Origin of the sequence: Gordonia malaquae NBRC 108250 (assembly GCF_000344135.1) — a bacterium.
Taxonomy (GTDB): domain Bacteria; phylum Actinomycetota; class Actinomycetes; order Mycobacteriales; family Mycobacteriaceae; genus Gordonia; species Gordonia malaquae.
Genome location: NZ_BAOP01000010.1, coordinates 115,344 through 173,014, shown reverse-complemented (window position 1 = coordinate 173,014; position 57,671 = coordinate 115,344). Strand labels below are relative to the sequence as shown.

52 protein-coding genes, 8 tRNA genes and 1 pseudogene (2 of these 61 cut by a window edge) are annotated in these 57,671 nt (G+C 66.6%); 43 read left to right on the top strand and 18 right to left on the bottom strand.

The window, feature by feature from the left end; all coding sequences use genetic code 11:
- The 10 genes from GM1_RS08535 to GM1_RS08490 all read right to left on the bottom strand — a co-directional run.
- Positions 1–1,550, bottom strand: the beginning of a protein-coding gene (locus GM1_RS08535; RefSeq protein ID WP_008378087.1) for a helicase-related protein. 1,942 nt of this gene lie to the left of the window's left edge; only the first 1,550 of its 3,492 coding nucleotides appear in the window; the start codon lies at positions 1,548–1,550; its stop codon lies beyond the left edge, outside the window.
- 57 nt (positions 1,551–1,607) lie between these two features.
- A complete protein-coding gene (locus tag GM1_RS08530) occupies positions 1,608–2,453 on the bottom strand; it encodes a DUF4261 domain-containing protein (RefSeq protein ID WP_008378085.1) in 846 nt (281 codons plus the stop codon).
- A gap of 110 nt (positions 2,454–2,563) precedes the next feature.
- Positions 2,564–2,635: transfer RNA gene (locus GM1_RS08525), tRNA-Val, on the bottom strand.
- 22 nt (positions 2,636–2,657) lie between these two features.
- Positions 2,658–2,731, bottom strand: a tRNA-Cys gene (locus tag GM1_RS08520).
- 26 nt (positions 2,732–2,757) lie between these two features.
- A tRNA-Gly gene (locus tag GM1_RS08515) sits at positions 2,758–2,830 on the bottom strand.
- Positions 2,831–2,935: 105 nt separating this feature from the next.
- Positions 2,936–3,166: a DUF4259 domain-containing protein gene (locus tag GM1_RS22275; protein WP_008378084.1), complete on the bottom strand. Its 231-nt coding sequence runs from the start codon at positions 3,164–3,166 to the stop codon at positions 2,936–2,938.
- A gap of 58 nt (positions 3,167–3,224) precedes the next feature.
- Positions 3,225–3,297, bottom strand: a tRNA-Gly gene (locus GM1_RS08505).
- 55 nt (positions 3,298–3,352) lie between these two features.
- Positions 3,353–3,427, bottom strand: a tRNA-Val gene (locus GM1_RS08500).
- Between the two features lie 23 nt (positions 3,428–3,450).
- A tRNA-Cys gene (locus tag GM1_RS08495) sits at positions 3,451–3,524 on the bottom strand.
- A 26-nt stretch (positions 3,525–3,550) separates the two neighbouring features.
- Positions 3,551–3,623 (bottom strand) — tRNA-Gly (locus tag GM1_RS08490).
- A gap of 274 nt (positions 3,624–3,897) precedes the next feature.
- Here GM1_RS08490 and GM1_RS08485 point away from each other — a divergent pair.
- From GM1_RS08485 to GM1_RS08460, 6 genes are all read left to right on the top strand, one after another.
- Positions 3,898–3,969 (top strand) — tRNA-Val (locus GM1_RS08485).
- A 332-nt stretch (positions 3,970–4,301) separates the two neighbouring features.
- Positions 4,302–4,517, top strand: coding sequence for a helix-turn-helix domain-containing protein (locus GM1_RS08480; protein WP_008378082.1), 216 nt, complete (start codon positions 4,302–4,304; stop codon positions 4,515–4,517).
- The gene (locus GM1_RS08475) at positions 4,514–5,980 is read left to right on the top strand and encodes an AAA family ATPase (RefSeq protein ID WP_008378080.1); all 1,467 of its coding nucleotides are present in this window, start codon (positions 4,514–4,516) and stop codon (positions 5,978–5,980) included. The genes GM1_RS08480 and GM1_RS08475 overlap by 4 nt, the downstream gene beginning before the upstream one ends.
- 2 nt (positions 5,981–5,982) lie before the next feature.
- Positions 5,983–6,339, top strand: coding sequence for a hypothetical protein (locus tag GM1_RS08470; protein WP_008378079.1), 357 nt, complete (start codon positions 5,983–5,985; stop codon positions 6,337–6,339).
- Between the two features lie 139 nt (positions 6,340–6,478).
- Complete coding sequence (locus GM1_RS08465) at positions 6,479–6,847, top strand: hypothetical protein (RefSeq protein ID WP_008378078.1); 369 nt, start codon at positions 6,479–6,481, stop codon at positions 6,845–6,847.
- Entirely contained in the window at positions 6,840–8,339 is a 1,500-nt protein-coding gene (locus GM1_RS08460) for a relaxase/mobilization nuclease domain-containing protein (protein WP_008378076.1), read from the top strand. The genes GM1_RS08465 and GM1_RS08460 overlap by 8 nt, the downstream gene beginning before the upstream one ends.
- A 689-nt stretch (positions 8,340–9,028) precedes the next feature.
- Here the strand turns inward: GM1_RS08460 and GM1_RS08455 are convergent.
- The 3 genes from GM1_RS08455 to GM1_RS08445 form a co-directional block, all read right to left on the bottom strand.
- The gene (locus GM1_RS08455; RefSeq protein WP_008378074.1) at positions 9,029–10,207 is read right to left on the bottom strand and encodes a tyrosine-type recombinase/integrase; all 1,179 of its coding nucleotides are present in this window, start codon (positions 10,205–10,207) and stop codon (positions 9,029–9,031) included.
- A gap of 420 nt (positions 10,208–10,627) precedes the next feature.
- A complete protein-coding gene (locus GM1_RS08450; protein ID WP_008378073.1) occupies positions 10,628–11,644 on the bottom strand; it encodes an ABC transporter transmembrane domain-containing protein in 1,017 nt (338 codons plus the stop codon).
- Complete coding sequence (locus tag GM1_RS08445; RefSeq protein WP_008378071.1) at positions 11,641–13,404, bottom strand: ABC transporter ATP-binding protein; 1,764 nt, start codon at positions 13,402–13,404, stop codon at positions 11,641–11,643. Before GM1_RS08445 ends, GM1_RS08450 begins: the two co-directional genes overlap by 4 nt.
- A 109-nt stretch (positions 13,405–13,513) precedes the next feature.
- Between GM1_RS08445 and GM1_RS08440 the strand changes: the two genes are divergently transcribed.
- From GM1_RS08440 to pdxS, 8 genes are all read left to right on the top strand, one after another.
- The gene (locus GM1_RS08440; protein ID WP_223291345.1) at positions 13,514–14,845 is read left to right on the top strand and encodes a glycosyltransferase 87 family protein; all 1,332 of its coding nucleotides are present in this window, start codon (positions 13,514–13,516) and stop codon (positions 14,843–14,845) included.
- A 126-nt stretch (positions 14,846–14,971) separates the two neighbouring features.
- Entirely contained in the window at positions 14,972–16,990 is a 2,019-nt protein-coding gene (gene thrS / locus GM1_RS08435) for a threonine--tRNA ligase (RefSeq protein WP_223291368.1), read from the top strand.
- The gene (locus GM1_RS08430; protein ID WP_008378067.1) at positions 16,987–17,559 is read left to right on the top strand and encodes an ATP adenylyltransferase; all 573 of its coding nucleotides are present in this window, start codon (positions 16,987–16,989) and stop codon (positions 17,557–17,559) included. Before thrS ends, GM1_RS08430 begins: the two co-directional genes overlap by 4 nt.
- Positions 17,552–18,214: a phosphatidylinositol phosphate synthase gene (gene pgsA / locus GM1_RS08425; RefSeq protein WP_008378066.1), complete on the top strand. Its 663-nt coding sequence runs from the start codon at positions 17,552–17,554 to the stop codon at positions 18,212–18,214. The genes GM1_RS08430 and pgsA overlap by 8 nt, the downstream gene beginning before the upstream one ends.
- 7 nt (positions 18,215–18,221) lie before the next feature.
- A complete protein-coding gene (locus tag GM1_RS08420; protein WP_040519740.1) occupies positions 18,222–19,142 on the top strand; it encodes a phosphatidylinositol mannoside acyltransferase in 921 nt (306 codons plus the stop codon).
- Positions 19,139–20,263, top strand: coding sequence for a glycosyltransferase family 4 protein (locus tag GM1_RS08415; RefSeq protein ID WP_008378061.1), 1,125 nt, complete (start codon positions 19,139–19,141; stop codon positions 20,261–20,263). Before GM1_RS08420 ends, GM1_RS08415 begins: the two co-directional genes overlap by 4 nt.
- Before the next feature lie 11 nt (positions 20,264–20,274).
- Complete coding sequence (locus GM1_RS08410) at positions 20,275–20,799, top strand: LemA family protein (RefSeq protein WP_008378060.1); 525 nt, start codon at positions 20,275–20,277, stop codon at positions 20,797–20,799.
- Positions 20,800–20,865: 66 nt separating this feature from the next.
- On the top strand, positions 20,866–21,771 hold the full coding sequence (gene pdxS / locus GM1_RS08405; RefSeq protein WP_008378058.1) for a pyridoxal 5'-phosphate synthase lyase subunit PdxS: 906 nt from the start codon (positions 20,866–20,868) through the stop codon (positions 21,769–21,771).
- Positions 21,772–21,912: 141 nt separating this feature from the next.
- On the opposite strand, the gene GM1_RS08400 is transcribed toward pdxS, so the two are convergent.
- On the bottom strand, positions 21,913–22,257 hold the full coding sequence (locus tag GM1_RS08400) for a hypothetical protein (RefSeq protein WP_008378055.1): 345 nt from the start codon (positions 22,255–22,257) through the stop codon (positions 21,913–21,915).
- A 261-nt stretch (positions 22,258–22,518) separates the two neighbouring features.
- On the opposite strand from GM1_RS08400, the gene GM1_RS08395 reads away from it, so the two are divergent.
- From GM1_RS08395 to GM1_RS08375, 5 genes are all read left to right on the top strand, one after another.
- Positions 22,519–22,779, top strand: a complete 261-nt coding sequence (locus tag GM1_RS08395; protein WP_008378053.1) for a hypothetical protein — start codon at positions 22,519–22,521, stop codon at positions 22,777–22,779.
- The gene (locus GM1_RS08390) at positions 22,779–23,402 is read left to right on the top strand and encodes a hypothetical protein (RefSeq protein WP_008378051.1); all 624 of its coding nucleotides are present in this window, start codon (positions 22,779–22,781) and stop codon (positions 23,400–23,402) included. The genes GM1_RS08395 and GM1_RS08390 overlap by 1 nt, the downstream gene beginning before the upstream one ends.
- 176 nt (positions 23,403–23,578) lie before the next feature.
- Positions 23,579–24,364, top strand: coding sequence for a PP2C family protein-serine/threonine phosphatase (locus tag GM1_RS08385; protein ID WP_008378049.1), 786 nt, complete (start codon positions 23,579–23,581; stop codon positions 24,362–24,364).
- A gap of 13 nt (positions 24,365–24,377) precedes the next feature.
- Complete coding sequence (locus GM1_RS08380; protein ID WP_008378047.1) at positions 24,378–25,109, top strand: hypothetical protein; 732 nt, start codon at positions 24,378–24,380, stop codon at positions 25,107–25,109.
- 173 nt (positions 25,110–25,282) lie between these two features.
- Positions 25,283–25,750, top strand: coding sequence for a helix-turn-helix transcriptional regulator (locus GM1_RS08375; RefSeq protein ID WP_008378045.1), 468 nt, complete (start codon positions 25,283–25,285; stop codon positions 25,748–25,750).
- A gap of 58 nt (positions 25,751–25,808) precedes the next feature.
- On the opposite strand, the gene GM1_RS08370 is transcribed toward GM1_RS08375, so the two are convergent.
- The gene (locus tag GM1_RS08370; protein WP_008378043.1) at positions 25,809–27,767 is read right to left on the bottom strand and encodes an acyl-CoA dehydrogenase family protein; all 1,959 of its coding nucleotides are present in this window, start codon (positions 27,765–27,767) and stop codon (positions 25,809–25,811) included.
- 61 nt (positions 27,768–27,828) lie between these two features.
- Between GM1_RS08370 and GM1_RS08365 the strand changes: the two genes are divergently transcribed.
- The 7 genes from GM1_RS08365 (at position 27,829) to GM1_RS08335 (ending at position 33,163) form a co-directional block, all read left to right on the top strand.
- Positions 27,829–28,692: an acyl-CoA thioesterase gene (locus GM1_RS08365; RefSeq protein ID WP_008378041.1), complete on the top strand. Its 864-nt coding sequence runs from the start codon at positions 27,829–27,831 to the stop codon at positions 28,690–28,692.
- The gene (gene pdxT, locus GM1_RS08360; protein ID WP_008378038.1) at positions 28,689–29,300 is read left to right on the top strand and encodes a pyridoxal 5'-phosphate synthase glutaminase subunit PdxT; all 612 of its coding nucleotides are present in this window, start codon (positions 28,689–28,691) and stop codon (positions 29,298–29,300) included. The genes GM1_RS08365 and pdxT overlap by 4 nt, the downstream gene beginning before the upstream one ends.
- Before the next feature lie 34 nt (positions 29,301–29,334).
- Complete coding sequence (locus tag GM1_RS08355) at positions 29,335–30,090, top strand: YebC/PmpR family DNA-binding transcriptional regulator (protein WP_008378036.1); 756 nt, start codon at positions 29,335–29,337, stop codon at positions 30,088–30,090.
- 63 nt (positions 30,091–30,153) lie between these two features.
- Complete coding sequence (ruvC, locus tag GM1_RS08350; RefSeq protein ID WP_008378035.1) at positions 30,154–30,723, top strand: crossover junction endodeoxyribonuclease RuvC; 570 nt, start codon at positions 30,154–30,156, stop codon at positions 30,721–30,723.
- Positions 30,720–31,313: a Holliday junction branch migration protein RuvA gene (gene ruvA / locus GM1_RS08345; protein WP_008378033.1), complete on the top strand. Its 594-nt coding sequence runs from the start codon at positions 30,720–30,722 to the stop codon at positions 31,311–31,313. The genes ruvC and ruvA overlap by 4 nt, the downstream gene beginning before the upstream one ends.
- The gene (ruvB, locus tag GM1_RS08340) at positions 31,310–32,377 is read left to right on the top strand and encodes a Holliday junction branch migration DNA helicase RuvB (RefSeq protein ID WP_008378030.1); all 1,068 of its coding nucleotides are present in this window, start codon (positions 31,310–31,312) and stop codon (positions 32,375–32,377) included. The genes ruvA and ruvB overlap by 4 nt, the downstream gene beginning before the upstream one ends.
- 51 nt (positions 32,378–32,428) lie before the next feature.
- Positions 32,429–33,163 (top strand): SecDF P1 head subdomain-containing protein, encoded by a 735-nt coding sequence (locus tag GM1_RS08335; protein WP_008378029.1) that lies wholly within the window; start codon positions 32,429–32,431, stop codon positions 33,161–33,163.
- Positions 33,164–33,165: 2 nt separating this feature from the next.
- On the opposite strand, the gene GM1_RS08330 is transcribed toward GM1_RS08335, so the two are convergent.
- A complete protein-coding gene (locus GM1_RS08330) occupies positions 33,166–36,972 on the bottom strand; it encodes a WD40 repeat domain-containing protein (protein ID WP_008378027.1) in 3,807 nt (1,268 codons plus the stop codon).
- 112 nt (positions 36,973–37,084) lie between these two features.
- On the opposite strand from GM1_RS08330, the gene GM1_RS08325 reads away from it, so the two are divergent.
- From GM1_RS08325 to GM1_RS08295, 7 genes are all read left to right on the top strand, one after another.
- Positions 37,085–37,405, top strand: a complete 321-nt coding sequence (locus GM1_RS08325) for a response regulator transcription factor (protein WP_081604241.1) — start codon at positions 37,085–37,087, stop codon at positions 37,403–37,405.
- 74 nt (positions 37,406–37,479) lie between these two features.
- A complete protein-coding gene (gene yajC, locus GM1_RS08320; protein ID WP_008378023.1) occupies positions 37,480–37,872 on the top strand; it encodes a preprotein translocase subunit YajC in 393 nt (130 codons plus the stop codon).
- A gap of 11 nt (positions 37,873–37,883) precedes the next feature.
- A complete protein-coding gene (gene secD / locus GM1_RS08315; RefSeq protein WP_008378021.1) occupies positions 37,884–39,491 on the top strand; it encodes a protein translocase subunit SecD in 1,608 nt (535 codons plus the stop codon).
- On the top strand, positions 39,491–40,549 hold the full coding sequence (gene secF / locus GM1_RS08310) for a protein translocase subunit SecF (RefSeq protein WP_008378018.1): 1,059 nt from the start codon (positions 39,491–39,493) through the stop codon (positions 40,547–40,549). Before secD ends, secF begins: the two co-directional genes overlap by 1 nt.
- Positions 40,546–42,237, top strand: a complete 1,692-nt coding sequence (locus GM1_RS08305) for an ABC transporter substrate-binding protein (protein ID WP_008378016.1) — start codon at positions 40,546–40,548, stop codon at positions 42,235–42,237. The genes secF and GM1_RS08305 overlap by 4 nt, the downstream gene beginning before the upstream one ends.
- Complete coding sequence (locus GM1_RS08300; RefSeq protein ID WP_008378014.1) at positions 42,237–42,788, top strand: adenine phosphoribosyltransferase; 552 nt, start codon at positions 42,237–42,239, stop codon at positions 42,786–42,788. Before GM1_RS08305 ends, GM1_RS08300 begins: the two co-directional genes overlap by 1 nt.
- 80 nt (positions 42,789–42,868) lie before the next feature.
- On the top strand, positions 42,869–45,172 hold the full coding sequence (locus GM1_RS08295) for a RelA/SpoT family protein (RefSeq protein ID WP_040519718.1): 2,304 nt from the start codon (positions 42,869–42,871) through the stop codon (positions 45,170–45,172).
- Positions 45,173–45,245: 73 nt separating this feature from the next.
- On the opposite strand, the gene GM1_RS08290 is transcribed toward GM1_RS08295, so the two are convergent.
- Positions 45,246–46,175: a peptidylprolyl isomerase gene (locus GM1_RS08290; protein WP_008378009.1), complete on the bottom strand. Its 930-nt coding sequence runs from the start codon at positions 46,173–46,175 to the stop codon at positions 45,246–45,248.
- 144 nt (positions 46,176–46,319) lie between these two features.
- Here GM1_RS08290 and GM1_RS08285 point away from each other — a divergent pair, with 144 nt between their 5' ends.
- From GM1_RS08285 to GM1_RS22895, 5 genes and pseudogenes are all read left to right on the top strand, one after another.
- Entirely contained in the window at positions 46,320–47,030 is a 711-nt protein-coding gene (locus tag GM1_RS08285; protein ID WP_008378008.1) for an MBL fold metallo-hydrolase, read from the top strand.
- Positions 47,027–48,292: a histidine--tRNA ligase gene (hisS, locus tag GM1_RS08280; RefSeq protein ID WP_008378006.1), complete on the top strand. Its 1,266-nt coding sequence runs from the start codon at positions 47,027–47,029 to the stop codon at positions 48,290–48,292. Before GM1_RS08285 ends, hisS begins: the two co-directional genes overlap by 4 nt.
- 14 nt (positions 48,293–48,306) lie before the next feature.
- Positions 48,307–48,519: pseudogene (locus tag GM1_RS23260) on the top strand (type IV toxin-antitoxin system AbiEi family antitoxin domain-containing protein); the annotation flags it as partial.
- A gap of 228 nt (positions 48,520–48,747) precedes the next feature.
- On the top strand, positions 48,748–48,906 hold the full coding sequence (locus tag GM1_RS22900) for a hypothetical protein (RefSeq protein ID WP_223291346.1): 159 nt from the start codon (positions 48,748–48,750) through the stop codon (positions 48,904–48,906).
- 102 nt (positions 48,907–49,008) lie between these two features.
- Positions 49,009–49,317 carry a hypothetical protein gene (locus GM1_RS22895; protein WP_008378001.1) on the top strand — a complete coding sequence of 103 codons (309 nt, stop codon included), beginning with the start codon at positions 49,009–49,011 and terminating at the stop codon, positions 49,315–49,317.
- Between the two features lie 62 nt (positions 49,318–49,379).
- On the opposite strand, the gene ypfJ is transcribed toward GM1_RS22895, so the two are convergent.
- Positions 49,380–50,261, bottom strand: a complete 882-nt coding sequence (ypfJ, locus tag GM1_RS08270) for a KPN_02809 family neutral zinc metallopeptidase (RefSeq protein ID WP_008378000.1) — start codon at positions 50,259–50,261, stop codon at positions 49,380–49,382.
- Positions 50,262–50,380: 119 nt separating this feature from the next.
- On the opposite strand from ypfJ, the gene aspS reads away from it, so the two are divergent.
- The 5 genes from aspS to ruvX form a co-directional block, all read left to right on the top strand.
- Positions 50,381–52,186 carry an aspartate--tRNA ligase gene (gene aspS, locus GM1_RS08265; RefSeq protein ID WP_008377997.1) on the top strand — a complete coding sequence of 602 codons (1,806 nt, stop codon included), beginning with the start codon at positions 50,381–50,383 and terminating at the stop codon, positions 52,184–52,186.
- Positions 52,187–52,194: 8 nt separating this feature from the next.
- Positions 52,195–53,328, top strand: coding sequence for a hypothetical protein (locus GM1_RS08260; RefSeq protein WP_008377995.1), 1,134 nt, complete (start codon positions 52,195–52,197; stop codon positions 53,326–53,328).
- Between the two features lie 68 nt (positions 53,329–53,396).
- A complete protein-coding gene (locus tag GM1_RS08255) occupies positions 53,397–54,695 on the top strand; it encodes a replication-associated recombination protein A (protein ID WP_223291429.1) in 1,299 nt (432 codons plus the stop codon).
- An 81-nt stretch (positions 54,696–54,776) separates the two neighbouring features.
- Positions 54,777–57,443: an alanine--tRNA ligase gene (alaS, locus tag GM1_RS08250; RefSeq protein WP_008377991.1), complete on the top strand. Its 2,667-nt coding sequence runs from the start codon at positions 54,777–54,779 to the stop codon at positions 57,441–57,443.
- Positions 57,440–57,671, top strand: partial view of a Holliday junction resolvase RuvX gene (ruvX, locus tag GM1_RS08245; protein WP_008377989.1) — the 5' portion only. Its footprint extends 215 nt past the window's final position; only the first 232 of its 447 coding nucleotides appear in the window; it begins with the start codon at positions 57,440–57,442; the stop codon falls past the right edge of the window. Before alaS ends, ruvX begins: the two co-directional genes overlap by 4 nt.

Sequence of the window (57,671 nt, the reverse complement as noted above, 5' to 3'; positions counted from 1 at the left end):
GTGTCCTTGTGCTCAGTGAAGACGATCAGCTTGCGAGGTGTGCCCGTCGAGTCGCGGAGCAACTGGCGGTCGGTCAACAGGCTCCGCAGCTCCGCCCACTTTCGATCGTCGCCCCGGTCGCGGACTCGTGTCGCGAGTCGAACGAGGTCCTCGAGGATTGCGATCTCGGCATCGAGTTCGGCGACGGTGCGAGCCGCGGTCGCCGCGTCGACGACCTCCTCCTCGAGGTGCTCGAACTCCTCCGCGCTGAACTCGTCCGGATCGTCGAATAGATCGGGAGCGGGCAGGACGATCCGATCGTCTGCAGGTACCCGGCCTGCGATGAGATCGGCGCGTCGGCTCGCCAGCCGGTCGCGGCGCCGCTGGAGACTGCGCAAGACGGCGTGGGTGCTCGACGCGAGGCGGCGCTGCAGGACGGTCAGCGCAAACCCGACGGTCCGACGTTTCGGGGAGTCGGGCGACTTCTCGGCGCGATTCATCTCGACCCGGACATATTGGGTGACGGCCTCGTACAGTTCGGCCTCGCCGTCCGAGAGCTCGTAGGGGACGGTCTCGGCGATGCGCTCGGGAAACAGCGGACGTCCCTCGAACGTCAGCAACTCCTCCTTCACCATCCGACGCATCACCCCGGTGGTGTCCGTGGTGCCTGTGCGTCGCTTACGACCCGCGAATCGGTCCTCGTCGAGCAGCGACATGAACAGTTCGAAGTTGTCGTCGTTTCCCGAATGTGGGGTCGCCGACATCAGCAGGAAGTTGCGGGTGACGCCGCCGAGCACTCGTCCGAGCTTGAACCGTTCGGTCTCGCGGATCTCGACGTCGGAACCCTGCCACGATGCGGACATCCGGTGCGCCTCGTCGACGACGATGAGGTCCCATTCGCTTTGATCGAGATGTGCGACCAGTTCAGGATCACGCGCCAGTTGATCCATCCGCGCGATCATCAGCGGGTGCTCGTCGGTGAACGGGTCGCCGCCCGGACTCGCGTTGATCAGTTCGCGAGTGAGCAATGTGGTGACGATCCCGAACTTGGTGAGGAGTTCTTCCTTCCACTGTTCAACGAGTCCACCGGGCGCGACGATCAGCATCCGCTTGAGGTCGCCCCGCAACTGTAGTTCTTTTGCGTAGAGGCCGGCCATCACTGTCTTGCCTGCGCCGGGATCGTCGGCCAAGAGGAAACGGAGCGGGGTGCGGGGGAGAAGCTCGCCGTAGACGGCGCGGATCTGGTGGGGAAGCGGCGAGATGTCGCTGGTTCCGACGGCGGACATCGGATCGTGCGCCGCGGTCATCCGGATGCGGAGCGCTTCCACCGCGATGCGGTAGGCGGCGGGGTCCGCGTCGAAGGTCCATAACCGTTGCGACGTCGGCTCGACGACGAACGACGAGAGGTCGTCGGCGAACACCATCTCCTCGCGGACCCCGAGACGTTCATCGCGGACGACGAGGACTGCGGCTTCGCCGGACAGCGTGACGGCGATCAGCTCGACGGGCTGCCTCCACCGCCCGGATAGTCGTTGTCCGGGGCGGAGCTCAGAGAAGGAATCGACGGCCATTCTGCACACCATAGTGTGCAGAACCGACAGTCTCGGCGTCGGACGCCGTGGGGGACGCTACTTCCGACGGAACCAACCGCGTTTCTTAGGCTCCGGTTCGGCGACGACGGGCGCTGCCGGTTCTGCGTCGCCGAAGGTGAGTTGCATGACCTCTTTCCCTTCGATGACGACCGACGGCACGTGGTGGGCGACGACTTCGGCGTCGGTGGTACTGCCGAGCGTGTCGCCGTCGCCGATGACGGGTCCGTTCTGCAGGAGGTAGATGGCGATGTTCGCCAGTCGCGCGAACGTCTCCTCGGCGGTCTCCGGCGACTCCGGGATCTCGATGTCCTTGAGCCCGAGCATGTCCAGACCCATCGTGTGGCCGGTCATCACGCCGTCGGTGCGCGGCGCGACGTTCAGGGCGACCCATGCGGGCAGGATCGGCTCTGGCAGGGTCTCGATGGCCAGCTCGCGGAACAGGGACGGCAGGATCACGTGGTCGGCGCTGCCGAAGTACACGGCGATCACGGTGTCGGTGAGGGCGATCGTCGAGGCGATCACCTTCGACAGCAGCACGGCGTCGGCGATCGCGTGCCGATGGTTCGTGTCCTGGCCCGGTCGGAGCACGGTGACGATGGTGTGCGCGTCGTGGGTGCCCGGAACGGGTGAGGTATCGGGCCACAGGCGGCTGTACTGAGCGATCTCCGGCAGGTTGTCGCTTGCGGCTGCGGGAATGCCCATCAGCGCGATCATCGTGTCGCCGTACGACAGGGTGAGTGGTGCATCGTCGCCCTCGGACGGGTCGACGGTCAGGATCGACGCGTCCAGATCCGGGAAGTCGGCGAGCAACTGAGTCCGGAGCCGGGGGCCGTCGACGGCGGGATCGAGACGGTCCTGGAACAACATGGCGAGGCTGGGCACGGCTGCTCGGGTCCTTACGTTCGGTTACACGAGGGGAGTGGCTGTCACGGTACCTGCCGGCTCAGAACACACTGAAGGCCCGTCGAGATTCGACGGGCCTTCAGTGACTGTGCGCGATACAAGGATTGAACTTGTGACCTCTTCCGTGTCAGGGAAGCGCTCTCCCACTGAGCTAATCGCGCGGGATTGTGAAGTTGTCAGGCGTGGAGGTGGCGACGGGAATCGAACCCGTGTGCACGGCTTTGCAGGCCGTTGCCTCACCACTCGGCCACGCCACCAACGCGAGGGCAAAGCCCTCGTTCCGAGCGGATGACGAGATTCGAACTCGCGACCCTCACCTTGGCAAGGTGATGCGCTACCAGCTGCGCCACATCCGCGTGCCGCTGAACTGTTGTTCACCAGCGAGATGAAACTCTAGCGGGTCAACCCTCCGGATTCCAAACCGGGTCGACGAATCGGTCGCTCGTTGTGCCGACTGCCTGTCATGCGGGCGGGATGCTTGCGCGTGACGCTGTGAGCCATTCGCCGAGGTCCGCGGACTCTTCCCAGAGTTCGTACAGTTCAGATGTGTCACCGTCCGCGAGTACTCGTCCTGTCCAGTCGCGCAGACGTCCGAGCTGCTCGTCGGTGAGGCTCGTCGCGAATGCGACGGCGTCCACATCGGCCGGGCCGCCAGACCCCTCGCCACGACCGATCGTGACCAGGGCGCCCAACGCAATGGCGAGGAAACGACAAAGTCCCGGTCGCGCGGGCGACCGGGACTTGTCTCTGAGCGGATGACGAGATTCGAACTCGCGACCCTCACCTTGGCAAGGTGATGCGCTACCAGCTGCGCCACATCCGCGTGTGCCAGGAATCCTGGCCAATGAAATAACCCCTGTCAACAGGGGCTATTCATCTGGTGCGCGATACAAGGATTGAACTTGTGACCTCTTCCGTGTCAGGGAAGCGCTCTCCCACTGAGCTAATCGCGCGGGACTTGTGAAGTTGTCAGGCATGGAGGTGGCGACGGGAATCGAACCCGTGTGCACGGCTTTGCAGGCCGTTGCCTCACCACTCGGCCACGCCACCATCGCAAGAGGCAAGCTCTTGTTCCGAGCGGATGACGAGATTCGAACTCGCGACCCTCACCTTGGCAAGGTGATGCGCTACCAGCTGCGCCACATCCGCATGTACCGGCGAGCTTGCCTTTTGGGCGCCGCTCACCAGCGACATGAACACTATAGGTCTCGTGCTGTGATGACAAATCGCGAGGTCAGGGTCTTACATTGATGTGTTTTCGCAGGTGGCGCGTCATTGTTGCGTGCATGACGCGTGAACGAGGGGCCACCGACAGGGGGATTGGGCCTGGCTCGGGGGTGAGTTGGCGTCGCTCGACGTGAGTGTGTAATCTCATTCCTCGTGCGAACCGCTGCAACGCGGAGCGCACGACAACGCAATATCTGGTCCCGTGGCTCAGTGGAAGAGCGTCCCGTTCACACCGGGAAGGTCGCTGGTTCGATCCCAGCCGGGACCACAAGAAGAAACCCCCTGGTCACAGGGGGTTTTCTTGTGTCTGCAGGGTGGGTACCCAGCGGGTTTGGGTACGTGGTGGGTACGCGTACCCAACCGGCGGCGGTGGGTACATCGGCGGTTGACGGTCTCTGTCGGTTTCCGTACTGTTGTCGCCAAGCGGCCCTAGGGTCGCGGCCTAAACAGTTAACGGCAAGTGCGGGTGGTTAAGAGCTACCGTGCGACGAGCGACAGCGCCGACGGCGCTCCGCTGCCACCTCCACCTCACGGTGTCAGATTCCCGGTCATAGGGCGGTGCAGCGGGTCACTCGAAGGAACGATCCTTCGAGGTGACCCATGTCCACACCCATTCCGACGATCACTGTCGACGACGACCTGCGGGCGTACTCCAAGCGCGAAATCCAAGAGCGCCTGGGCATTTCTGAGCGGTCGGTCGACCGGCTGATCGACCGGGGCGAGCTCAAGACGGTTTTCCCCCGGCGCTCCGGCGTCCCTACCCGTATCACCGCCCGCTCGCTGCGCGCGCTCATGTATGGCGGTGCGCAGGGATGACGACAACAGAAAACCCCGCCGGTGTGACCGACGGGGCTCAGGTGGATGGGGCGTCCAGCAGCAACAATACCACCGCCGAGGTGGCATTGACAGCACTCACTGAGGCGCTGAGAACTGTCGGCGAGATCGACGCGTCGGGGAAGATCGTTGACGTCACCGACGACGCCCGCCTCGGCGCTCGTCTGATCGCCCTCGGCCCCGATGTGATCGGTCGCTTCACTGACGCGGTGCGGCGGCGCGAAATCGGGTACGACGGGATTCGTACTCTCGTGGCCGATCACGCGAAGAGGCAAGCGGCGTCCCTGTTGGCCGGTGCCGAGGCCGTCGTCGAGCCGATTCCGATCGGCCTCGACGCGCTCGGGGAGGTCGATCTGACGACGCTCACCGTGACCGCCGAACCGGCATGCGGCCCGTATCTCGATGGTTTGATCGCAGAGAAGGGCCTGACCCTGCTCGTCGGTCGCGGAGGCGTCGGCAAAACGTGGGCGGCCGAGGCGGCGTGTCTGGATGCGGAAGACGCCGTGTATCTCGACCTCGACGGCAACGGTGTTCCGGCCCTCTACGGCCGCCTTCAGCTGCTCGGCGCGAGCGACGCGATGATTCGCACCCGTGCGGTCAACATCGTGTCCCCGGTCGACGTTGCGGCGATGCACCGGATGTCCACGTACGACGCTCTCGTCGGAATCCTTCGGGGCCTCGAACAACACCCGCCGAAACTGATCGTCATCGACTCGTTCGCCAAGGCGATGGACGCGATGGGGGGCGAAGAAAATTCGGCCACCGACGTCAATCGGTTGTTCGCTCTCGTGGAGCGACTTCGCACCATCACGTCGGTCATCATCATCGACCACGTCGGGCACGAAGCGGCGACCCGTCCGCGGGGCGCGTCGGCGAAGATTGACACCCCCGATTTCGTGTTGCTGTTGACCCGTCCGACGACGCAGCCGGGCAAGGGCGAGGAACCCCAACCGGCGGCCGTCCCCGGACGGGTCGCCTGGGGCGACGTGGTGGCCGTCAAGGACAGGACGGGCGCACTCACCCACCACGTCGGCGGGGGTGCCGTCGAGGGCTTCCTCGGCCGCCTGACGGTGACCGAGGGCGATCCCTGGCAGGTGTCCCTGGCGACGGCCAAGAAGGCCAAGGCGGACGCCGACAGTGCCGCGTCGGTGGCGCGCATGAACGGGACCGATCCCGAGTCGCAGCGTCGCCGTCTGATCGCCGCACTGATTGACGCCTCGGACCCCGACGGGATCGCGCCGACGGCGCTCGCCGAGGCGGTCACCGACGCCGACGACGAAGCGGTCCGCATGCCGCGTGCGAAGGCGCGGGCATGGGTGAACGACGTGATCGATGAATGGACGGCCGCCGGTCGCGTCGGGACACGCCGCGAACGCGGCGGAATGCGGGTCGTCGGGATCGATCCCGACGACGACAACAACGACAACGACAACGAAGGGAACTGACAATGGCGTCACTGGCACAGGAAATCGCGAAGGCAGAGAAGGCGGAGAAGGCCGCTAAAGCACGCCTGCGGAAGGCGAAGGCGGCGCAGCGGGCGGCGGCGAAGAAGAAGGCCGACCGCGATGCAGTGAAGTTCGGTCGGGCGCTCCTGGCCGCCGTCGGCGGCGACACCGAGGCCGCTCGGAAAGTGATCGCCGACGCCGCCGAGTTGCGCGAGTTGATCGCCGAAGCGGAGGGGGCCGAGGAACCGGACCCAGCCGGTGAAGCTGAGGCCGATTCGTTGATCGATCTCGGCGACGGTCGGAACGTTCCGGCGTGGTCGCCGGATGACCCGCGTACCGCCCCCGGCGGTGCGTTGTGAATCCCGACGGAGGCGAGCGGAGCGAGACCGGAGTCGGGGCGCCGCATTTGGACGGGAAGGGCGAAGCCCTGTACGTACAAATGCTTTGGTGCCCTTGCAACCACCCACTGTTTCGACACCGCGTAGCGGGGTGGTTGCAGTGAGCACGAAAGCGCGGCGTTTCGAGCTCAGGCTCGGGGACGCCGAGGCCGACCAGCTCGCCGCCCTCGGGCGGCGGCTGGGTCTCGGCCGGTCAGCGACCGTCCGGGCGTCGATAGACGCCCTGGACGCGGTTACCGACGGCCGTCGGCCGTCGGTGCCGCTGCCGCCGTCGGCGGCCGAGCAGGCGGCCCTGGCCGAGCGGGTGGCGTTGCGTAAGGAACTGAACCAGCTCCGGGGCATCGTGAACCCGATTGCGCGTCGGATTCACTCGGGCGATCCCGACGCTGCCGCGCTCGTTGACGAGTTCATGGAGCAGATCGCCGGGGTGGTCGATCGGGTGAGCGAGGGGGCGAGGGCCGATGAGTGAGTCGAGCATCGACGGCGCGGTCGTCGTCACGCAGAAGATCGAGCCGGGTCGGATGGTTCCGTACGTGCGGTACATGGTCACGCCGAAGGGCGGCGACGGTACCGCTCGCGTGCTGTCGATCATCAACGACATGGGACCGGAAACGCCGGATGGATTGATCGCTGCCGCCGTGGAGATGGACGCGATCATGCGCCAGACAACGCGCAAGAACCACGGCGATGACGTAGTGATCTCGTTCAGCCCGAAGCGGTTCAATCCGAGCAACCCGGCGCACGTGGCCGAGGCCCGCGAGATCGTCGCCGAGACGTTGCGCCGGGTGGTGCCCGACACGCCCCACTTGGCCGTGCTCCAGGGCGACAACGGGGTGTTGCACGCTCACCTCGCGGTACCGAATCACATCGTCCAAACCGGCAAGGCTCGTCGTACCGGTTGGCACCACCAGGAATGGCGCGATGTGAACGACCAAGTGCTCCGTGAACACGGCATCGAACCGATTGTGCCGGGTCGATCCGCTCGGTCGGAAGTCGAGCGGGTCGCGGCAGCGCGAGGCCTGCTCGTACCGGATCACGACGCGTTGATCGCGATGGAGCCGAGCACGATTACGCCGAGGGAACTCGACTCGTTCCTCGCCGCACACATCGGCGAGGCGATCATCGACGGCCGCCTGTCGGCGGTGCCGGGACCCGGTGAGGCGGTCTCGGTGCCGATCAACGACGACACCGCGTTGTCGGTGCGGTGCGGCACCCGAGGCGGTCTGTCGTACGCCGTCACCGACAGCGACGGCGTACCGGTGCGGACCGCACCAGGTAAGCGCGGCGGCAAGCCGACGCCTATCGCGCGCAGCGCCGGGAAGCTCGACCGGGCGCACCACACCGAGGCCGACGGCCGCGACGCGCTGTACGGCTCGCTGTGGCTGGCCGATCAGATCGCCGCGATGTCGGCAGAACAGGAACAGGAGAAGGAAGATGACCGAGAAGCCGTTGAGCGCCGCCGAGAAGCTGAGGCGCTTGAAGCAGCAGCGCGCGCAGAAGCCGACCGAGCAGCAGCCGCCGCCGAGCGTGACGGCGTGCCCCTCGGCGACGACGCCGAGCGAATCGGCGAGCGAACCAGCGGCCGAAGTGGACTCGGAGTGGATCATCGACCTGTTGGGGCCTCGGCCGAACAAGGTGACCGATCCCAGCCGCTGGAGGTCGTGGGGGAATCTGCGGGAACAGCGGTTCTGGGATCAGGAGGAGCCGACGGAGACGGACCGGGCGGTGGTCGAGAAGCTGGGTCCGTGTCCTGGCATCGAGGCGGACCCGGCGGCGTGGAGCCGGTGGCAGTCCGCCGAGTGGCGAATGCGAAAAGAGCTGTCGCGCTGATGCACGCGGCAGCGATCGAAGGTGCCGCCGACGGGGCGGAACCGACGACCAACGTCGTCGCGGCCACGGGGCCGACGGTGGTGGGCAACCACGGGCGCACCCGTGAGGAACGGCAACACGGCGACAAGTAGTTGAATCCATCGGCCTGCCGCTTGCGGCCGGCCGATGGGCCGCCCCGCGAGGGCAACAGACAGAACACCCCTGGAACCATCGCTGGTTCCAGGGGTGTTCGCCGTTCGATGGGTCCGTAGGGGCACCCCGTTGACCTGCGGTTTCTATTCGACCGTAAGGGTGCCCTAAAAAACGCTCTGACCTGCGGTTTCTATTGCGCCGTTGTATCGCGCCGCGGACCAAAAACGGCGCGATTGAAAACTGGCTCTGACCTGCGCATACGATGTTGCGCGGAGGTATTGGACCATCGCGCCAGGGTGTGTACGAAGTACCACCCTGGCGGGAGGTCCAACACCGGAGCGCCACCAAGCCCGCGACGGCGGAAGAATGGAAGAGAAGTACTCAACGGGATCAGGGTAGATGAAGTGGGCTGCTGGGCGCTATCGCGCCGCGCTCCCGGGCCTTCGGCCCTCCCGCGCTTCGCGATGCGCCACGCGGGTGCAGAGGTTGGGGCTTTCGACGTGCTGGGATGGGTGGCTATGGTGCCCGCTGTCAACGGACCATCCCAACCCATCGTCTCCACGACGTCGACAGCTGCACACTCGCAACCGTGGTCACCCTCCCGACCTCCCTGGGCGCTGGTGAAGCGCGGGAGGGCCGAAGGCCCGGGAGCGCGGCACCACCGCCCAGGGAGCGCAACCAGCATCGTCTACGGACGCGCAGCGCGACGCGCAAGCTCGTCGTCGCGGGAGCCGCTGTGCTGATACCTCATAGCGGCCTTCGCCGAGCTGTGACCGAGGCGCGCCATCGTCTCGGCCACGGTCGCGCCCGACTGTGCGTACCGGGTGCCCGCATAGTGGCGTAGCGAGTGGAACGTGACATCGGGGCATCCGGCGGCCTTCCTGGCCTTCCGCCACGCGTTGTTCACCGACGATTGCGACACGTAGTTGCCCTGCGTATCGGTCCACAACAACGCCCCTGGCTTCATCCCCTCGACGTGCGCGGCGACGATCGCCGCATCGCCGCCGAAGAGGGCGATAACGCGTTGCCCAGCAGCGGTTTTCGTGGGTCCGGCTTCGCGGGCCAAGCCGGAACCCTCCACGACGGACCGCTCGACGACGACGCGGACAGCATCCACGTTGCCGTCGTCGTCCCGCTCCACGGCTACGTCGTCGCTGGTCAAGCCGAGCGCTTCGCCGTATCGCAATCCACCGGCAGCGGCGATGACAACGAGCGCCTTGTAGCGACTTTCGATGTGCGTGATGAGCGAATCGAGCTCGTCGTCGGTGGGCGGACGGACTTTCCGGCCGGTGGAAGTAATCGACCCGCCTTTCACACGGCACGGGTTCGCGCTCAATAGCTCGTCCTCGACGGCCGTCTTCATGATCGATTTCATGAGGTCGTAGGCGCGCGCTGTTTGGGTGAGCTTCCCGCCTTTCAGCAGGTCGGAGCGCCAATCGCGCACCATCTCGGGCGTGATCGCGTTCAACGGCTGTTCGGACCAGAAGGCAAGAGGGCCGGTATCGAGCATTCGTTCATACTCTTTGCGTGTCCGGGGGCGCAGCGCCTCGCCCTTGCTGTTCGTGCGCGTCTCGATCCAGCGGGCGGCATAGGTGCCGAACGGTGTGGCCGCTGCTGCTGCCGCTGCGGCGTGCTCGGCGGCCTGCCGCGCCGCAACGTCAGGGTGTACCCACGTACCGCTCGCGAGGGCCGCCTGCTGGATCGAAAGCCATTGCCGCGCTTCGCTTTTCGTCGCAAAAGTCCCTGGTGCGGTGATCCTGCGTTCGGCTGCGGCCTTCCCGCTGGTGCCGTGCGGGTCCGGTTCGGTGAAGCGGGCGCGATAGCGGCCATTCGGGCGCTTGTCGATCATTCCGAACGATTCGGCCATGGTGTTCCCCTCTCGTGTGGGTACGTGGTGGGTACCCAGGATGGCAGATTGTGACGATTCGTGGCGAGTCTAGACGGCTCTATAGGGCTATTACCTGCACAAACATGATTCTACCTTGATGGTGGCTGCTGGTTCGATCCCAGCCGGGACCACAACGAAAAGACCCGCAGGAAACTGCGGGTCTTTTCTGCATCCAGGGGAGGAGATGGGGTTGCGTACGGCACTTCTTGTGGCGAGGTGGGCCGCTCTGCTGGTCGTCACTGCAGGCTTCGTGTCTGCGGCGGCAGCGTTTCAGCCGAAGGCGGCTGATCACGATCAGTTCGCTCGCGACGTGGATCGTGGAGCCGTCGACATCGTGCTCATCGACAGTGCGGAGTCGGACGCGCTGATCTCGGCCGTCACGTGGTCGACAGGTCCCTTTCACTGGCGGACGGGCCCTGCGGCCGCAGTTTCTGTCGAGGTCGGTGAGTTCAAGCAGCGAATGCACGACAAGGGTCTTGAGGTCGACATCGCGCGCGATACCCCGAAGTTGATCAGCTGGCCTTCTCGTGCGCCCGGGTGGGTGGTCAGTGTGCTTGCTCTGGTCTGGCTCGTGACGTTCCTGGCGATGGTCTCGTCGACTCCCAGTTCGGAGTTCACCGCGGTGAACTGGCGCTCCGTCGCACGGTGGGCGTCGTACGCGGAGAGCATGTCGCGGGCGGCGTACACGTCCTCCGCGTGCGCCGTCAGAGACGACTGCGCGGCCCACTGCCTCTTCACGTGGGGACGCGCGAATCGCAGAATCAATGCGACGGCGACCGCGGAGATCGGGACGGTCAGGAACGCGATCATCGCGAAGAACCCGGACACCCAGATCAGCGCCGCCGACACCCCGACGATCGTCAACAACACGACCGGGAGTTGGACGAACACCGGACCGATCAGGGTCGCCACATTGTCGACGTCGACGGTGACGGCGTTGAGCACCTCGCCCCGACGTCCGCCTTCCAGGGCAGTCACCGGCATCCGGTGGAGTTTGCTCTCCACCCGTCGCCGAAGTCTCCGGATCGCCCGTTGAACGGCGGCGTTGAGAATCAGGCCGCCGCCGATGCGAGCGCCTGCGGCCAGGACGAATGCGGCAAGTGTCACGGCCGTGTATGTCCACAGCGGCGACCAGTCGATCCCGACTCCGGGCGTGGCGCCGATCGCCGAGACGATATTGGCCTGACGGTCGTCACCGGCTTCCCGAAGGGCTTCGACCATCTGGTCGTGGGTCGCACCTTCGTCCAGGTTCGCGCCGAGAGCTCCCGCGAAGATGATGTTGGTGACCTGAGCGAGGAGCCAGGGGACCGCCACCGTCAGCAGAGCGGACACGATCGCGAGGGCCAACGCCCAGGTGAGGCTACGACCCGCGCCGAGGAAACGTCGGACTTCGCCCAGAGCCCGGAATATCTTCATCGGGCCCGCACCGGGGCTTGTGCGTCTGCGATCTCGCGGTACACGCTGCATCGTTCCAGCAGGTCACGGTGCGAACCCTGGTCGACGACGCGTCCGAGCTCGAGCACGGCGATCAGGTCGGCAGTGCGCACCGAATGAATCTGCTGGGCCGCGATGAGGAATGTGGTGCGAGGCAGATGGGCCCGAACCGACGTGAACACCTGCGATGCGGTGGACCGGTCCATCGCGGAGAACGCGTCGTCGAGAACCATCACCCGGGGCCTGTGCAGGAGTGCACGGGCGATCGCGAGACGTTGCCGTTGGCCTCCAGAGAAGTTCGATCCGCCCTGGGACACGGCCGCGTCGAGGCCGCCGCGATCGGCGACGGTGTCGGCCATCTTGGTCACCCGCAGTGCTTTCCACACCAGGTCGTCAGTCGCGTCGTCGTAGGCGAGGCGCAGATTGGACGCGACGGTTCCGGCGATCAGCGCATGACGCTGGCCGACGTAGGCGACTTCTGATCGCACCGCGGTCAACGGCCAGTCGGCGATCGGACGGTCGCCGAGGGCCACTTCGCCTGCGGACGAGTCCAGGAGGCGCGGTACGAGGGACAAGAGCGTCGACTTGCCGCTCGACGTTCCCCCGATCACCGCTGTCACGCCGCCGGGGACGCATCGCAGGGTCACATCGGACAGTGTGAGTTGCTCGGCGCCGGCATACCGCACGTCGACCGAACGGAAGTCGACATCCAGCACACCGCGCGGTCGATCCGGAATGTCCGTCGGTCCAGGATCCGGGACGTCTTCGTCGAGGACCTCGCGGAGGCGGATGGCACTCGCCTCGGCGCGGGGGAGGACCGCGGCCAGGGCCACGAACAGCGACACTCCGCTCACGATCTGCATCAGGTAACCGGAGAACGCGGTGAGCCCGCCGATGGTGAGGTCGTCTGACTCGATGAGGTCCGCACCGATGACGTTCGTGGCGACCACCGCGACGTTGGCGATCAGCAACACCGAGGGCAACAGCAGGACCTGCAACGCCCCGACGCGCCGCGCGAGGACGGTCAGTTCCGTGTTCGCGATTCCGAACCTGTCAGACGCCGTGTGCTCCCGGCGGAACGTTCTCAGGATGCGAGTGCCGGTCAACTGCTCACGCAGCACTCGGTTCACCGCGTCCACCGCGCGCTGCAGCCGGCCGGCCAAGGGCGTCACCCGTGCCACGTACAGCCCGACGACCACTCCGAGGAGAATCGCCGTCACGACGATCACCGGCGCGAGCTGCACCGATTGGCGCAAGGACAGGATCACCGCGCCGACGGTCACGATCGGCGCGGACATCGCGACGCTGGTGAACGCGAAGACCGTGCGTCCCACGACTCCGGTGTCGGCGGAGGTCCGTGTGAGCATCGACGCGGTACCGAGTTCGTGGTAGTCGGCGGTCGACAGTTCCCCCGCGCGCCGATAGACGGCCAGCCGCAGATCCGCGGAGATCCCGGCGGCGATCGCCGAGCCGCACGCGACCGCCGCCATCGAGGCGACGAGGCCTATCAGAACGACGCCGATCATCAACGCGCCCATGCGCTGCACGTAGTCGACGTCGCCCGCGATCACACCCGCGTCGACGATCCGCGCGTTGAACGCAGGTTGCGCGAGCCCCGCTGCCATCGCCACCAGTTGTGCGACGAGAACTCCCGCGGTCAGGGCTTTACGACTCGAGATGGCGGGAACGGCGAGCGAGACGATAGCCCATGTCCGCCGCCGCTCGGCCCGTCTGCCTGTCACACGCCCATATTGCACGGCGGCCGCTGCGGGCGTGGGCGGACCGGTGGGTTTGGCGCAGCAGCACGCGTCGTGCACCGACATCGAAGGAGGTCGGACGTATCATCTCCGAGTGACCAGACCCGCGCCGATACGTTCGGTGACAACCATCATGCTCGCGATCGCCGCCGTCGGAGCTGTTTTGGTCGTGTGTTGGCACATTTGGGTGGTGCCGTTCACCGATCCGGTCTACGGGTTGTTCAACATGGGCATCGACACCCGCGTGTACCGCGGTGGCGCGATCGCCGTGTGGGACGGGCTGCCCCTGTACGCGAAGCCGGTCTACGAGGTCTGGGAGTTCACGTACCCGCCGTTCGCGGCGCTTGTCATGGTGCCGCTGGCCGGACTGCCGATCCACACCGCGAAGTTCCTGTGGAACGTCGGCAGCGTCATCAGTCTGCTGCTCCTCATCGGGTTGTCGCTGCGCGCGCTCCGATTCCGGTTCGACGCGAGGTTCGTCGCCTTCACCGTGCTCGTCGCCGTCTTCGCGACAAGCCTGGAACCGGTCCACACCACACTCTGGAACGGTCAGATCAACCTGGTCCTCGCGCTTTTTGTGGTCGCCGACCTCGCGTTGCGGAATCACCGGCTGCAGGGCCTCGGAGTAGGACTCGCGGCGGGCATCAAACTGACGCCGCTGTTCTTCGTCGCCCACCTGGTGACCGTCCGCAAGTTTCGCGCCGCGATCGTCGCGGTGGCGGTGTTCGTCGGGACCGTGCTGATCGGCATCGCAGTCCTCGGACGTGAGGCGATCGACTTCTGGACCGGGGACATCTCCGACACCAAGCGCATCGGATCCATGGCGGCCCCCGCGAACCAGTCGTTCAACGGCTTCTTCGCCCGACTCGGCACGATGGACCTCGCGCATCCACCTACGTGGTTGTGGGTTCCGGTCGGGCTTGTCGTCGGACTGCTGTCGCTGTGGGCCGCGTACTGCGCCTACCAGGCGGGAGGCAGGCTTCTCGCGGTGGCGATCACCGGTATGGCGTCGTGTGCCGTGTCGCCGTTCTCGTGGGGTCACCACTGGGTGTGGATCCTTCCGCTGCTGCTCGTCGCATTCGTCCACGCCTACGAACAGACCCGGAGGGAAGATCCCCGCACCTGGCTGTGGTGGCTCGCGCCCGCCTCGATCGTCACGCTGACCTTCACCTATTGGCAGGCGATGCCGCTTCCGGTCCCGGGCCACCCTGGCAAGGTGTTCCACGGGATGGCGTTCGGATCGTTCCGCGGATTCGGCTCGGTGGACGGTCCTGCGTGGCAGGTGCCGTTCCAGCTGATCGGAAGCGGGGCGTACTTGATCGTGTTGTTGGGCACGATCGCGGTCACGCTGTGGTGGACGCGTCGCGTGGAACCGATACGATCAGCGCAGCGCCTCGTCGAATCGGACGACGCGCTGCCCAGCTGAGAATCGAGGAGTCACCCCGTGTCCGACAATGTCGCGTCCGCCGAAAGACCTGTTTCGAGCGCAGTCGAGAAGGTTCGTCTGCCCGAGATCGTACGGGTTCCGGCGGGCACTACCGCGGGCGCGGCGATGCGAGACGCGGAGCTCCCCGACGGCGTCGAACTGCCGAACAAGGGGCCGCAGGCGGTCGTGGTGGTCCGGGAGGCGGACGGCACACTCCGCGACCTGTCGTGGGCGCCGACTGCCGACACGCTCGTCGAGCCGGTCACGGCCGACTCCGAAGACGGACGCGCGGTGATCCGTCACTCGTGCGCCCATGTTCTTGCACAGGCGGTGCAGGAGCTCAACCCGAAGGCGAACCTCGGAATCGGACCGCCGGTCACCGACGGCTTCTACTACGACTTCCAGGTGGACGACCCGTTCACTCCCGAGGACCTCAAGGCCCTCGAGAAGCAGATGAAGAAGATCATCAAGTCGGGTCAGAAGTTCTCCCGTCGCGTGTACGAGTCGAAGGACGCCGCGCGCGCCGAACTGGCGAACGAGCCGTTCAAGCTCGAACTGATCGACGACAAAGGCGCCGCGGACGACGCCGAGGTCATGGAGGTCGGCGGCGGCGAACTGACCGCATACGACAACCTCAACCCGCGCACTGGCGAGAAGGTGTGGGGCGACCTGTGCCGTGGCCCGCACGTGCCGACCACGAAGTACATCGCGGCGTTCACCCTTACCCGCAGCTCCGCCGCGTACTGGCGAGGCGACCAGAGCCTGGCCGACCTGCAGCGCGTGTACGGCACCGCGTGGGAGTCGACCGAGGCGATGGACCTGTACCTCGATCGTCTCGCCGAAGCGGAGAAGCGTGATCACCGTCGACTCGGCAGCGAACTCGACCTGTTCAGCTTCCCCGACGAGCTCGGATCGGGCCTGCCAGTGTTCCACCCCAAGGGCGGCATCATCCGCCGGGAGATGGAGGACTACTCCCGCGAGCAGCACGCGGCCGCCGGGTACGAGTTCGTCAACACCCCGCACGTCACCAAGAGCAACCTCTTCGAGGTGTCCGGTCACCTCGATTGGTATGCGGAGGGCATGTTCCCGCCCATGCAGCTCGACGCGGAGTACAACGAGGACGGAACGGTCCGCAAGCCCGGCCAGGACTACTACGTCAAGCCGATGAACTGCCCGATGCACAACCTGATCTACGCGTCCCGTGGACGTTCGTACCGCGAACTGCCGCTGCGCCTGTTCGAGTTCGGTTCGGTGTACCGCTACGAGAAGTCCGGCGTGGTCCACGGCCTGACCCGTGCCCGCGGCTTCACGCAGGACGACGCTCACATCTTCTGCACGCAGGAACAGATCGTCGAGGAGCTCACGACGACCCTCAACTTCGTGCTGCAGCTCCTCAAGGACTACGGGCTCGACGACTTCTACCTCGAACTGTCCACCAAGGACCCGGTGAAGTTCGTCGGTTCGGACGAAGTCTGGGAAGAGGCCACCGAGACGCTCCGCCAGGTCGGGGAGGCTTCGGGTCTCGAGCTCGTGCCCGACCCGGAGGGTGCGGCGTTCTACGGTCCGAAGATCTCGGTGCAGGCCAAGGACGCTCTCGGCCGCACGTGGCAGATGTCGACGATCCAGCTCGACTTCAACCTGCCCGAGCGTTTCGACCTCGAATACACCGCCTCAGACGGCACCAAGAAGCGACCGGTGATGATCCACCGTGCGCTGTTCGGCTCCATCGAACGCTTCTTCGGTGTGCTGACCGAGCACTACGCGGGAGCGTTCCCGGTGTGGCTGTCGCCGGTCCAGGTGATGGGCATCCCGGTCGCCGAGGCGTTCGCGCCGCATCTGCAGGGTGTGGTCAATCGCCTCAAGTCGCGTCGTGTGCGCGCCGAGGTCGACCTGTCCGACGACCGGATGCAGAAGAAGATCCGCAATCACACCACCGCCAAAGTGCCGTTCATGCTGCTCGCGGGTGAGCGCGACGTCGAAGCGGGAGCGGTCAGCTTCCGATTCCGGGACGGCACCCAGGTCAACGGTGTCGCTGTCGACGACGCCGTGGTCGCCATCGACGAGTGGGAGGAGTCGCGTCGCAACGACTCGCCGACCGCGGAGTCGATGACCGCACTCCTCGAACTGGTCCGGAAGCGTCGATGACGTCGGCCGATCGCGATCCAGGCACCGGCGCGATGCGCGGCGGACTGGAACGTCTGTGGACGCCGCATCGGATGAGCTACATCACCGCGGCGGCCCCCAAGGTGGCCTCCGACGGTGGTGAGCTGTCCGGGCACCCGTTCTTGGACATCCCGCGAATGACCGACGAGGACGGTCTGATCATCGCGCGTGGCGAATCGGTGTACGCGGTGCTGAACCTGTACCCGTACAACCCGGGTCACACGATGGTCGTGCCGTACCGGCAGGTTGCCGACCTCGAGGACCTCACCGTTCCCGAGTCGCGGGAGCTGATGGCGTTCACGCAGCATGTGATCCGCACGATCAAGGCCGTGTCCAGTCCCGACGCGTTCAACGTCGGCCTGAACCTCGGGTCCGCCGCGGGCGGATCGCTGTCGGAGCACCTGCATCAGCACGTCGTGCCGCGGTGGTCGGGCGACGCCAACTTCATCACGGTGGTCGGCGACACGAAGGTGATGCCGCAACTGCTCGCGGACACCCGCGACCTGTTGGCGACCAAGTGGATCGAACTCGGGGGACCTGCCAGTGCTTAGCATTCTGGGCCGCGCGTCGGTGTCGAAGGTGACGCTGCCGATCGGCCGGGCGCTCATCAAGACCGGGCTCACCCCGGACATCATGACGATCGCCGGAACCGTCGTGACGGTCGGCGCATCGATCGCCCTGTTCTCGCAGGGGCACCTGTTCGCGGGCGCCCTGGTCACGTGGGCGTTTGTCATGTTCGACATGCTCGACGGTGCGATGGCGCGGGCGCGTGGTGGAGGCACACGGTTCGGATCGGTACTGGACGCGACATGCGACCGCATCGCCGACGGCGCGATCTTCGGCGGACTCGCGTGGTGGGCGGCATTTCACGAACCGCACCGCCTGCTGCTCATCGCGACGCTGATCTGCCTGGTCACCTCGCAGGTGATCTCGTACGCGAAGGCGCGCGCGGAGGCTGCCGGTCTCAACGGCGACGGTGGCCTCATCGAACGTCCGGACCGGCTGATCATCGTCCTCGTCGGCGCCGGCCTGACCCAGTTCCCCGGTCTTCAGTGGTCGTGGTCGATTCACATCGCGATGTGGGTGCTCGCCGTCCTCAGTGTGATCACCGTGGGACAGCGCATGTGGTCCATCTACTGTTCGCCCGGCGCTCGCGACCTGATTCCGTCCGCCGCGCCTGCAGCCGACGCCACGGACGAGGTCTGAGCGCGTGCTGGGCGGACTGAGCTCGATCGTCGCCGATCTGGGTTACCGGGCAGGCTGGGCTGCGGTGAAGTATGCACCCGAGACAGTGGCGCGCACCGCGTTCGACGCCGTCGGCACCCTCGCGGGCAAACGGAACGGCGGACCGGAGCAGCTTCGCAAGAACCTCGCCCGGGTGATCGGGACGACACCCGACAACGTTCCCGACTCGCTTGTCGAGGAGTCGATGCGCTCGTACGCCAGGTACTGGCGGGAGGCGTTCCGGCTGCCGACGACCGACCCCGCCGACATCGTGGCGAGCGTGGAGATGTCCGAGCACGATCGGACTGTGCTCGACGAAGTTCTCGGCACCGGGCGCGGTGTTGTGATGGCGTTGCCGCATTCGGGGAACTGGGATGTGGCCGGAGTGTGGCTCGTCGACCATTTCGGCCAGTTCTCGACCGTCGCGGAGCGACTCGAACCGGAGTCGTTGTTCGACCAGTTCGTCGAATACCGCGAATCGCTCGGATTCGAGGTGTTCCCGCTGACCGGTGGTGAGCAGCCGCCGTTCCCGATCCTGGCCGATCGCCTGCGAGCTGGGGGAGTGGTGTGTTTGATGGCCGACCGCGATCTCACCTCGCACGGTGTGCCGGTCACCCTGTTCGGTGAACGCACCCGCATCCCGGCCGGATCGGCGAAGCTCGCCATCGAGACCGGCGCGACGTTGCTCGCCGTGCACCACAGCTACACCGGGCCGACGACGTCGCGTCTGCGCTGCGGCACCGTCATCAGCACCGAGGGCGGGATCGCGCCGACCGCGCAGCGCCTTGCGGACGCCTTCACGCGCGACATCGCGACGGCGCCCGCCGACTGGCACATGCTGCAACCGCTGTGGGAGGCGGACTGGTCTGCGGCCCGCCGTGAACGGCTCGGTCTGGACTCGAACCGGTGAAGATCGGCATGATCTGCCCGTACTCGTTCGACGTGCCGGGCGGTGTACAGGCGCACGTCGTCGAGTTGGCCGAGGTGTTCATCGGGCGCGGGCACGACGTGAGAGTTCTGGCTCCGGCCGGTCCCGATGTGGAGTTGCCGCCGTACGTCGACTCCGCCGGCCCAGCACTCGGGATCCCGTACAACGGTTCGGTGTCGCGGGTGTCGTTCTCGCCCAAGATGTTCCACGTCTTGCGGAGGTGGATCGACACCAATGAGTTCGACGTCCTTCACCTGCACGAGCCGAATGCGCCGAGTCTGTCGATGCTGTCGTTGATGGTCGCGACCGGACCGATCGTCACAACGTTCCACACGGCCACCACCAAGTCGATGTGGTTGTCGGTGTTCGACTCGGTGCTCCGGCAGTTCCGCGAACGCATCCGCGGAAAGATCGCCGTCTCGGAACTGGCGCGGCGCTGGCAGATGGAATCCCTCGGCAACGACGCGGTGGAGATCCCCAACGGTGTCGACGTCGGTTCGTTCCGCCGGGTCGAACCACTTGACGGATACCCGCGCGCCGGCCGCACGGTCATGTTCCTCGGGCGGTACGACGAACCCCGCAAGGGCATCGACATCCTGATGCGAGCACTTCCGACGATCGTCGACGAGTTCCCCGACGTCACCGTGCTCGTCGTCGGCGGCGGAAACGAACGTGCGCTCGTCAAACGCGCGGGAGACCTCGCGAAGCACCTGACCTTCCTCGGGATGGTCGACGACGAGACCAAAGCGCGCGCGTTGCGAAGCGCCGACGTCTACGTGGCGCCGAACCTCGGCGGTGAGAGTTTCGGCATCGTCCTCGTCGAAGCCATGGCGGCGGGTGCGGCGGTTGTGGCGAGTGATCTGGTGGCGTTCGCGCGGGTGCTCGACCACGGCGACGCAGGCTGTCTGGTCACGACGGGGTCGCCGACGGCGCTCGCCGCGCAGATCAACGATCTCCTGCGCGACGACGATCTCCGCGCAGGCTACGTGGCGCGAGGGCACCTGCGTGCCGAGCAGTACGACTGGTCGAAGGTGGCCGACCAGATCCAACGTGTGTACGACACGGTGACCTATGGTGCGGGTCCCGTCGTCGTATCGGATTGAGCGGGGGAGTCATGGTCGGTTCGATCATCGCGTGGGCCGGCTCGGCGGTCGGAATCGTCGTCGTGCTGTGCGTCATCTGGTTCGCCGTGTTGAGCTCCACTCGGGCGACAAGGATCAGGCTCCTGTCCGAACGCGTCACACTGGCACGCGGTGCGCTGATCGCCGCTCTCGATCGGCGAGTGGATGTGGCACATCGGATCGCCGTCGCAGGCGGTTCGGAGACGACGACTCTGCGAGCCGCAGTCGACATCCCTCACGGGTCCGATCCCGTCGAACGCGAGTCCGCAGAGAACCGCTTGTCCTCGGCACTCGCGCTCACTGACCTGCCTGGCGAAGCATCGTCGCTGGTAGGGGAGCTGTCGGACGCTCAGACCCGAGTCACGATGGCTCGTCGCTTCTACAACGACGCGGTGCGCGACACCAGGGCGCTTCGAGGACGACGAATGGTCCGATGGCTGCGGCTCGGCGGGGGAGGGCCGATGCCCGCCTATTTCGAGATCGCCGAAGGCGTCGCCAGGGTCACCGACCCGGCGTAGAGCACATCACCCCTGATCGGGTTTACTGTTGTGGTCCTTTCTCATCAGACATTCAGGAGCACCGAAGTGACCACCGATCCTCAGAACGCCCCGGCAACCGGTACCGCACGCGTCAAGCGCGGCATGGCCGAGATGCTGAAGGGCGGCGTGATCATGGACGTGGTGACGCCGGAGCAGGCGAAGATCGCCGAAGACGCAGGCGCCGTCGCAGTCATGGCACTCGAGCGGGTTCCCGCCGACATCCGCGCCCAGGGCGGCGTGTCGCGGATGAGCGACCCGGACATGATCGACGGCATCATCGAAGCCGTTTCGATCCCCGTCATGGCGAAGGCCCGCATCGGTCACTTCGTCGAGGCGCAGATCCTGCAGAGCCTCGGAGTCGACTACATCGACGAGTCGGAAGTGCTGACCCCCGCGGACTACACGAATCACATCGACAAGTTCGCGTTCACCGTCCCGTTCGTGTGTGGCGCCACCAATCTCGGTGAGGCGCTCCGCCGCATCAACGAGGGCGCCGCCATGATCCGTTCGAAGGGCGAGGCCGGCACCGGTGACGTCTCGAACGCGACCACCCACATGCGCCAGATCCGCCAGGAGATCCGTCGCCTGACGTCGCTGCCCGAAGACGAGCTCTATGTCGCAGCCAAGGAACTGCAGGCGCCGTACGACCTGGTCGTCGAGGTCGCCAAGGCAGGCAAGCTCCCGGTCACGCTGTTCACCGCAGGCGGCATCGCCACTCCGGCCGACGCTGCGATGATGATGCAGCTCGGCGCCGAAGGCGTGTTCGTCGGCTCCGGCATCTTCAAGTCGGGCAACCCGGCCGAGCGCGCCGCCGCCATCGTCAAGGCGACCACCTTCCACGACGACCCCGACGTCCTCGCCAACGTCTCGCGTGGCCTCGGTGAGGCCATGGTCGGCATCAACGTCGACGAGATCCCCGAGCCGCACCGCCTCGCCGAGCGCGGCTGGTGATCGCGAGTCCGGCCTCCGCCGCGGGGCCGGACTGCTGAACGAGGTGCTCGATGACAAACGAGGCATGCATGCATGCCTCGTTTGTCATCGAATGCCTCGATAGGAGGTCCCGGACCACGTCGCTCGTGAGCGCGCCGGCGCTCACGAGCGGGCGGGTTCCACCGCGCGGAGCGTCGTGTTCGCACGTCGACGGCGAACTATCCAGGAGTGGACTTCTTGGGCTTCCCATAGACGCAGACGGCCGATCTGTCCGACTGCTTTCGGTGCAGATCCTCGGGCGACGTGGGCTTCCCACTGGCGCACCGTTCCACCGAGGTGGTCCGCGCACGTCCCCGCGGTCCACAGTTCGTCCCCGGTGTCGGCGTCGACGATGATGGGGTTCACCGGCCGCTGCCGGTCCTGGGAGGAGCAGCTGGTTCGGATGGCGCCACGATAACGGGTCTCCTCGATGATCGACTGAACTGTTGTCATCTGTTCAATCGACATCGGTCACCTCGGTGTTTCGATTAGAAACATAGGATCTCGGTCACATATCGGGGCGGGCTGCTCCAGGGGGAGGTGCGCGGTGTCTGGATTCTTCCATCATGGGGTTTCGACCAGTAACATCTACCTCGAATCAGTCGATTGATCAGATGACACTCGATCAACTGACAACTTTTCTCACAGAGACTCCGTCATCATGCGCATATGCAGACATCCATCCGGTACCGGCTTCGCTGCCGATCGGCTCGCTGAAAGCAGGACCCGGTGAACCCGATCATCATCGACACCGACTCCGGCGACGAACTGTGGGTCGCGAGTGCGTGCGCCGACCACGCAGGCGTCAACCTGCGTGAGTGGAATGCTCACGTGTCCCGCGGTCGAGCGCCCGCGCCGGTCGCCCGCATCGGTCACCTGCAGTTGTGGGTGGCCCATGAAGTGCATTCGTGGACGCTGGAGCGCCGGCTGACGGGAACCAACCCGCTCCGCGTGATCAGGCTCGCCGACGACAGGGTCGGACAGGTCTGATGGCGACTGTGAACCGATCGGGGATCGCTTCCGTATGCGCACTCGTGGCCCTTGCCCTCGTCGGGTGCTCGACCAGCGATTCGAGCTCGGACGGGGATCCCCGACTGCCGGTCGGAGCCGGATCGCTTCGAGATCTGTCCGCGGGCGGAACATGTGAGGCTCGCGAGTCCGTGACGATCGGGACCTCCGGCGCGTCGCCGATCATCACCGGCGACTGCGGCTCGATCACCGTCACCGGCAACAAGGTGTCCGGCAACATCGAGACCGCTGGCTCAGTCGTTGTCAAAGGTGCAGGCGTCACCCTGCTCGGCGTCGAGTGGGGGAGCGCGACGGTGTCGGGCGCGGACGTCGGTCTCAACGTCGATCACATCGGAACACTGCGCGCGAGCGGAGGCGGCCTCCACGTGACCAACCGAACGCTCGGCACGGTCACCCTCGACGGGGACGCAGCGACGATCAACACCGACAAGATCGACGACCTGACCGTCGCCGGCGACGGTTCGACCGTCGTCGTGACCGGTCCGATCCTGAAACTCGCGGTTCGGGGCGACGACAACACTCTCAGCTGGGACGGCGGCGCGGAAGCGCCGTCTGCCGGATCGGGCAACACCTACAGCAGGTGACGGCTTCGGCCCGACGACCGGCCGTCTGTGCCGTTTCTCGCAGTGTCATCGAATGACATGGGACCTGTCTCGACTACCCTGTTAAGCACATGCACAGGTACGCCTGTGCAGCGGTCGGCCCGTGCGGCCGATTTTCCGCAGATCTCGATAGTGCGAGGTCCTGGAGAGAGGTGAGCATGGACGACTCCGTCATCTTGCGTGACGAGGCGCAGACCGGGCAAGACGTGGTCGGCGACCTGACGATCGACTGGGCCGTGGTGTGCCACGTCGGCCGAGTGCGCGAGGCCAACGAGGACGCCGCTCTCGCCCAGCCCGGACGCTACCTGGTGGCAGACGGCATGGGCGGCCACGACAGTGGGGAACTCGCCAGTGAAGCGGCCCTGGTCGCACTCAACGAGGTACCGGTCGGCGAGACGTTCGACGTCACCCGGACGGCCGTCGCGGGGCTCCTCGTCAAAGCGCAGGAGAAGATCGGAGAGTTCGGATCGGACACCGGCCGACGTGCGGGGACGACAGCCACCGGCATCGTTCTCGCCCAGGGCGAGGACGGCCCGGCCTGGGTCGCCTTCAACATCGGCGACTCGCGTACGTACTTGTTCTCGCAGTCGGCGCTCACCCAGGTCAGCGTGGATCATTCGCAAGTGCAGGAACTCGTCACAGCCGGGTACCTGACCCCGGAGCAGGCGCGCGTCGACTCGCGGCGCAACGTGATAACCCGAGCGCTGGGCGCAGGGATGGCCGAACCTCTCGCCGACTACTTCGCGTTCTCCGCAGTCCCCGGCGACATCGTCCTCATGTGCTCGGACGGTCTCGACGGGGAACTCGAGGACGCCGAGATCTCATCGATCATCACCGCCGCCGACGGCGATGTCGAGCTGGCCGCCGCATCATTGGTCGAAGCTGCGCTTGAGCAGGGCGCGCACGACAACGTCACAGTCGTCGCAGTGACCGTCACTCAGTGACGAACTGGAGTCGATGACGGTGGGGCCAGGGGGTGACAACGCGACGTTCGTCGAGTTCTGCGGCGAACGTTTCCCAGTGGTGCCGAGCCAACCGTTCTACATCGGCCGGGAGGCGACGCTCACCGTCGACGACAACCCGTATCTGCACCGTCGGTTCCTGTTGCTGCACGACGAGAACGGGATGTGGTGGCTCACCAATCTCGGCACTCACCTGACGGCCACCGTCACCGCGGCCGACCTCGGATTCACTGCGACACTGGGCCCGGGCGCGCGGATGCCGCTCGTCTTCGGACGGACCAGCATCGTGTTCAGTGCCGGTCCGACCACCTACGAGGTACAGGTCCAGGCCGGTGCGCCCGCTGTGATCCCGCCTCCGGCGACGTCTCCGGGCAGCGGCGACACCACCCGCGGAGTCCCGAACTTCACCGAGAGCCAGAAGCTGGCCGTCCTGGTACTCGCCGAAGCGATTCTGCGCCGTGACGGGACGGGCGCCAGCGCACTGCCCAGTTCCGCACAGGCCGCCGCGCGACTGGGATGGTCGCTGACCAAGTTCAATCGCAAGCTCGACAACGTGTGCGACAAGCTCGACCTCATCGGAGTGGCCGGGATGCGCGCGGGAGGCGGACGGCTGGCGTCCAACCGTCGTCTTCGCCTTGTGGAGTACGCGCTCTCCACCGGACTTGTCGCACGGGAGGATCTCCCGATGCTCGACGCCGAGCACGCGCGCAACCTCACCGGGCGATAGATCCTTGTCGGTGCCCATGGGCACTACACTGGGGAGTCGCCTGGAAACACTATTTGACCTGCGATGACACCATGGGTAGTTCTCCCCATCGCGTTCGTGTGGATCCCGCTTTAACGTTCTTCTCAACAGCCGGTCGAACTGCTCGCCACCGGCACCGAGGAAGGGACCACACCATGACCGTCGCCGCGATCCGCACCGCACCCGCACGTCAGACCGCCCGCACCGCGACCGCCTTCAGCTCCGTCTCCGCGCCAGCTCGTTCGGCGTCTGCCGAGCAGCGTCGCCGCGAAGCGCTCGCTCGACTCAGCGCTCGCGTGATGCCGCTGCCCGGCCGCCCGGTGTACGTGGAGACGGCCGCCGTGCGCCGTATGCAGGCCCTCGCTCCGATCGTCGAGCCCGCTGCGCCGGAACTGCCGCGCCCCACTCTGACCGACCGTGAGGTCGAGGTGCTCCGCACGTGGCTGATGGTCGACTCGAAGCCCGCGTGCGGTCAGGAACTGCACATCTCGCTCGGCACCGTGAACACGCACCTCACGCGCATCCGCGCGAAGTACGCCGAGATCGGCCGTCCCGCATCGACCAAGGCGGCGCTCGTCGCCCGCGCCATCCAGGACGACATCATCGACATCGAAGAGCTCTGAGCGGATCCCTCCTGCTCCTTGAGCGGATCCCTCCTGCTCCTTGAGCGGAGTCGAAAGGCTACCGATGCTCGATCATCGGGACGTCGAGAGCGACGGCGGGTACCCCGAAGGCGCCGACGAGCTCGGCGGCATGGGGACGCAGGGTGCCGCACAGCTCGTTGACGCCGCGTCGGATGGCCTTGGCCCGCTCGACGCTCACATGCCGGTGCATCAGGAACCAGCCGAGATCATCTTCCAGAAGTGAATAGACGAACAGGTCGCGGACTCTCTTCAAGAGAGTCCGCGTCTGCGTGTCCGTGACCTTCCCGATGACGTCGACGACGATCTCCAGGACGATCCGCTCGATGTGGGCGTCGCCGACCTTGATCAGGTGATCCTGGGTGGACGTGAACACCTCCTGGGCGTCGACGTCCTCGTCCTTGGCTCGACGCATCCGATTCGCGGCGGTCCGCAGCAAATGGTCCTCACGATTGCGCAGCAGCCGAAGCTGTGTGCCGGGATGCGACAGGTCGGAGTTCTCCGGGTCCTCGTCGGAGTCGTCGAGCAGGGTCTGCACCACCTGGCGAGCCGCCGTCTTCTCCAGCGCGATGTCCTTCACCGTCGAGGCGACGAACCGGATCCAGCCCACGGCGTCGAGATCACTCACATCGTCGGCGTACGCCGTGAGCAACTGTTTTGCGACGAGCTGACGGAGGATGAGACTGTCGCCTTCGAACGTGGTGAACACGTCGATGTCACCGCGCAGGCGCGACAGTCGGTTCTCGTCGAGGTAGCCCGCGCCGCCACACGCCTCGCGCGCCTCCGAGATTGCGCGGGACGCGAGTTCGGTGTGCCCGGCCTTGATCGCGGCGGCTTTCACCTCGAGCTTGCGGATCGCGTCGGGGTCGACATCGGACGGGTCGGCGGTCTGGAGTTCGTGGAGTTCGGCGACGACCTCGTTCTGCGCGAGCCCGAACGCGTACGCCCGCGCGACGAGGGGGAGCAGTCGACGCTGGTGTGCGCGGTAGTCCATGAGCACCAGTTCGGAGTCTTGGCCGGGTGCGGAGAACTGTCGACGGACCAGCGCGTAACTCACCGCGAGAGCGAGCCCGAGCCTGCCTGCGGCCCCGGCCGCGGCGCCGACGGTCACACGTCCTCGGATCAGAGTCCCGAGCATCGTGAAGAACCGGCGATTGTCCGACTCGATGGGACTCGAGTAGGCGCCGTCGGCGGCGACGTCCGCGTACCTGTTCAACAGGTCCTCACGCGGGATGCGCACGCCGTCGAACATGATGCGGCCGTTGTCGACACCGGGCAGGCCGCCCTTGTATCCGCAGTCGGATGTGGTGACGCCGGGCAGATCGGCGCCGTCGGTGTCGCGGATCGGAACGACGAAGCAGTGCACTCCGCGACCGGTCGGCTCCTCGCCTGGGCCCGCCGTGATCAGCTGGGCGAACACGGCAGCGTATGCGGCGTGCTCGGCGGCGCCGCCGATGTAGTCTTTGCGTGCACTCGGCGACGGGGAGTCGATGACGAACTCGCCGGTCGCGGCATCGTAGGTGGCGGTGGTCTCGAGTGCCTGCACATTGGAGCCGTGGCCGGTCTCGGTCATCGCGAAGCACCCGACGACGTCGAGGTCGATGAGGCCGCGCACGTACTTCTCGTGGTGACGATCGGTTCCGAGGTTCTCGACGGCACCGCCGAAGAGGCCCCATTGGACTCCGGCCTTCACCATCAGCGACAAGTCGCCGTAGCCGAGCGTCTCGATCGCAGTGACGGCTGCACCCACGTCGCCGGAGCCGCCGTGCTCTGGCCGGAATCCGTCGGCGGGGAACCCGAGCGGGACCATCGCCGCCATCTGCTCGAGCATCAACGCGCGGTACTCGTCGAGCGAAACCCCCGATCGAGGGACCAGAGATTCCTCGTTGATGAGGTCACGGACCACGTTCCGGGTGGCCGCCCACCGGCCGTCGAGAACATCACGAAGAGCGGCAGTCAGATCGTTCGAGGTGGGAGCGCTGGCGTCGATGTCGGTCATGGGGCCGACCCTACCGACCCTCGGATCGATGCGCCCGTCGGTCGTGGGGGATAATTCCTTCGTGGCTGACATCGAAGAGATTCTGTCCGTCGAACGCATCGACGCCGACATCTATCGCGGCGGCGCGTTCGCGAGCGCGCTGCGCCGAACCTTCGGCGGCCAGGTGGCCGGACAAGCACTGGTCGCGGCGACGCAGACCGTCGCTCCGGAGTTCGCCGTGCACTCGCTGCACGGCTACTTCCTGCGTCCCGGCAAGCCCGATCAGCCCGCTGTGTTCCTCGTCGACCGCATCCGGGACGGGCGCTCGTTCGTCACTCGGCGGGTCACCGGCGTTCAGAACGGCGAGGCGATCTTCTCGATGTCGGCGTCGTTCCACATCACCGACGATCACGGCATCGAGCACCAGGATGTGATGCCGCCGGCGCCCGACCCGGAGTCGCTGCCCGATCAGAAGGAGAAGGCAGAGCAGCTCAAGGGCAATGCCCGCGTGTTCTACGCCGAATGGGAGAACTTCGACATTCGGATCGTGCCCCGCGATCAGCTCGTCACTCACGAGTCGTTCGCCGCGCAGCAGCGGGTGTGGTTCCGCTACCGCAAACCGCTGCCCGACGATCAGCTGCTGCACGTCTGCACCCTCGCCTACATGAGCGACATGACGTTGCTCGGGTCGTCGAAGACGGCACACCCGGACGTCGACTCGCAGAACGCATCGCTCGACCACGCGATGTGGTTCCTGCGCCCGTTCCGAGCCGACGACTGGCTGCTGTACGACCAGACGTCGCCGTCGGCAGGCGGCGCGCGGGCCCTCACGCAGGGGCGGATCTTCGATCGTGCGGGCCGGATGGTCGCGGCCGTCACGCAGGAAGGCCTCACACGCACCGGAGTGCCGACGTCCATCGCGAGTGTCACCAGGCCCGCAACGTGACCCCGCTGATCGGAGTTCTCGCACTTCAGGGGGACGTGCGAGAACACACCGAGGCCCTCGTCGCATCAGGGGCCGATGTGCTTCCGGTGCGCAGGGAAGCCGAACTCGATCGCGTCGACGGTCTGGTGATCCCAGGCGGGGAGTCGACGACGATGAGCAGGCTGCTCGGCGTGTTCGACCTCTACGATCCGCTCGTCGGCAGACTGCGTGACGGTCTGCCCGCGTACGGCTCGTGCGCGGGCATGATCATGCTCGCGTCGACGATCCTCGACACCCGACCCGACGCCAGGCACCTCGACGCACTCGACGTGACCGTCCGCCGCAACGCATTCGGGCGTCAGGTCGAATCGTTCGAGACCGACCTGGACTTCGTCGGAATCACCGATGTGCCGGGCACCGACCCGATGCGCGCGGTGTTCATCCGAGCGCCCTGGGTCGAGTCGGTCGGGCAGGGCGTCGACGTGCTGGCGACCGTTCCCGACGGTCCGGCCGCCGGGCGTGTCGTCGCTGTGCGCCAGCAGAACGTGCTGGCCACGTCGTTCCATCCCGAAGTCACCGGGGATCACCGTGTGCACCGCTTCTTCGTCGACATGGTCGCGGAAGCGTAGGATTTCACAGTCGTAAACGGAAGGAAGCACCACTATGAGCGGCCACTCCAAATGGGCCACCACCAAGCACAAGAAGGCGGTCATCGACGCCAAGCGCGGCAAGATGTTCGCCAAGCTGATCAAGAACATCGAGGTGGCGGCTCGAACCGGTGGTGGTGACCCGGCGGGCAACCCGACGCTCTTCGACGCGATCCAGAAGGCCAAGAAGTCGTCGGTTCCCAACGACAACATCGAACGCGCACGCAAGCGCGGCGGTGGCGAAGAAGGCGGCGGCGCCGACTGGCAGACCATCATGTACGAGGGCTACGGCCCCAATGGTGTCGCGATCCTCATCGAGTGCCTGACGGACAATCGCAATCGCGCCGCAGGCGAGGTCCGCACGGCGATGACCCGCAACGGCGGCAACATGGCAGATCCGGGCTCGGTGTCGTACCTGTTCGCCCGCAAGGGCGTGGTGACCCTCGACAAGGGTGACCAGTCCGAGGACGACGTGCTGATGGCAGTGCTCGACGCGGGCGCAGAAGAGGTGACCGACCTCGGTGAGCAGTTCGAGATCGTCAGCGAGCCGACAGATCTCATCGCAGTCCGCACCGCGCTCCAGGAGGCGGGCATCGACTACGAGTCGGCCGAACCCGACTTCCGTGCATCGGTCGAAGTGCCTGTCGACGCCGACGGCGCCCGGAAGATGTTCAAGCTCATCGACGCGCTCGAAGACTCTGACGACGTGCAGAACGTCTACAGCAACGTCGACATCAGCGACGAGGTCCTCGCCGAGCTCGAGAACGACTGATAGTCTCGAACAAACGTTCGTCACCGACCGGGTGACACGGTTGTCTGGAGGGCGGGTCGTCTCGTGCGTGTGATGGGGGTCGATCCGGGTCTCACCAGGTGCGGTGTCGCGCTGGTCGAGTCGACGGGCGGGCGCGGGGTAACCGCGCTCGACGTCGACGTGGTGCGCACCCCGGCCGACATGGAGCTCGCCGAGCGTCTCCTCGCCGTGCACAAGGGCGTGGAGCACTGGCTCGACACGCACTCGCCCGACGTGGTCGCGATCGAGCGAGTGTTCGCGCAGCGTCAGGTGAGCACCGCGATGGGCACGGCACAGGCCGCCGGTGTGGTCGCGCTGGCCGCGGCGCAGCGGGGGATACCAGTGCGTTTCCACACCCCGTCCGAGGTCAAGGCGGCTGTCACCGGGTCGGGCCGCGCCGACAAGGCGCAGGTCACGGCGATGATCACGCGAATCCTCGGACTGCAGACACCGCCGAAGCCTGCCGATGCCGCCGACGCTCTCGCCCTGGCGGTGTGTCACTGCTGGCGTGGGCCGGTGAACGAACGCATGGAGGCCGCCGCCAAACAGGCGAAGGTCGCTCAGGAACGTCATCGTGCCCGCCTGCGTGCGGCACGAGAGGAGGCAGCTCGATGATCGCGTCCGTGTCCGGTGAGGTCATCGACATCGCCCTCGATCACGCCGTCGTGGAATGCGCCGGAGTCGGCTACCGAGTGCTCGCCACACCGCCGACCCTCGGCAGGCTCAGCCGCGGGTCGCATGCGCGGCTGCTGACGTCGATGATCGTCCGTGAGGACTCTATGACGTTGTACGGCTTCACCGACCCCGAGGCACGCGACCTCTTCGGACTGCTGCAGACGGTGACCGGGGTCGGTCCGCGGCTCGCGATGGCGACCCTCGCGGTCCTCGAGCCGGACAGCCTGCGGCGTGCGCTCGCCGAATCCGACGCCAAGGCGCTGACGGCCGTTCCGGGCATCGGCAAGCGGGTCGCGGAACGCCTGGTGGTGGAGCTTCGCGACAAGGTCGACGCCGCCCCGGTCGCAGGCGGAGTTCCCGGAGCGCCGTCGTCGGGTACCGGCGGGCAGGTGACCGAGGCGCTCATCGGTCTCGGATTCACCGAGAACGCCGCGCAGCAGGCCGTTGCGGCGGTGCTCGCCGCACAGCCCGACGCCGACTCCTCGACCCTCCTCCGCACGGCGCTCGCAGGCCTCGGTCCCCGCCGATGATCGACGGATTCGACGACGACCCTCTGACCGGCGCGGACGCAGTACCCGCAGACCGGGACCTCGACAACAGCCTTCGTCCGTCGACACTGCAGGACTTCATCGGGCAGCCGAAGGTTCGAGAGCAGCTCGAACTCGTCCTTCATGCGGCGAGGGCGCGCGGCCGCACTCCGGACCACATCCTCCTGTCCGGTCCGCCGGGACTCGGCAAGACATCGCTCGCGATGATCATCGCCGCCGAGATGGGCGCGGCCATACGGATCACCTCGGGACCCGCGCTCGAACGGGCGGGTGATCTCGCGGCAATGCTGTCGAACCTCGTTGAGGGCGACGTCCTGTTCATCGACGAGATCCACCGTATTGCGCGGCCCGCCGAAGAGATGCTGTACCTCGCGATGGAGGACTTCCGGGTCGACGTCGTCGTCGGAAAGGGGCCGGGTGCGACGTCGATCCCGCTCGACATCGCGCCGTTCACCCTCGTCGGCGCCACGACACGGTCGGGTGCGCTCACCGGACCGCTGCGCGACCGCTTCGGTTTCACAGCGCACATGGAGTTCTACGAGCCCTCCGAACTCGTTCGAGTGCTCACCCGATCGGCCGTGATCCTGGGGATCGACATCGACGACGACGCGGCAGCCGAAGTAGCGGGCCGATCGCGGGGCACGCCTCGTATCGCGAACAGGCTCCTGCGACGGGTCCGCGACTACGCCGAAGTCCGAGGCGACGGCAGTGTCGACGTGACAGCCGCCCGCGCTGCGCTCGCCGTGTACGACGTCGACGAACTCGGTCTCGACCGTCTGGACCGGGCGGTCCTCGGCGCCCTGGTCCGCGGGTTCGGCGGGGGACCAGTCGGGGTGTCGACACTCGCGGTCGCCGTGGGTGAAGAGCCCTCCACGGTCGAGGAGGTGTGCGAGCCGTTCCTCGTGCGAGCCGGAATGATCGCGCGCACGCCCCGGGGCCGGGTGGCGACCGCCGCCGCTTGGCATCACCTCGGCCTCACCCCGCCGCCAGACGCGATCGACCGGGTTCACGGTGTGCGTGCCCGCGAAGAGACATTGTTCGACTGAGCCACCGCTCGTCCGGGCGCCGGCGACCTCACCGACAGATAGGGTCGGACCATGACACGGTGGGGTGCACTGATGATTGTCGTGGTGGTGGTCGTGATGTCGGGGCTGTCCGCCTGCGCCGACGAGGACGGTCAGCCGGTTCGTCCGGCGCCCGGCGGCGTCGAACTCGAAGCGAGTGTTCACACGACTGACGGCTCGTCTCCTTCCGACGTCCTCGCGGGCCTCGTCGACAGGGTCACGTCCGCCGACGGGACTGTCGTGGCGAAGTCCGTCGACGGTGAACGGGTGCGGATGACGCTCTCTGGGATGTCGCGCGACAACGCCGCAGTGCTGGTGAGCGGTGCGGCCGCGGAGACTCGGCCCGTGGAGTCTTCCAGAGCCGGGACATGCGGGCCACCGGAGGAAAGTCCCGATCCCACACGATCGCTGGTCGCGTGTGACTCGGACGGTCAGCGGTACATGCTCGGACCGCAGCTGTTCGGCCAGGGCGTGGTCCTCAAGGCGCGCGTCGGCAGGTCCATGCCCGATCAGTGGGTGGTGACCGTCTCGTACCGACATGACGCCGCGCGGCGATGGTTGGACTACACGAGCTCGCACATCGGCGAGTCGACGGCGGTAGTGGAATCCGGTGTCGTGGTGAGCGCAGCGGTCATCAACGGTGTCATCATCGGAGACACGGAGATATCCGGGGGCTTCACACGAGATGAGGCCCAGCGACTTGGGCTAGCGTTCACCTCCACCGGCGACTCGATCGTCTTCAGCGACGTTGTGCTGACAGGCGCCTGACGTCAGGTCGCAGCCGGGCACGGCGGGGCGTAGTCCAGTCCGGGGATGTACGTCTTCCACTCGTCCTCGGTGATCTGGTCGCCGACGCGTGCGCACTGAGCGGCGATCAGATCGTCAGGCTCGAGTGACCAGGATTCGACGCGACCGCCTGCGCCGGCGGCGAGCACCGTGTGGTCGCCGATGAACCGGACGTCGTACACGTTTCCGGGGAACGAGCGGATGACCATCGACTCGGTCGGAGTGCCGCTGACGTCCCACACCCAGACCTCCGAATTGCTGCCGCCTGCCACGAGCCGCGTGCCGTCAGGGGAGAAAGCTGCGGAGTAGGGCTGACCGGCGGGTCCGGTGAGGCGCGCGGTCTCGCGAGGCGATTCTGGATCGCTGATGTCGGCGATTGCGACGACGCGGTCTTCCGAGGTGGCGACGAGACGGTCGCCGGTCGAGTCGAATCTGGTGGACAGGGCTGCGCCGCCGAATCGAATCGGGTCGGGATAGGCGCGCGGACGGTCCGGTGTCGTCAGATCGACAAGGCGGACCTGACCGGTCGTGGTGGCCACAGCCAGACGTCGACCGTCAGGACTCAGCGACGCCCACCAGACGCCTGCGCCCGCGTCGAAGCGGCCGACCACACGCGGTGCGGTCAGATCCTTCGCGTCGACGACAGTCACGACGCGGGAGGCGGTCCCGCCGGTCACCGCAAGGTGCGACTGCGCACTGTAGTCGACGGTCTCGTTGAGGGCGTCGTGTGCAGCGACTGCGCCGACGATGTGAGGGCGTGCGGGGTCGGACACGTCTGCGAACATGACGGTGCCGTCCGCGGTGCCGATCGCCAGGACATCGGCTTCGGGTGTGGTCACGACGGCGCCGGAGAAGACCGTTCCCGTCGGGGGCGCGAGGTCGGGGCCGGCACGGACGTAACCGCCGTCGACGGACCGCCACTGAGTGATGGCGCCGTCGGCGGAGGTGTCCGCGGCGAACATGCGGCGACCGTCGGAGCCGGCAGGCGCCTGGAAGACAGTCTTCATTCCGACGTGCACCACGCTGCGCGCGGGCGGCCAGTCCATCACGCGGCCGTCGTCGCTGGCGACCACGACGTGATCGCCGACGAACAAGGCGCTCGACGAATTGGCGGCGGTCGGGAGGGTCCTCGGTGGATCGGTCGGTCGGGCCAGATCGTAGACGGCGACTGTGTTGTCCGCGCCCGTCGCGATCAGGTGTGTGCCCGCCGCGTTCGAACGCACAGATCGAGCCCAACTCGAGAAGCCGCCGAACTGGGCGGTCAGCCGAGGGGCAGCGGGGTCCGTGACGGAGTAGACGTCGACGGTACGGCTGCGCAACGCGGCGGCGAGCCTGCCGTCGGGCAGGTAGTCCAGGCCCTGTGCGAGCTGGTTGGACGACCCGCCCAAGGCGATCTCTCCCGTACTGACCAGGTCCCTTCCGCTGATTCGCCACAGGTCTATTCGGTGACTGGTCGTCGACGACGCCATCGACCGCCCATCGGGGGAGAACGCCACAGCGCCGTCCAGCTGTCCGGCCGCCCGCGGGAGGGCCACTCGATTCCATCGCCCAGCGGTGTCGGCCGCCCACACGTAGAGGCCGGTTCCCGTGGCCGCGGCCGCGAGCATGGCGCCGTCGGGGCTGACCGCCAACGCGTTCGCGTCGCCGTCGACACCGGTGAGCTCGGCCGTCTTCGCAGGTCTGCGGGGATCGGCTATGTTCCAGACCGTCACCGCACCGCGGCCGCCTACGTACAGTGTGCGGCCGTCGGGCGCGAGCGTCACGCCCCCGAGGTGTCCGTCGGCAGTCGCGTCGCCTGCCCGGAAGTCGCCGACGACCCGGCGGACACCGTTGTCGCCGACGTCGAAGATCCGCACCTGTCCGCTTCCGCCTGCAGCGGCGACTCGGCCGGGGGACTGGGCGAGCAGGGTGGAGCCGCCGTCCCCGGTGAATCGGGCGGGGACCGGCGCCGACAGCGTGTCGCTGAGAGTGGACCGTGCCTCGAGCGTCGTCGACTGTCGATACGCGATCATTGCGAGCTGCGCGGACAGGTGTGGATCGCGATCGCGGAGCTGGTCGGCCTGAACGGCGATCTGCCTGCTCACGGTGTCGAGGCGGGCGCGGTCGGCTTGTTCGCGGGCGTTGCCCGCCCGAATGCCGAAGACGAGTGCGGTGACGGCTGCCACCAGCGCGACCACACCGAACACGCCCGCGTACAGCGCGAAACGGCGGAGTTGGCGAATGCGGGCTCGTTCGACGTCGTCTTCGCGAACCGCCACCGCCTGTGCGGCATCCAGGAACTCTCGGGTGACGCCCGACACCTCGTCGTCTGGCAGCGTCCGGAACAGCTCGAGTCGCCCGCGGCCGGGAAGGAGATCGTCCGGTTTGCCGTTGCTCTCCCAGGTGTCGCGCAAAGTCCGCAGCCGACGATGCATGAGGAGACGCTCACGGTCGGCGTCGAGCCACTCGCCCAGACGTGGCCAGGCGGTCAGCAGCGTCTCGTGGGCGAACTGAGCGTGAGTGCCGCTCACCGTGATCAGACGTGCGTCGGCGAATGCATCGATCACACGGGCGACGGGATCGGAGGTGTCGGCGGTCTCGAGCTCGGCGAGTCGCACGGGTCGCCTGCTGACAGTGTCCTCGTCGACGTTGACCATCGACAGCAGCGTCCGACGCGCGACAGATCGGTCGTCAGGAGTCAGATCGGCGTACACACGTTCGGCCGCGAGTTCGACGGCGCCGCCGATCCGGCCCGTCGCGACGTAGTCGGCGACGGTCAGACGACGACCGTCCGACTGCTCCCACGTCGCGCGCAACGCGTAGGACAGGAGTGGCAGGACACCTGCGCCCGCCTGCTGCGAGCCGTCCGACGGCGCGACCTCGTCGAGCAGGAGGTCGACGAGGTCGTCGTCGACGAGCAGGCCTGCGTGCGCCGCGGGACCGACGATGACCGCTCGTAGCTGATCGCGCGTCATCGGCGGCACGACGACCTGCCCGTCGGCGAGAACGGAGGCCAGGCCGGGCATCTCCGCCGCCCGTCCGTAGAAGTCGGCCCGGAGCACGCCGACGGGAATCACGTTTCGTCCGTCGATCAGTTCGGTGAATCGGCTGTCGTAGGCGTCACGACTGCGCTCGTCGCTCTGTGTCCACAGCTCCTCCATCTGATCGACGATCACGACGACCGGTGTCGCCGAGTCGAGGTCCACCCCTGACAGTGCGGCGTCGAAGGCCGCGGCCGGGTCGTCACCGGGTGTGAAGACCACAGCCTGCCAACCGGCGAGCTCTCCGGATTCTCCGGTTGCGGCCATCAGTCCGGCCCGAACCAGCGACGACTTGCCCGCACCCGACCCGCCGACCACGAGCGCGGCGCGGAACGCTCCGCGTTCGCCGGTCCCGTCGATGTCGCGTTGCCGCGCACGGGACTGCTCGGCCACGATCGCCACGAGCCGATCGATCAGGTCGTCCCGTCCGAAGAACCAACTGCGGTCGTTCGGTCCGAGCGGATCGAGGCCCGGATACGGGGACACGGCCCGGGTCCTTCGCCGTCCGCCGCGTCGTCCGGTGCGTTCGACGGCGGCCCACCAGGCTTCCTGCTCGACTGACTCGGTGACACCGCACGCCGCGAGAACGCGGTTGAACATGTCGCGACTGGCACGTGTCGGCGCGTGCTGCCCGGCGAACCAGCCTGCGATGGTGCCGTGCAGGGCGTCCGCTGTCGAGGCGACGTCGCGGACGCTCAGGCCTGCCGTCGTGCGAAGCTCCGTGAGCGCTCTTCCTAGTTCTTCGCGGGAGGAGACGGCCTCCGGATGCATCGGGCGAGTTCCTTCTGTCTGAGCCATACGCCCAGGTCGGCGTATCGGAATCTGTATCGACTTACGGTCAGGCAATCGTCGCACGCGTCCGACGGGTCTACCGAGGGCCACGATGAGAATTCATCCGAACTGCGGAGTGCATCCGCCGGTCCTCGAGGAGAGACACGTGTTCGACGGAACTCATCACGTACCAGCCACGCCGTCTCGCCGGCCTCTGTTGTCAGCGCGCGAAGTGGAAGTGCTCACCACGTGGCTGCGTCTCGGGTCCAAAGAGGCTGCCGCGGCGAAACTGTTCATCAGTCCGGCGACCGTCAGCACGCACATTGTGCGAATCCGTGCCAAGTATTCGGCCGTCGGTCGGGACGCGACGACGAAGTCGGCGTTGTTCGCGCGGGCGGTCCAGGACGGGTACACCACTCTCGACGAATGGTGACCGGCGGCGCGAACGGGTGATGCTCGGGCACCTGGAGTCCAGCGCGGAGCCGGCGGCCTGGCACACTGGAGGCTATGCCTTCAAACTTGATCATCCCGTTGATGCTGGCGGCGATGGCCGTGTTCATGTTCATGAGCATCAGGAACCAGAAGAAGCGGGCCGCCGCGGCCACCGAGATGCAGTCGTCAGTGGTGCCCGGTTCACGTGTGCAGCTTCACTCCGGCCTGTTCGGCACCGTCGTCGATCCGTCGGGCGAGGAAGTCGTGACGATCGAGATCGCTCCCGGTGTGGTCACCGAGTGGAACCGCCTCGCGATTCGTGAGGTCATCACCGCCGACGAGGACGCGACCGATACGTCAGATGCTGACGACGACGATTCCATCGAGGTTCCCGACAGCCCGGCCGCGCTCGACAAATTGACCAAGAAGACCGACGACGAGTCCGGCGACAAGCCCGAAGAGAAGTAGGCTTTTCAGACGTGACCAGCAACAATCCACTCACTGCGCGACGCAACGCGCAGCGAGAGACACCTCCGTGGGTGCCTCTCCTGGCGTTTCTCGCCGTTCTCGGTGCGATCTATGCGCTGATCTTCGCCACCGGTAGCGGAAAGGCCGAGCCCAAGCTGGGCATCGACCTGCAGGGCGGAACGCGCGTCGTTCTGACCGCGCGCACCGACCAGGGCGCCGACCCGACCCGGGCGCAGCTCGACGACGCACGCCAGATCATCCAGCAGCGCGTCGACGGCCTCGGCGTCGGCGGCTCCGAGGTGGTCGTGAACGGCAACACGCTCGTCATCACCGTTCCCGGTGAGGACGGCAAGCAGGCGCGCACCCTCGCGCAGACAGCTCAGTTGTTCATTCGCCCGGTCATCACGAGCCAGCCTGCGGTAGCGCAGAAGGCGGACCCGAACGCGAAGAAGCCCGCCGACATGACGGCGGACGAGCAGAAGAAGGCGATCGCCGATGCCCGCGCCGCGCGCCAGGCTCCGGCGAACGCCGACCAGAAGGAACTCGCCCGCCTGCAGGCCGAGATGTCCAAGGTCAACTGCGCACCGAACGTGAGTGATCCGCTGGTCGGCTACGACAAGCCCGACCAGTACCTCGTCGCCTGTGGTCAGGACGACGGCCAGGTGTACCTGCTGGCGCCGATGATCATCCGCGGCACCGATGTCGCCGACGCCAAGTCGCAGCAGAACCAGGCAGGCCAATGGGTCGTGTCCGTGGACTACCGCGGCGAAGGCAAGCAGACCTGGGTCGACTACACGTCGAAGAACGTCGGCAAGACCACCGCGACGGTGCTCGACACCCGAGTTGTGAGCGCAGCGACGATCAACGGCGCCATCATCGGCACCACCGAGATCAGCGGCAGCTTCACACAGTCCGAGACCATCGATCTCGCCAACGCGCTCAAGTACGGTTCGCTCCCGCTGTCGTTCTCGATGTCGGACGCCCAGACGGTGTCGGCCACACTCGGTCTCACGTCGTTGCGCGCCGGTCTCATCGCAGGCGGTGTGGGTCTGCTCGCGGTGCTGATCTACGCGCTCGCCTACTACCGGATGCTGGGCTTCCTCACGTTCCTGTCGCTGCTCCTCGCCTCAGCGATGGTGTACGGCCTGATCGTGCTCCTCGGTCGGTGGATCGGGTTCACCCTCGACCTCTCCGGCATCGCAGGCCTTGTCATCGGCATCGGTATGACAGCCGACTCGTTCGTCGTCTACTTCGAACGAATAAAGGACGAGATGAGGGAGGGCAGATCGTTCCGATCCGCCGTCACCCGCGGTTGGCAGAGCGCACGTCGTACCGTCTGGACCGGTAACGCCGTCAGCTTCCTCGCCGCCGTGATCATCTACGTTCTCGCCGTCGGCCAGGTCAAGGGCTTCGCGTTCACGCTCGGCCTGACGACGATCATCGACGTTGTGATCGTCTTCCTCGTCACGCACCCGCTGGTCGTGATGGCGAGCCGGACCGAATTCCTGTCACGGCCGAGCATCAACGGCCTCGGCGCCGTGTCCGACGTCGCGCGCAAGCGCCGCGCCGCCGCCGCGCGTGCGAAGAAGGCAGCGGCCACCGAAGGGGAGGAGTCGTAGTGAGTTCCAACGAGACCACTGCAGAGAAGCCGACGACTGAATGGTCGGACGACGATTACGTCGCCGCCAAGAACACGTCGTTCTTCTCCCGCCTCTACTCGGGCACCGGCGCGTTCGACGTCGTCGGACCACGGTCGCGCCGACGCTTGTACGTGATCTCCGCCGTGATCATGGTGATCTGCGTCCTGTCGATGATCTTCCGCGGATTCACCCCCGGCATCGACTTCGAAGGCGGAACCCAGGTGTCGATCCCAGCGTCGGACACCGTCACGACGTCGTCGGTCAGCGAGGCCTTCACCGCCGCGCTCGGACACGATCCGGAGTCGGTGCAGAAGGCGGGCACCGGTGAGGCCGCCACCATTCAGGTGCGGACCGAGACGCTGTCGCACGAAGACGCGGCGAAGCTGACCGAAGGTCTCGCGTCCACGTTCAAGATCAATCAGTCCGATGTGAGCAGTTCCGACGTCAGCTCCACGTGGGGCGCCGAGATCACCCGCAAGATGGTCATCGCGCTGATCGTGTTCCTCGTCGCCGTGTTCATCTACATCGCGATTCGCTTCGACCGGGAGATGTCGGCGGCGGCCCTGGTGTCGCTCCTGTTCGACGTCGTCGCCACCGCGGGTGTCTACTCGATCGTCGGCTGGGAGGTGACCCCGGCGACCGTCATCGGCCTGCTGACGATCCTCGGCTTCTCGGTCTACGACACCGTGGTCGTCTTCGACAAGGTGGAGGAGAACACCAGATCGGTGTTCGCGTCGTCGCGCCGTACTTACTCCGAGCAGACCAACCTGGCGGTCAACCAGACGTTCATGCGGTCGATCAACACCACGGTGATCTCGGTGCTCCCGATCATCGCCCTGATCGTCATCGCGGTCTGGATGCTCGGTGTCGGCACGCTCAAGGACCTCGCCCTGATCCAGCTCGTGGGTGTCGTCGTCGGCACGTACTCGTCGATCTTCCTCGCATCGCCGCTGTTGGTGACGCTGAAGGAGATGCGTGAGGACGTGAAGCGGCACACCGCGAAGGTCATCGCCCGACGGGAACGGGCAGCGGCATGATCGGCCCGCGGCTGCGCCGGGTCGCAGCGCTCACTGCGACCCTCGCGGCCGCGGGATCTCTTCTCGTGGCATGCGGCGACGACGAGCAGTCGAGCGTCGACTATCTCGTCGACGCACGCGTCCGCAGCCTCAACGTGAACACCAGGGACGGCTACGCGGACGGTGCGCTGATGGCGCTCACCCGCGTGCTGCCCGGATTCTCCTACGTCGGGCCCCAGGGCCAGACGGTGGCCGACCGGGACGTCGGCACCGCCACCGTTCAGGAGTCGACGCCCCTCACGGTCCGCTACGAGTTCACCGACGGTGCCGTCTACTCCGACGGGCACGCGATGTCGTGCGACGACCTTCTGCTCGCTGCGACAGCGATGGGCGGCAAGGTGAAGGGCTTCGACGCGTCCACCAACGCCGGTTACCGGAACATCGACAAGGTCGACTGCAAGCCCGGCGCTCGCACCGCGACAGTCACCTTCGCCTCCGGATTCACCTTCGGCGACTGGTCGAGTCTGTTCGGTGCAGGTTCCCTGCTGCCGGCCCACGTCGTCGGACGCCTTGCCGGGGTACCCGATGTCGTCGGCGCGATCAACCGCAAGGACTCCAAGGCGTTGGCGAAGATCGCGACCGCGTGGAACACCGGCTTCGGATTGAAGCCGGGCGGTGAGATCGACCCGACGACGATCCTCTCGTCGGGCCCGTACCGCCTGGAGTCGTACACCACTGGCAAAGGCCTGCGTCTGGTGGCCAACGACAAGTGGTGGGGCAGGAAGCCCGCGCTGGGCGACGTGACAGTCTGGCCTCGCGGCACCGACGGCGCGGCCGCGCTGGCCGACGGACGTGTCGAGGTCGTCGACTCGGGCGACCTGTCCGCATCCGACGCCCTCGCCGGTCGTGAGACCCCGATCACGGACCGGGGCTCCGCGCGCGACATCGCGCCGGTGTCGGTGACGAATCTCGTCTTCGCCCGGACCGGCGTCGCTTCCGACATCCTGGTGCGCCGTGCGCTCGCGTCGTGCATGCCGCGAAACCAATTGGCCCGTGCTCACGGATCGAACGGGCTCGTCTGGAACCTGCGGAGCGCCGCGCCCGCGGACACCCTCGGGCCGTCCCTCAACGCGCAGTTCGGCAGGCGGTACCCGCGGTCGGACGTCGCGCGAGCGCGCGGTCTTCTGGAGCAGCGACCCGTCGACGCCAACGGTCGTCGTGCCAAGCCCGTCATCCGCATCGGCTACCCGGCGGGATCGACGGTCGACAAGGCGATCGTCGACACGATCGCCCAGTCGTGTGTGAAAGCCGGGATCACCGTGCGCGACGCCTCGTCGCCCGACTTCTCCGTCTCGTCGCTCGGCTCGACGGTCGACGCCGTGATCCTGTCCGGCGACACGTTCGCCGCATCGGGCACCACGAGCGGTGTGCCCGCGGTGTTCGCCCTGTACCCGGGCGATCCGCTGAACCTGTCCGGATTCCGGGACGGGACCGTCCGCACGTCGATCAACGAGCTCGTCGCGACGAGCAGTGACAGTGGTCGACTTCCGCTGCTGCGGTCCATTGAGACGGCGGCATGGGACCAACTCCCGTCGATCCCGCTGTTCGGAACAGTGCGGGGACGCGAATCGTCCGGCGTCAGCAATGTCGTCGTCGGACTCGGCCGGTCGGGCACCGGCTGGAACATGGACCGTTGGGGAGGAGCCTGATGACCACCGCCGTCCATCTGGACCGTGCACGCATCGCGATCGAGACGCACGCACGTCTGGTGCCGGATTTCCCCGAGCCGGGTGTCGCGTTCAAAGACCTCACCCCGGTCCTTGCTGCGGCCGACGGGCTCGACGCGCTCACCGCGGCGCTCGCCGACGCGTGTGCAGGCGCGGACCTGATCGCGGGCATCGACGCACGCGGGTTCCTGCTCGGCGGCGCGATCGCGCATCGCCTCGGGATCGGCGTGGTGGCCGTCCGCAAGGGCGGCAAACTCCCGCCGCCGGTGATCGGCGTCGACTACGCCCTCGAGTACGGGTCGGCGAGGTTGGAGATCCCGGCCTCCGGAATCGACTTCCACGGCCGTCGTGTGGCCGTTGTCGACGACGTCCTCGCCACCGGTGGGACGATTGCCGCGACGCTTGCACTTCTTGCTGAAGTCGGCGCAGAAGTGACCGATGTCGCCGTCGTCATGGAGCTCGACGGGTTCCCCGGACGCGATGTCATCACCGCAGCGGCACCCGTTCGAGTTCACACGCTCTGCACGGGTTGAACCCGGCGTTCGCTCACGCGCAACACCCGAGAGAACCCCAGTCCGACCGCACCGACGCGGTGATGCCATAAACTCGGGCCATGAGCGAACCGGATGCCGCGCGACGCAGTGATGACATCGCTGCACCGTTGAGTTCTCGCAGGGTACGGGCCCGATTGGCGCGGCGCATGACGGCTCCGCCACGCGGCGGCGTCGCGGCAGTGCTCGAACCGCTCGTCACGTTGCACCGGGGTGTGTATCCGAAAGCCGACGTCACAGTCTTGCAGCAGGCGTACGACGTCGCCGAACAGCGTCACACCGGACAGTTCCGCAAGTCGGGCGACCCGTACATCACCCATCCGCTCGCAGTCGCGACAATCCTCGCGGACCTCGGAATGGACACGACGACGCTGGTAGCTGCGCTGTTGCACGACACCGTCGAAGACACCGGCTACTCGCTCGAAGAACTCGAGAAGGACTTCGGCGCCGAGGTGGCACATCTCGTCGACGGTGTCACCAAACTCGACAAGGTGGCGCTCGGCAGCGCGGCCGAGGGCGAGACGATCCGCAAGATGATCATCGCCATGGCTCGGGACCCGCGCGTCCTCGTGATCAAGGTGGCGGACCGCCTCCACAACATGCGCACCATGCGTTTCTTGCCGCCGGAGAAGCAGGCGCGCAAGGCTCGAGAGACGCTCGAAGTGATCGCTCCTCTAGCCCACCGACTCGGCATGGCGACTGTGAAATGGGAGCTCGAAGACCTCTCGTTCGCGATCCTGCACCCCAAGAAGTACGAGGAGATCGTTCGCCTCGTCGCCGACCGGGCGCCGAGTCGGGACACGTACCTCGCGCGGGTGCGGAGCGATCTGAACAACGCACTCGGCGGGGCGCACATCGAAGCGACCGTCGAGGGACGTCCCAAGCACTACTGGTCGATCTACCAGAAGATGATCGTGCGGGGGAAAGACTTCGACGACATCCACGATCTGGTCGGGATGCGAGTCCTGTGCGACGAAGTGCGCGACTGCTACGCGGCGATCGGCGTGGTGCACTCCCTGTGGCAGCCGATGGCGGGCCGATTCAAGGACTACATCGCGCAGCCGAGCTTCGGCGTCTACCAGTCGCTGCACACGACGGTGATCGGCCCCGAGGGAAAACCACTCGAGATCCAGATCCGGACAGTGGAGATGCACCGGACCGCCGAGTTCGGCATCGCCGCGCACTGGCGGTACAAGGAAGGGCGAAAAGGGAAGGGACGCAAGGCGACTGATGTCGCCGAGGTCGACGACATGGCGTGGATGCGCCAGCTCCTGGACTGGCAGCGGGAAGCCGCCGACCCGGGGGAGTTCCTCGAGTCCCTGCGCTATGACCTCGCCGTCAAGGAGATCTTCGTCTTCACCCCGAAGGGCGACGTCATCACCCTGCCCGCCGGTTCGACGCCTGTCGACTTCGCGTACGCCGTGCACACCGAAGTCGGGCACCGGTGCATCGGAGCCCGGGTGAACGGTCGCCTCGTGGCGTTGGAACGACCGTTGGAGAACGGTGAGGTGATCGAGGTCTTCACATCGAAGGCCGAGAACGCCGGACCGAGCAAGGACTGGCAGAACTTCGTCGTCTCGCCGCGGGCGAAGGCCAAGATCCGGCAGTGGTTCGCCAAGGAACGCCGCGAGGAGGCGTTGGAGGCGGGCAAGGAGGCCATCGTCAAGGAGGTCCGGCGCGGTGGGCTCCCGCTGCATCGCCTCCTGTCGGCCGAATCGGTGACCGCGGTGGCGAAGGAGTTCGGTTTCGCCGACGTCGACGCGCTGTACTCGGCGGTCGGCGAGGGGCACGTACCCGCCGGGCGCATGGTCCACCGGCTCGTCGCACTCCTCGGCGGGGTCGAGGCGGCCGAGGAAGAGATCGCGAACCGCGCCACCCCGTCCACCCAGAGCGGGAGATCACGTCAGGGCGGCGACAGCGGAGTGGTCGTCGAGGGCATCGACAACGTCATGGTGAAGCTCGCCAAATGCTGCACCCCGGTGCCCGGCGACGAGATCATCGGGTTCATCACGCGAGGCGGCGGTGTGAGTGTGCACCGGTCCGACTGCACCAACGCGGACGAACTGCGGTCGCAACCCGAACGGCTCCACGAGGTGTCGTGGGCGCCGAACAGTACCGCGGTCTTCCTCGTCGCTATCCAGGTGGAGGCGCTCGATCGTCACCGCCTGCTGTCGGACGTGACCCGCGTGCTGGCCGACGAACGCGTGAATCTGCTCTCGGCGTCGCTGACCACCAGCCGCGACCGCGTCGCGGTCAGCCGTTTCACGTTCGAGATGGGCGATCCGAAGCACCTCGGTCACGTGCTGAACGTGGTTCGCAATGTGGAAGGCGTCTACGACGTCTACCGGGTGACCTCGGCGGCCTGACCGTACTCAGTCGTCAGACGACGAACGGCCCGACCCCGAGAACTTTCGGGGTCGGGCCGTTCGTGGTGTCGGATCAGGCGACTGACGCCGTCTTGATCTGCAACGGAAGCTTGGGAGTACCGTCCTCCGCGCTGCCTGTCGCGGTCGGCACGATGCCGCCCTTGGCGACCTGGTCGATGATCTTCATTCCGGCGTCATCCACATGACCGACGACGGCCAGTGTCGGCGTCAGAGTCGAATCTTTGGTGACGATGAAGAACTGGGCACTGCCGGTGTTGGCGCGTCCCTGCTCTGCGCTGTTGCTGTTGGCTATCGCAATGGTGCCACGGGGGTAGATCACGGTCTGCTGGCTCATGCCCATCGCCGCCATCTGGGGATCGATCGGCACCTCCTTCAAACCGGTGGGGTCCTCGTCCGGCGTGTTCCAGCCAGGGCCGCCCATGCCGGTGAGCGTCGGGTCACCGCACTGGAGGACGGACAGGTTCGCGGAGTTGGTGAGCCGATGGCACTGTGTGCCGTCGTAGAAGCCGTTCGACGCCAGCGACTGGACTGCGTTCACGTTGCACGCGGCGAGTGAACGGTCAAGCGTGATGGGAACGTTGCCGAGGTTGGTGGCCAACGTCAGGTCGAGGGTTCCAGTGTTGAGGGTCCGACCGTCTGGCATAGGCGACGTCCTCTGCTTGGCTTCGCCGTCTCGAAGTTCTTTGAGGAACGCTTCGCCCTGTGCCTTCTGCTCGGCGGGCGCCGTAGCGAGCTGGGTCTCGACAGCCTTGATCGTCTTCGCGAAGTCGACCGGGGCAGCGGTGTAGTCACAGGTCGTGTGACGCTTGTCGTCCCAGTTCCGGTACCAGAAGTAGCCTCCGACGGCGGCGATCGCCACGACGGCGACGCCTGCGGCGGCCAGCATCGACAGCTTGCGCTTCTTCGCGGCCTGTCGCTCGCGGGCCAGCCGGTCCTCCAGCTTCTGGCGGGCGGCTTCGCGACGCTCCTCGTTGGTCGACACGCTCGTGGAACCTCCTGTGGGCGGATGGCTGCGCGGGGCGGTCCGGGCAGCGGGCCCTATGCTATCGCAGTGCTCTGAAAGGTCGATGAGACAATGGTTTCCGACACGCTCCGAACGTCACATACTCGAGGAGAGGCTTACCAAGTGCTGATCGCCGGATTCGCCGCCGGAATGTTCCAGACCAACTGCTATCTGGTGGCCGAGGGGCCCGGGTCGGACGCGATCATCATCGATCCCGGCCAGGATGCCGCGCCGAACGTCCGCGAGGCGTTGGCCGAGTACTCGTTGACTCCCGTCGCGATCTTCTTGACGCACGGGCATCTCGACCACACCTGGAATGCTCAGGAGCTGGCCGATGAGTTCTCCATTCCCGCATACATCCACGCTGCCGACCGTCCCATGTTGACCGATCCGGGTGTCGGTGTGGGACGCGCTCTCTCGCAGATGATCGGGGACACCGTGTTCCGGGAGCCCGAGAAGGTGATCGAGTTCGTCGACGGCGAGGACGTCGAGATCGCGGGAATTCGATGGGGCGTGGCCCACGCGCCTGGGCATTCGCCCGGCAGCGTTCTGCTGACTCCTGATCTGCCCGACGATCCCGAGACGGGGGAGAGCGTGTCGGTCTGCTTCTCGGGTGATGTGCTGTTCAACGGGTCGATCGGTCGCACCGATCTGCCCGGAGGCAATCACCAGCAGTTGCTCGACTCGATCGCCGCGACCCTGATGGGTCGCGACGATCACCAGGTGATCCTTCCGGGTCACGGACCCCAGACCACCATCGGCGCGGAACGCACGGGCAACCCGTTCCTCGTCGACCTGCCCGATGCACAGAAGAAGGGACGGTTCGGACTGTGAGCGAATTCTCCGCGCCGAAAGGCATTCCGGACTACTTTCCGCCTGCGTCGGCCGATTTCCTCGCCGTCCGCAATGCGTTGACCGACGCCGCGTACCGCGCGGGTTACGGCCACATCGAACTGCCGATCTTCGAAGAGACCGCGCTGTTCGCGCGCGGTGTCGGCGAGTCGACAGACGTCGTCTCCAAGGAGATGTACACCTTCGCCGACCGAGGCGGCCGCACCGTGACGCTGCGCCCGGAAGGCACCGCGGGTGTCATGCGCGCCGTCATCCAGCATGGACTGGACCGTGGTCAGCTTCCGGTGAAGCTGTGCTACTCGGGGCCGTTCTTCAGGTATGAGCGTCCGCAGGCCGGCCGTTATCGCCAGTTGCAGCAGGTGGGTGTCGAGGCGATCGGCGTCGACGACCCGGCATTGGACGCCGAGGTCATCGCCATCGCCGACGAGGGGTACAAGCGGCTCGGTCTCACCGGATATCGGCTGGATCTGACGTCGCTCGGCGACGACACCTGCCGACCGCAGTACCGAGAGCGTCTGCAGGAGTTCCTGCTCGGTCTCGATCTGGACGAGCCGACTCGGGAACGCGCCCGCATCAACCCGCTGCGTGTGCTCGACGACAAGCGTCCCGAGGTTCGCGAGGCCACGGCCGACGCCCCGCTGATGCTCGATCACCTCAGTGATTCGGCCAAGGACCACTTCGAGCAGGTCAAGGGTCATCTGGACCGGCTCGGCGTCGACTACGTCGTCAATCCGCGTCTGGTTCGCGGCCTCGACTACTACACGAAGACGACGTTCGAGTTCGTCCACGACGGTCTTGGCGCACAGTCGGGCATCGGTGGCGGCGGACGCTACGACGGGTTGATGAAGCAGATCGGTGGGAAACAGGAGCTGTCGGGCATCGGTTTCGGCATCGGTGTGGACCGCACTGTCCTGGCGCTCGAGGCGGAAGGCGTCTCGGTCGCCGGTGTCGGGCGTGTCGACGTGTTCGGAGTGCCGATGGGAGCAGCGGCCAAAGCCGAGCTCGTCGCTCTGGCCGGTGAGCTCCGCGCAGCCGGGGTGAAAGTCGACCTCGCATACGGTGACCGGGCCCTCAAGGGCGCGATGAAGGCCGCCGACCGCTCCGGCGCTCGCCTCGCTCTCGTCCTCGGCGACCGCGAACTCGACGAACGCACCATCGAGATCAAGGACCTCACCAACGGCGACCAGCACAAGGTGCCCCTCGACGCCGCCCTCGCAGAGATCCGCTCCCGCCTCGGCATCTGACAAACGAGGCACGCATGCGTGCCTCGTTTGTGTTTGAATGCCTCGTTTGCAAGCCTGCGGACAACGTATGTGACGAATCCGTGAATTGGGGCTTCAATCTGGATATGTGGCCTACGGACGAGCACGGGATCATCAGTCGCAGCGAAGCACTCGACGCAGGAGTCTCCGAGCGGCAGCTCACGGACGCGATCCGTCGCGGCGAACTACTGATTGTCGGGCGTGGACACTATTCATTGCCGATCACGGATCGCTCGTCGGCAGAAGCTGGAGAAGAGGTGTACCGACGCCGAAGTCTGGTCGCGGGGCGGTGCGGGTCGCTGGTCCTCAGCCATGAGTCAGCCGCGTCACTGCACGGGCTGAGACTCTTGTACCCGGATCACGAGCACATTCACATGACAAACGGTCGAGGGGACGGCGGGTACCGGCAGTCGAGACGGATTGTGCACCCTCGCACGTTGACCGACAACGAGATCGTGGTGATCGATGGCGTACCGGCGACTAGTCTCGAGCGAACAGTCGTCGACGTCGCACTCGGAGCGAGGAACTTTGCGCAGGCGCTGACTGCGTTCGACTGCGCGCTCGCGCGAGAAGCCGATGTCGAGGCGATCGGGTAGCTGCTCGCTGAACGGCGTCGAGGAGTGAACCTCGCTCGTCGCGCTTTCGGGTTCGCGGACGGGCGTTCGGAATCGCCAGGGGAGTCGTGGAGTCGAGCCCAGATGATCGACGACGGACTTCCCGTGCCCGATTTGCAGGTCGAATATGCCCTTCGGTCAGGCCGGACGGCGCGTTGCGACTTCGGTATCGACGACGTATTCGTCGGCGAGTTCGACGGTCTCGTCAAGTATCGGCGAAACATGCGACGAGGCGAGGAACCCGAGGACGTCGTCATCCGGGAGAAGATCCGCGAGGACGAGCTTCGTGACTTGGGACTCGCCGTAGTGCGATGGGTCTGGGAGGACCTGCGGCGAGGACGACTGATGCGCATCCTGCGTTCGCACTACGCCCGACTGGGGATTCGTGTCTGAACGAGGGTTTCAACGACAAACGAGGCACGCATGCGTGCCTCGTTTGTCGTTGAAACCCTCGTTTACAGGTCGTTCGTCGCGAAGGTGTCGCAGCGGGACGGCTTGCCGCCGTCGTAGCCGATCTTGAACCAGCGGACGCGTTGGGTGGACGATCCGTGGGTCCAACCCTCGGGGTTCGAGTTGGAACCTTGGATGGTGTCGTCGCCGATCGCTTGGGCCGACTTGATCACAGTGGCGATCTGGTCCTCGGTGAGCGGCTTCAGCATCGCGTCCGGGCCCTTGTCGGCGTGGTACGCCCACACGCCGGCGAGGCAGTCGGCCTGCAGTTCGATGCGGCGCGAACCGTCGTTGCCCATCCGCTGACCTTTGGCGAGCACACCGGTCAGATTCTCGACGTGATGGCCGAACTCGTGGGCCACGACGTACTCCTGGGCGAGGGGACCGTCGGAGCCGCCCATCCGCTTGAGGTCGGCGAAGAACGCCGGATCGAAGTACGCGGTGCGGTCGGCGGGGCAGTAGAACGGACCCATCGCCGACGACGCAGCGCCACAGCCAGTTGAGATGTTGCCGGCGAAGATCCTCGTCTCCGGCTTGGTGTAGCCGCGCATCTGCTTGGCCCAGACCTTGTTCAGGCTGTCCTTCGTCGCGACGATGCGGCACACGTCATCGGTGTTCGCCATCTCCACCGTGCACGAATCGATGTGGGCTTGGAGCTCTCGGTTCTCGGCGCTGTCCGTGCCCTGACTGCCCGGAGCAGCCTGTTGGTTGGACGAATCGCCGCCGAGGATGTCGCCCGGATTGAGGCCGAACAGTAGCGCGACGATCGTCACGATCACGCCCACACCGCCGCCGAGGGCGATCTTTCCGCCGCCGAAACCGCCCCCGCCAGATCCTCCGGCCGACACGTCACTGGTGTCGAGAGGTCCGCTCCCCTGAAAAGTCATGGGCTAACAGTAGCCAAGACGTCCGGCCCGAAGTCGCTTTGTCGATGGCGATCCGTAGAATTGACCGGAACCGTCACCAATCCTGCCAGCGACCCCGCTGCGCACAAGGAAGGAATCCAGTGCTCCGCACGCATTTCGCCGGATCGTTGCGCCGCGAGGACGCCTCGCAGACCGTCACCGTCACCGGTTGGGTCGCACGTCGTCGTGACCACGGAGGCGTCGTCTTCATCGACCTCCGCGACTCGTCCGGCCTCGTGCAGGTCGTCTTCCGTGACGACGAGGTCGCCGAAGCCGCTCACCGCCTGCGCGCCGAGTACTGCGTCAAGGTGACCGGTGTCGTCGAAGAACGCCCCGAAGGCAGCGAGAACGCCGCCCTCGCATCGGGCGCCGTCGAACTGAACGCCACCGAGCTCGTCGTCCTCAACGAATCGGCGCCGCTGCCGTTCCAGCTCGACGAGCAGCCCGGCGAGGAAGCACGCCTGCGCCACCGCTACCTCGACCTCCGTCGCGAAGGCCCGGCCCGCGCGATCCGTCTGCGTTCACAGGTCAGCGCTGCGGCACGTGCCGTTCTCGGCTCGCACGACTTCGTCGAGATTGAGACTCCCACCCTCACTCGGTCGACGCCCGAAGGCGCCCGCGACTTCCTGGTGCCAGCACGCCTCCAGCCCGGCACGTTCTACGCGTTGCCGCAGAGCCCGCAGCTGTTCAAGCAGCTCCTCATGGTCGCGGGCATGGAGCGGTACTACCAGATCGCCCGCTGCTACCGCGACGAAGACTTCCGCGCCGATCGCCAGCCGGAGTTCACCCAGCTCGACATCGAGATGAGCTTCGTCGACGAAGACGACGTGATCGCCCTCGCCGAAGAGATCCTCGCATCGCTGTGGAAGCTCATCGGTCACGAGATCACCGCGCCGATCCCGCGCATCACCTACGCCGATGCGATGCGTCGTTTCGGCAGCGACAAGCCCGACCTGCGTTTCGACATCGAACTCGTCGAGTGCACCGAGTTCTTCGCCGACTCGCCGTTCCGCGTGTTCAAGGCGCCCTACGTCGGCGCCGTCGTGATGACCGGTGGTGCGTCGCAGCCGCGTCGTCAGCTCGACGCATGGCAGGAATGGGCCAAGCAGCGCGGTGCCAAGGGGCTCGCCTACGTGCTCGTCCAGGAGGACGGCACGCTGACCGGTCCGGTCGCGAAGAACATCTCCGACGCCGAGCGCGAGGGCATCGCAGCCCACGTCGGCGCGAAGCCGGGCGACTGCATCTTCTTCGCCGCGGGCGCCGTGAAGCCGATGCGCGCACTCCTCGGCGCGGCACGCGGTGAGATCGCACGCAAGCTCGACTTGATCAAGGACGGCGACTGGGCGTTCACCTGGGTCGTCGACGCCCCGATGTTCGAGCCCGCGGGCGACGCCGTCGAGGCGGGCGATGTGGCCGTCGGCTCCGGTGCCTGGACCGCGGTGCACCACGCGTTCACCTCCCCGAAGCCGGAGTGCCTCGACAACCTCGAAGCGGACCCGGGTGCTGCCGTGGCCTACGCCTACGACATCGTCTGCAACGGAAACGAGATCGGTGGCGGTTCGATCCGTATCCACCGCCGTGACGTGCAGGAACGTGTGTTCAAGATCATGGGCATCGGCGAAGAGGAAGCACAGGAGAAGTTCGGGTTCCTCCTCGACGCCTTCTCCTACGGTGCACCGCCGCACGGCGGCATCGCCTTCGGGTGGGACCGCATCACCTCGCTCCTCGCGGGCGAGTCGTCGATCCGCGAAGTGATCGCGTTCCCGAAGTCCGGCGGCGGCGTCGACCCGCTGACCGACGCTCCGGCCGCCATCACGCCGGAACAGCGCAAGGAGTCGGGAATCGACTTCAAGCCCGCACCCAAGGCCGCCGCTGAAGTGGCTGGAGAGGGACAGGCGAACGCCTGAGTCTCATCATGACCGTAGTGGCACATGATCGAATCGATTCGGTGCTCGAGACCGCGCAGGACGTCCTGACGCGGCGAGCGGGCAGCCGAGTCCGTATCGACGACCCCGAGGATCTCGGAGGCTCGGGCCGCAGCACTGTGCTGCGCGTCCGAGTCGCCGACAACCCGGTGTCGCTCGACCGCACCGTCGTCGTCAAAGCGTTCGACGAACACTCGTCCGCCGACCAGGTGCTGCGCGAGATCGCGTCGTACCGGTACGCCACGGCGCTGCCGACCGCGTCACGGCCCGGCCCACAGTTGCTGGCCTCCGACCTCGACAGCCGGATCCTCGTCCTCACCGATCTCGGCGACGGCCGTCGAATGATCGACCTGCTCGGCTCGACCGACGTCGACGAGGTCGGCCGCGGCGTGAGCGCGTGGGGCCAGGCCCTCGGACGCATGCACGCTGCGACCTTCGGCGGCGAAGACGACTTCGACACTCTGCTGCGGGTCAGCGGCCGCCGTGGAGACGGTCGCCGAGACGCACCGATCTGCTCGTCGGGCATCGATGCTCAGGCCGCGGAGGCGGTGCGTCGTACCGCCGACGTCGCCGACGAGATCGGGGTGAGCGTGTCCGACGAGTTCCGGGCCGTGCTCGATGCGGGTCTGGCACTGTTCGGCGACGGCCGGTTCCGGGCGTTCAGCACGTCGGACGTCGGTCCCGAGAACATCCTGATCAACGACGACGGCGTCCAGTTCATGGACTACGAGTGGGGCGCGTTCCGCGACGCCACCCTCGACGTGGCGTACGCGCTGGCCACGTTCCCGTCGGCGCTGTCCGAGCCCGCGTCGCACCGAGCCGCAGAGCTGGAGACGGCTCTGGCCGACGCGTGGCGGGCGGAGGTGTCCCCGTTGTGGCCTGCCCTCGCCGACGACCGGACCCTCCGGGACCTGCTGACCACCGCACGCACCCTCTGGGTGTGGCTCGGCACCTACTGGATGCTGGAGTCGGACACGTCGGGCGACGACTGGGCACTGCACACCGCCGATCCACGTGTCGTGACCGCCCGCTGGGCCGATCTCGCCCGGTCGTCGGCCGACCCGGTGGTCTCAGACGTCGCACGAGACGTCGGGCGCGCGCTGCAACGTCTCTGGTTCGAATGACCGGCCAGTCGGGGGACGGCGGGGACCTCTTCGACGACATCGGCACGGCACAGAGGTCGAACCCGCCGATGCCGTCACCGTCCGCACCACTCGCAGTCCGGATGCGGCCGACCTCGCTCGAGGAGGTCGTCGGCCAGGATCATCTCCTCGGCGAACGGTCGCCGCTGCGACGGCTGATCGCGGGGTCCGGCGGCTCGTCGGTGCTGCTGTACGGCCCGCCCGGCACCGGCAAGACGACGATGGCGTCGTTGATCAGCCAGGCCACCGGTGGCAGCTTCGAGGCACTCTCCGCGCTGTCCGCCGGAGTCAAAGAGGTCAGGGCCGTCATCGACGTCGCCCGCCGGCGGCTGATTCAAGGCCAACAGACAGTCCTGTTCATCGACGAAGTCCACCGCTTCTCCAAGACCCAGCAGGATGCGCTGCTCGACGCAGTCGAGAACCGGATCGTGCTGCTCGTCGCGGCAACCACCGAGAATCCGTCGTTCTCGGTGGTGGCTCCGCTCCTGTCACGGTCGCTGGTGCTGCAGCTGCGGTCGCTCACCGACGACGACATCAAGGACGTCGTGGCGCGTGCGGTCGCCGACCCGCGTGGGTTGGACGGATCGGTGGAGCTGTCGGAGGAGGCGCTCGACCATCTCGTCGCGGTAGCCGGGGGAGATGCGCGGCGAGCGTTGACCGCACTCGAGGCGAGCGCCGACGGCAGCGACGGGGAGACCGTCACCGTCGCCGACGTCGAAGCGGCGATCGACCGCGCAGCCGTGCGGTACGACCGTTCTGGCGACCAGCATTACGACGTGACCAGTGCGTTCATCAAGTCGATGCGCGGTTCGGACGTCGACGCGGCCCTGCACTATCTCGCCCGGATGTTGAGCGCGGGGGAGGATCCCCGATTCATCGCTCGACGGTTGATGATCCATGCCAGCGAGGACGTCGGCATGGCAGATCCGACGGCACTCCAGACCGCGGTGGCCGCTGCTCAGGTGGTGCAACTCGTCGGAATGCCGGAGGCGAAGCTCGCGTTGGCGCAGGCCACCATCCATATCGCGACGGCCCCGAAGTCGGGCTCGGTCACGTCAGCGCTCGGCGCCGCCATGACCGACATCTCGTCGGGCAAGGCGGGTGCGGTTCCGTCGCACCTGCGCGACGGTCATTACGCGGGAGCGAAGAAGCTCGGCAACGCCGTCGGCTACCGCTTCCCACACGACGATCCGGACGGGGTCCTCGCCCAGCAGTACGCACCGGACACGCTGGTCGGCGTCGATTACTACCTGCCGACCGACCACGGCTTCGAACGTGAACTCGGCCCGCGCGTGGGCAGACTGCGCTCGATCGTCCGCGGCCTCGCCGGACGTGCGCGCCGTCGTTGACGCGTGCGACGTCAACTCCCTTGTCACAGCCCGGTAAACTCGGGTTCCGGTATCACCACTTCAACGAAGGACACCGCCGCAGTGCAGACGCATGACATCCGGAAGCGTTTCCTGGATCACTTCATCCGGGCCGGTCACACCGAGGTTCCCAGCGCCTCGCTGATCCTCGACGACCCGAATCTGCTGTTCGTCAACGCGGGCATGGTGCCCTTCAAGCCGTACTTCCTCGGCGATCAGACTCCGGCGTACAACCGTGCCACCAGTGTGCAGAAGTGCGTGCGCACGCTGGACATCGAAGAGGTCGGCATCACGACCCGGCACAACACGTTCTTCCAGATGGCGGGCAACTTCTCCTTCGGCGACTACTTCAAGCGCGAAGCGATCCAGTTCGCCTGGACCCTGCTGACCAACTCGGTCGACGACGGCGGCTACGGCATCGACCCGACGCGCCTGTGGCCGACGGTGTACCTCGACGACGACGAGGCCGAGACCATCTGGCGTGACGAGATCGGCGTGCCCGCCGAGCGCATTCAGCGACGTGGCCTCAAGGACAACTACTGGTCGATGGGTGTGCCCGGCCCGTGCGGTCCGTGTTCGGAGATCTTCTACGACCGCGGCCCGGCGTACGGCGTCGAAGGCGGCCCCGAGGCCGACGAGGACCGGTACATCGAGATCTGGAATCTCGTGTTCATGCAGAACATCCGCGGCGAAGGCGGCGGCAAGGACAATTACGAGATCCTCGGCCCGCTGCCGAAGAAGAACATCGACACGGGCATGGGCGTCGAACGAGTCGCCTGCATCCTGCAGGGTGTCGACAACGTCTACGAGACCGACCTGTGCCGCCCGATCATCGACCTCGCCGCCGAGCTGACCGGCCGCGGCTACGGTGCAGGCAACCACGACGACGACGTCCGCTTCCGCGTGATCGCCGACCATGCCCGCACCTCGGTCATGTTGATCGGCGACGGCGTGGTCCCCTCCAACGACGGACGTGGTTACGTTCTCCGTCGCCTGCTGCGCCGCGTGGTGCGGTCGGTCCGTCTGCTGGGCGCCGACCAGCCGACGATGGGACGGATCGTGGAGGCGGTCATCGATCTGATGAGCCCGTCGTACCCGAACCTCGCCGAGCAGCGCGCACACATCGTGTCGGTCGCCGTCGGTGAGGAGACGAGCTTCGCGAAGACTCTCGCCGCGGGTTCCAAGCTGTTCTCCGAGGCCGCCGACGCCACCAAGGCGTCGGGCAAGTCGCGGATCAGCGGCGACGACGCGTTCGCTCTGCACGACACGTACGGGTTCCCGATCGACTTGACCCTGGAGATGGCGTCCGAGGCAGGCCTCGAGGTGGACCGTGACGGTTTCACCGAGTTGATGGCCGAGCAGCGCAGGCGCGCCAAGGCCGACGCGAGTTCGCGCAAGGCGTCGCACGCCGACCAGACCGTCTATCGCGAGTTCCTCGACCGCGGCCCGACTGTGTTCACCGGATTCGACGAACTCGTGTCCGAAGCTCGCGTCCTCGGGCTCGTCGCCGACGGCGAACGTGTTCGTTCGGCGGTTCCGGGCACCGAACTCGAAGTGATCCTCGACCGCAGTCCGCTGTACGCGGAGTCGGGCGGCCAGATCGCCGATCAGGGTGTCATCACCACTTCCGACGGTGTGCGCTTGTCGGTGAAGGACGTCCAGAAGGTGGGCAAGCAGGTGTGGCTGCACCGCGTGATCGTCGACGAGGGCGAGATCACCGAGGGCGCCGACGTGCTCGCCAGCGTGGACGCCGCATGGCGCCACGGCGCAACGCAGGGTCACTCGGGTACTCACCTCGTGGGCGCCGCTCTCCGGCAGATCCTCGGACCCACCGCCACTCAGGCCGGTTCGCTGAACCGTCCCGGGTACCTGCGTTTCGACTTCCACGCGGGCAGCGGTCTCACCGACGACCAGCGTGCGCAGATCGAGCAGATCAGCAATGAGGCAGTCGAGGCGAACTTCCGAGTCAACACTTTCGAGACCGACCTGGACAAGGCCAAGGCGATGGGCGCGATGGCGCTCTTCGGCGAGAACTACGGCGACCGCGTGCGCGTGGTCGAGATCGGCGGACCCTTCTCGATGGAACTGTGCGGCGGAACGCACGTCGGCAGCTCGGCTCAGATCGGCCCCATCACGCTCATCGGCGAGTCGTCGGTCGGCTCGGGTGTCCGACGAGTCGAGGCATACGTCGGCATGGACTCGTTCCGGTACCTGTCGCGTGAACGTGCGCTGATGGCCGGCCTCGCGTCGAGCCTCAAGGTGCCGTCGGAGCAGGTGCCCGATCGTGTCGACCAACTCGTCGCGAAGCTGCGCGACGCTGAGAAGGCGCTCGACGCACTCAAAGCCGAGCAGGCCCGCGCAGCGGTGTCGGGACTGATCGACCAGGCGCAGACCATCGGCGAGACCCTCGTGGTCGCCGGCCGCGTCGCCGACGGTGTGGACGCCAACGGCCTGCGGACCCTGGTCACCGACCTTCGTGGGCGCGTCGCCGACCGCAATGCGGTCGTCGCGCTGTTCTCGGCTGATGGTGACAAGGTGCCGTTCGCGGTGGGGACGACCGATGCGGCACGCGCCGCCGGTATCAAGGCGGGCGACGTCGTCAAGGAGATCGCGCCGCTCGTGGCCGGTCGCGGTGGCGGCAAGCCCGACCTGGCACAGGGATCCGGCACGGACGCCGCCGGTGTCGATGCAGCGCTGGTCCGTCTCCGCGACGTCGTCGGAGGGCGATGATCACGCCCCGCGGGCGTCGTGTCGCGATCGATGTGGGCAGTGTCCGTGTCGGGGTCGCGGTGTGCGATCCGGACGGAATCCTGGCGACGCCTGTCGAGACCGTCCAGCGGACGAAACACGACAGCGACGTCGAGCGTGTTGTCGCGATCGTCGACGAGTACGAGGCGATCGGCGTGATCGTCGGACTGCCGCGGACACTTCGCAACACCGACGGCCCGGCTGTCGAGG

Bases quoted from the DNA above. Each gene is read 5' to 3' on its own strand.
- ruvB (WP_008378030.1), top strand. From the start codon at position 31,310: ATGATCGACGGATTCGACGACGACCCTCTGACCGGCGCGGACGCAGTA.
- GM1_RS08335 (WP_008378029.1), top strand. From the start codon at position 32,429: ATGACACGGTGGGGTGCACTGATGATTGTCGTGGTGGTGGTCGTGATG.
- GM1_RS08300 (WP_008378014.1), top strand. From the start codon at position 42,237: ATGACCACCGCCGTCCATCTGGACCGTGCACGCATCGCGATCGAGACG.
- GM1_RS08410 (WP_008378060.1), top strand. From the start codon at position 20,275: ATGGTCGGTTCGATCATCGCGTGGGCCGGCTCGGCGGTCGGAATCGTC.
- GM1_RS08370 (WP_008378043.1), bottom strand. From the start codon at position 27,767: ATGACCGACATCGACGCCAGCGCTCCCACCTCGAACGATCTGACTGCC.
- ruvA (WP_008378033.1), top strand. From the start codon at position 30,720: ATGATCGCGTCCGTGTCCGGTGAGGTCATCGACATCGCCCTCGATCAC.
- ypfJ (WP_008378000.1), bottom strand. From the start codon at position 50,261: ATGACTTTTCAGGGGAGCGGACCTCTCGACACCAGTGACGTGTCGGCC.
- GM1_RS08255 (WP_223291429.1), top strand. From the start codon at position 53,397: ATGCCGTCACCGTCCGCACCACTCGCAGTCCGGATGCGGCCGACCTCG.
- GM1_RS08460 (WP_008378076.1), top strand. From the start codon at position 6,840: ATGAGTGAGTCGAGCATCGACGGCGCGGTCGTCGTCACGCAGAAGATC.
- GM1_RS08325 (WP_081604241.1), top strand. From the start codon at position 37,085: ATGAGAATTCATCCGAACTGCGGAGTGCATCCGCCGGTCCTCGAGGAG.
- GM1_RS08305 (WP_008378016.1), top strand. From the start codon at position 40,546: ATGATCGGCCCGCGGCTGCGCCGGGTCGCAGCGCTCACTGCGACCCTC.
- GM1_RS08480 (WP_008378082.1), top strand. From the start codon at position 4,302: ATGTCCACACCCATTCCGACGATCACTGTCGACGACGACCTGCGGGCG.
- GM1_RS22895 (WP_008378001.1), top strand. From the start codon at position 49,009: ATGATCGACGACGGACTTCCCGTGCCCGATTTGCAGGTCGAATATGCC.
- GM1_RS08355 (WP_008378036.1), top strand. From the start codon at position 29,335: ATGAGCGGCCACTCCAAATGGGCCACCACCAAGCACAAGAAGGCGGTC.
- GM1_RS08470 (WP_008378079.1), top strand. From the start codon at position 5,983: ATGGCGTCACTGGCACAGGAAATCGCGAAGGCAGAGAAGGCGGAGAAG.
- GM1_RS08260 (WP_008377995.1), top strand. From the start codon at position 52,195: ATGACCGTAGTGGCACATGATCGAATCGATTCGGTGCTCGAGACCGCG.
- GM1_RS08375 (WP_008378045.1), top strand. From the start codon at position 25,283: ATGACCGTCGCCGCGATCCGCACCGCACCCGCACGTCAGACCGCCCGC.
- GM1_RS08450 (WP_008378073.1), bottom strand. From the start codon at position 11,644: ATGAAGATATTCCGGGCTCTGGGCGAAGTCCGACGTTTCCTCGGCGCG.
- GM1_RS08455 (WP_008378074.1), bottom strand. From the start codon at position 10,207: ATGGCCGAATCGTTCGGAATGATCGACAAGCGCCCGAATGGCCGCTAT.
- GM1_RS08475 (WP_008378080.1), top strand. From the start codon at position 4,514: ATGACGACAACAGAAAACCCCGCCGGTGTGACCGACGGGGCTCAGGTG.
- GM1_RS08295 (WP_040519718.1), top strand. From the start codon at position 42,869: ATGAGCGAACCGGATGCCGCGCGACGCAGTGATGACATCGCTGCACCG.
- GM1_RS08385 (WP_008378049.1), top strand. From the start codon at position 23,579: ATGGACGACTCCGTCATCTTGCGTGACGAGGCGCAGACCGGGCAAGAC.
- GM1_RS08390 (WP_008378051.1), top strand. From the start codon at position 22,779: ATGGCGACTGTGAACCGATCGGGGATCGCTTCCGTATGCGCACTCGTG.
- yajC (WP_008378023.1), top strand. From the start codon at position 37,480: ATGCCTTCAAACTTGATCATCCCGTTGATGCTGGCGGCGATGGCCGTG.
- GM1_RS08380 (WP_008378047.1), top strand. From the start codon at position 24,378: ATGACGGTGGGGCCAGGGGGTGACAACGCGACGTTCGTCGAGTTCTGC.
- GM1_RS08400 (WP_008378055.1), bottom strand. From the start codon at position 22,257: ATGTCGATTGAACAGATGACAACAGTTCAGTCGATCATCGAGGAGACC.
- GM1_RS08430 (WP_008378067.1), top strand. From the start codon at position 16,987: ATGACGTCGGCCGATCGCGATCCAGGCACCGGCGCGATGCGCGGCGGA.
- thrS (WP_223291368.1), top strand. From the start codon at position 14,972: ATGCGAGACGCGGAGCTCCCCGACGGCGTCGAACTGCCGAACAAGGGG.
- GM1_RS08330 (WP_008378027.1), bottom strand. From the start codon at position 36,972: ATGCATCCGGAGGCCGTCTCCTCCCGCGAAGAACTAGGAAGAGCGCTC.